This is a genomic window from Lentzea albidocapillata, from assembly GCF_000719115.1.
Lineage (GTDB): Bacteria > Actinomycetota > Actinomycetes > Mycobacteriales > Pseudonocardiaceae > Lentzea > Lentzea albidocapillata.
The window spans coordinates 286562-339509 of the sequence record NZ_JOEA01000002.1 but is presented as its reverse complement, the minus strand read 5'-3'; the positions used below and the strand labels follow the sequence as shown (position 1 = coordinate 339509).

Sequence of the window (52948 nt, the reverse complement as noted above, 5' to 3'; positions counted from 1 at the left end):
TTCCGGCAACGGCATCAAGGTCAACGACGCCAACGTCATCTGTGGTGGCGTGAAGACCGCCAACGCCACCGTGTACCTCATCGACTCGGTCCTGATGCCTGCCTGACATCTCCAGGGCAGCAGTACCGCGACTCCGGGAACCGCGCTGTGTAGGCGGTTCCCGGAGTTTTCACGTCTGCCGGCCAGGTCAGCCGAGGGTGATGATGAGGACCGGCGAGCCGGTCGGGCTCGGTGACCCACCGGCGGGCTCGACGGTGAGGACGGCTTCGCCGACCCCTTCGAGCCCGCTCACGAGCAGCGATGTCACGTCGCCCGCCGGACGCATGGTGCCCGCGGATCGTGGACCGTGGCCGTCCACCAGCCGGTAGACCCGGTCACGCGGCAACGTGCGCAGGCCGCCGCGGCGCGCCGGAAACCTTGACGCCGTGAGAAACCGCCACGCTCTCCGAGACAGGCGGCACGGTCGTGGGACTCGCCTTCGCCTGACGAACGCGGAAAGGCCGCCCCGGAGCGCGGTCGGGGCGGCCTTGCGAACGTCAGGTCAGAGGCTCAGGTCGAGGTCGTTCAGCACGCCGCCGACGTTGACGTCGCCGAGCTCGCCGGAGATGTCCCCGATCTTGCCGATGTCGCCGATCTCGCCGACGCCGGTCACGTCACCGACGTTGCCCACGTGGGACACGACGTCACCGACGTTGCCGACCTCGTGCAGCGACAGGTCGTTGCCGGTCACGTTGCCGATGGCGGAGGTGACGTCGCCGCTGAGCACGTCGTTCACGCCCAGGTCACCGGTGTGCGCGGTGCTGGTGAGGTCGCCGACGACGTCGGAGATGTGCGTGGTGTCGAGCACGTCGGTGCCGTTGCTGATGTCGCCGACCGTGTCGGTGACCTGGAGGTCGGTGACGGTCTTGGTGACGTCGGTGATCTCGGTCGTCCCGACGACGTCCAGGGCGCTGGACGGGTCGCTGAGCACGTCGAACCCGTTGTCGACGCCGTGCACGGCGGCGGTCAGGCCCGAGACGGCGCCGAGGACCGTGTTGTCGTCGAGCTGCTGGCCGACGGTGTTCTGCAGCGTGCTCATCAGGTCGAGTTGCTGGTCCAGGTCCAGGCCGGAGATCGTCGACCCGAAGTCGCCGACGCCGGTGGCCGGGGCGAAGTCGAGCACCAGCGGCAGCAGCTCCTGGATGTCGGACGGCTGCACGTCACCGAGTCCGGCCGCGTCGAGCGAGCCCTGCGGGTCGAGCTGGAAGGCCGACCGGGCGTCGGGGTCGCTGAGCAGGTTGAGGGTGAAGTCGTGCAGCGTCTGCGGCAGGTCCACGTCGAACTCCAGGTGCGTCGTTGTGCTTGTGCCACGGAACGTTACGAAGAATCCCTGAGTCACCGCATCGGGTGACGCCCATGGTCATGTTCGGTGGGGGCTGGTCGGGGGTTGGTGGCACCGTGAGTAGGGGGATAGGGGTCTCTCCCGATCTTTGTGCCGTGACCAAACCTGAACGGGTGATGCACCGAAGGACAGAGGTAGCAGTCGGTCACCAGGAGGTTCACGCGCTCATGTCCTCGATGTCGGACACGCCCTTGTTGCTCGACAGCGGGACCACCCGAACGCTCGAACGCGCGCGCACCGCCGACCACGTCGTGCTGACCGGACCGGCCGGTTGCGGCAAGTCCACGCTCCTGCGCACCTTCGGCCAGGCGATCGTCGTCGACGACGGGCACGCGCTCGGCGATGACGAGGCCGGGCGCCTGCTCGACGAGGTCAGCGCGGGCGGCCGGCTCGTCGTCGCCCACCGCCTGTGGCCCGAGAACCGCGCGCTCACGGGCCTCATCAACGCACTGCCCGGCTCGGTGGTCCGCGTGCGACTCAGGCCCCTGTCCCGTGAGCACGTCCGGTCCCTCGCGGCGGACGTCCTGGGCGCCGAGGTGAGCGAGGAGTGCGCGGACCGCCTGCACGAGCGCACCGGCGGCACGCCCGAGTTCGTGCTGGACGAGCTCTCCGCGGATCCGCGCACCGCGTTCGCCCGCCACTTCGACGGCCTGTCCGTCGCCGCGGCCGATCTGCTGCTGGCCCGCGGTCTCGGCGCCCCCTTCGACGTCGGCCTGCTCGCGACGGTGCTGGCACTGGACCTGCACACGGTGTCGGAGTCCATCGAGGCGCTCCGATCGGCGGGCCTGCTGCAGATCGACGGAGCGCCGCTTCCCGCCGCCGCCGACGCCATCGAGGTGCTCGCGCCGGTGGAACAACGCGCCGCCCTGCTTCGCAAACTCGCCCTCACCCAGTTCGAACGGGCGCGACCGGTGTCGGCCTACGCGCGGTCGTTGCTGGAACTCGGCGTGCTGGATCCCGACCTCGCCGACGTGTTCACCTCCGCGGGCCATGAGGTGATCACCGACGACCCGGCCCTGGCGGCGCGGTTGTTCACCGCCGCCGATACCGGGCCTTCCGCGCACCTGGCGCGGGCTCGCGCGCTGAGCGGTGACCTCGACGGCGCGGTGGACGTGGTGGACCTCGAACACGCCGACGCGGACGCGTTGCTGGTCACCGCGACCGTGCTGACGCTGCGCGGGCAGGTCGGGCGCGGGGCGGAGCTGCTCCAGCGCTCGGACAACGGACTCGCGCTCGGCTTCGCCGTCACCGGCCTCCTCGGCGCCGGTCGGCTCGGTGAAGCCCGCACGGTCCAGCTCGGAGCGCGTTCGCAGCCCGCCAGATCGCTGACCGACACCCTCGGGCACCGCCTCGCCGGTGTGGTCCTCGAGACGGTCACCGGGACGCCGATGGCCGCCGTCGCCGCCGCTGTGGCCACGGCCGGGGTCAACCAGGCCGGCTCCCGCACCTCGGTGCAGCCGGACAGCCCCACCGCGCTCGCCGCGCTGATCTGCCTGCACGCGGGCGAGCTGACCGTGGCGAAGTCGTTGCTCGGCAAGGCAGTGCAGGGCGACGACAGCAGGGGACTGCACGCGGACAGGCACCAGTTGCTGCTCGCCTGCGCGGAACTCTTCGGCGGCGACGTCGAAGCAGCCCGGCGGCTGGTGCGCCCGGACGCGCCCAGGGAGCCGCGGGAGGCCTTGTTCGCCGCGGCACTGGGCCTCGGGACGACCCGCCGTGCCGGTGATCTCCACGCCCTGCGGTCGGCGTGGGAACCGGCCCAGCAGGCCCTCGTCGTGCACCCCGTCGACCTCTACACCCTGATCCCGTTGACCGAGATCGCCGTCGCCGCGGCCAGGATCGGCCAGTTCCACCGCATCGAGACGCATCTGGACGAGGCCTGGGCGCTGCTCGACGACCTGGGCAACCCTCCACTGTGGTCAGTGCTGCCGCGCTGGCACACCTTCCACGCCGTACTGCTCATCGGCGACCACACCGCGGCGGACGAACACCTGGCAGCGTTGGAAGAAGCGGCGGACGCGCTGCCGTTCGCCCGTGCACTCGCCGCCGCCGCGCAGTGCTGGAGCCAGGCCGGCCGCGGCGACGTGGACCACGGACGGGTCGAGTCGGCCGCGCAGGAACTGCACGCCCACGGCATGCGCGTGGACGCGGCGCGACTGGCCGGGCACGCCGCCATGCACACCACCGACCGCAAGGCGATGACCCAGCTGCTCGACATCGCCCGCCAGTTCCACGGCTCGAACAGCGGGCAGGGCAGCACCGGCGCCGAGGTCCTGAGCGACCGCGAGCAGGAGGTGGCCGCGCTGGTGCGGGACGGGCTCACCTACCGCGAGGTCGGCGACGCGCTGTTCATCTCGGCCAAGACCGTGGAACACCACGTCACCCGCATCCGCAACAAGCTCGGAGCGAAGAACCGCCGGGAGCTCGAACGCGCGCTGGAGGACGTCGACCTGATGACCGCCAGGTAGTCACGCGTCGGATCGACCTCCAGGAGCGACCCGCGCGTAGTGCGCGACGATCACGCCCTTCGACGTCGTCACGCTGCTCGTCAGCTCGAACTCCGTCAGCGGAGCGGGCCCGTCGAACAGCCGCGCGCCGCCGCCCAGCGTCACGGGGTGGATCACCACCGTGTACCGGTCGATCAGCCCGGCCGCGTGCAGCGACCGCACCAGCGCCGCGCTGCCGACGATCGAGAGGTCGTCGTCCAAGGACGCCACGTCCTCGACCGACCGCAGCAGCACCGAGTTCTCCCACGCGTCCGCATCGGGAAGGCTCGATGACACCACGTACTTGCGGGCCGCGTTCATGTGCGTGGTGAACGGGTTTCCGTCGGTGGCCGACGCCCAGACGCCGATGAAGTCCTGCCACGTGCGGCGCCCGAACAGCATGGACCCCGCCGCCGCCATGCCCTTGGCCATCTCGGCCGCCAGCACGTCGTCCTGGTAGCGGGCACCCCACCCGCCCTGCGTGAAACCACCACGCGTGTCCTCGTCCGGGCGCCCGAAGCCCTGCACGACGCCGTCGAGCGTCACGAACATCGTCGTCGAGATAGAACGCATCGCCGCACTCCTTGAAAGTCGAAGTCACCACCTACACGAATGGCCCGGCGTGGTTTCGACACCTCCGGGGACTGCTCCGTTCGAGAAGTCCGTACCGCCTGCGTAACGACCCGGTCGCTCACAGAGACATCAGCCTTGGTGTCCGCGCGAGGTGAGGGTGTGTGCAGATGAAGATCGATCTGTTCAACGAGATCCAGAACCCCGGCCCTGCCCCCGAGCAGTTCCGCTTCCGCCAGGCCCTCGACCAGGCCCGCCTCGCCGACGAGCTCGGCTACGGCTGCTGGTGGCAGGTCGAGCACCACGGCGCGGGCGAGTTCAGCCTGTCGTCCGCGCCCGAGCTGATGCTCGCCGCCCTGTCCCAGCAGACCTCCCGCATCCGCCTCGGCCACGCCGCCGTGCTCGCACCCGGCCGCTTCAACCACCCGATCCGCGTCGCCGAACGCGCCGCCACCCTCGACCACCTCAGCGGCGGCCGCGTCGAGCTCGGTCTCACCCGCTCCACCATCCCCGAGTGGAATCTCTTCGGCATCGAGCCGGCCGACGCACGCGCCCAGACGGCCGAGGCGTTCGAGATGGTGCCGAAGATGTGGACCACCGACCGCTTCTCCCACACGGGCGAGCACTACGACGTCTCCGACGTCTCGATCATCCCCAAGCCCCTGCAGACCCCGCACCCGCCGCTGTGGCAGGCCGCCGCCTCCCCGACGTCCTTCGAGGAGGCCGGCCGCCGCGGCGTCGGCGTGCTCGGCACGACGATCTGGGAGTCCATCGACCGGGTCGCCCGCATGATCGACCTCTACCGCGCGGCCGCCGCGCAGTGCACCTCGCCGGTCGGCTCGTTCGTCAACAACCAGGTCGCCTACTTCACCTTCGTGCACTGCGCCGAAACCGACGAACAGGCCATGCGCAACGGGGCAGCGGCCGCCGCGGCCTGGTACACGGTGACGGCGTTGCGTTTCTTCAACGCCGCCGCCGAGTTCGCCGCGACCATGCAACGCCACCAGGACATCCTCGCGGCCGGCGGCAGCGGCCTCACCGGCGAGTTCCTGCGCGCCGAGGTGGACGCCGCCCCCACCGCTGCGCAGCTCGTGATCGGCCGGATCATCCAGGGCGAGGACGTGCCCGAGGACGAGGTGTTCGAGGTGCTGTCGGCGCAGCAGTCGCTGATCGTCGGCAGCCCGGACACGTGCCGCAAGAAGCTGCGGGCCTACGCGGACCTCGGGATCGACCGGTTGATGTGCCTGCAGCAGATCGGGCCGATCGGGGCGGACGAGGTGATGACGAGCATCAGGCTGATCGGGGAGCTGATCCCGGAGTTCGACCGGTCCTGACCCGGCCGGGCGAGCGGGTGGGTGTGACGCACCCTGTCTGAAATCATCGTGCGCTCCTAGCGTCGAGATCATGAACGATGAACAGGTGATCGCGGAGCTGCACGGCCGATGGGTGTTCGGCTGGGACCGTCGCGAAGGGGACGGGCCCTTCGACTTCCGGCGAGTCTTCAGCGAGTTCTACGACTTCAGCTCACCGGACGTCCGCCTCTACGACGACTTCGACCCCGGACGCCGGGTGGCGACGACCGCCGCCGGCTACGGCGCGATCTGGGAGCCCGCCTTTCGCGAGATGGTGTCCGCCCATCACGCGGTCGACGACGGGCCGCACGTCGTCGCGGGTGGCGACCTGGCCGCGTCCACCCTGAGGTTCGTGGCCCGGATCGTCACACCCGCCGGTGTCACGGACATCCGGACCACGACCTCGCTGGTCTGGCGCCGGACGCCGGACGGGTGGCGGATCGTCCGTGAGCACAACTCCAGCGAGGTCCTGTCGCCGGGGGAGCTCAGCCGGGCACTTCGTCCAGGTACGCCTTGGCCTGCAACGTGAACAGCTCGGCATACCCGGCCTTGGCCGCCATCAGCTCCTCGTGCGTCCCGTACTCGGCGACCTTTCCGTGCTCCAGCAACAGGATCCGCTCCGCCTGCCGCACGGTCGAGAACCGGTGCGAGATGTACAGCGTCGTCCGGCCCTCCGACAGTTCCCGCAGCCGCGAGAACAGGTCGTGCTCCGCCCGCGCGTCCAGCGCCGACGTCGGCTCGTCGAGCACCAGGATCGGCGCCTCCCGCTGGAACGCCCTGGCCAGCGCGATCTTCTGCCACTCGCCGCCGGACAGGCTGACACCCTGGTCGAACCAGCGGCCGAGCGGGCTGTCGTAACCCCGCGGGAGCCGCTCGATCCGCTCGTCCGCGCCGGCGCGGCGTGCCGAGCCCTCGATGTGCGGCCGGTCCTCGAGGCGCGTCAGGTCGCCGAGGCCGATGTTCTCCGCGGCGGTGCCCTGGTACGTCACGTAGTCCTGGAACATCGCGCTGATCCGCGTGCGCAGCTCGACGGGGTCGTACTCGCGGATGTCGACGCCGTCGAGCAGGATGCGGCCGCCGGTCGGGTCGTAGAGCCGGCAGAGCAGCTTGAACAACGTCGACTTGCCCGCGCCGTTGCGGCCCACCACCGCCACCGTCTCGCCGGGGCGGATCTCGAAGCTGACCTCGTGCAGCGCGGGCTCCTCGGCGCCCGGATAGCCGAAGGTCACCGAGTCGAACTCGATGTGACCCTCCACTGTGGACGGCATCGGCCGTGGCGACGCGGGCGCCGTGATCTCCGGCTTCGTGTCCAGGAACCGGTACAGCGTGTCGAGGTAGAGGTTGTTCTCGTACATCCCCGAGAACGCCGTGAACAACCCGGACACCGACGTCTGCACGGACGCCGCCGCGGCCGTGTACAGCGCCAGGTCTCCCAGCGTGAGCCGTCCGCCGACCGCTTCCAGCGCGATGTACAACGTGATCGCCGAACCCGCGAGCGTGCTCAGCAGCCCCCAGGACGTCGAGCTGACGTTGCGGTTGATCGTCAGCTTCCGCTGGCGTTCGTAGGAGACGCTGCCGAGCCGGCGGAACCGGTCGACGAAGTACGGGCCGAGCCCGAACAGCTTCGTCTCCTTGGCGTAGGTGTCCGTCGTGACCAAAGAGGACAGGTAGTCCATCCGCCGCTTGATCGGCGACATCACGAAGGTCAGCCAGAACGCGCGCGAACCGTACTTCGACTGCGAGATGAACGCCGGGATCGGCGCCACCAGCGCGACCAGGGCCAGCAGAGGGCTGATCGAGACGAGCAGCGCGACCATGCTGCCGAACGTGATCAGCGTCCGCAGGAGCCCCAGCGCGGAGTTCATCATCGACAGCGGCCGCGTCGGCGCTTCCTGCGCGGCCTGACGCAGCATGTCGTAGGACGTCGAGCCCTCGAAGTACGCGAGGTGCAGTTCGCTGGCGTGCGCCATCACCTGGTGGCGGATGGTCAGCGTCATGCGTTCCTGCAGCAGCGACTGCGCGATCGACGTCAGCGCGCTGCTGATCGCGGACGCGGTGAGCACGCCGAACTGGAGCAACGCGACCTTCGCGATGTCACCCGTGGTGCCGGTGTGCTGGATCGCCGCGACGACGGAGTCCAGCAGCAGCTTCGCGATGTACGCGGTCGCGGTCGGCAGGAGCCCCGACAGGATCGTGATCAGCACCAGGAGGACGGTCAGGACCGGGCTGGCCTGCCACGTGAGCTTCGCGACCTTCGGCAGACCGCGGACGGTGCCCACCACGGACGTCCTCGTGCGTTTCAGCCGGGAGCGCAGGTCCTTCGGTTCGTCGTCCTGCTTCGGTTCGGGGATGTCGACCGGTCCGGTGAGCCCGCTGTCCGGCACCGTCGTGGCGCGCCGCCGACGGCCGCGCCGGCCCAGCGCGAACTCCATGCCGCCCCCGCCGCCCGGGATCATCCAGCCTCCACGGCGCCGTGCAGGAAGAAGTCGACCACCTGGCGCGTGGTGGGCGCGTCGACGTCCGTCGCCAGCCGGCGGCCGCCGAACAGCAAGGTCAGGAAGAGGGAGGCGAGCTGCTCGGGAGGCAGCCGCAACCGGTCCTGTTCCGGCGTGAACAGCTCGACCATCGCCCCTCGGATGGCGGCCATCGACTCGCGGCGCCCGCCCTTCCAGGTGCCGCTCTGGCCCTTGAGGTGCTGGTCGGGGTCGCGCCGCTTGATCCGGCCGGACGCGTGCAACGCGCTCATCAGCGCGCCCATCCGCTCGAGGTGCGCGCCGAGCGCTTCGGCGGCTTCGACGAGCCGGTCCTCCAGGGGCTGGTCGACGGGGATCTCGGCGATCGCGTCGAGCACGTGGTCGGGCCTGAGCGCCTCGGCCGTGCAGGCGTCGAACAGCTCGTCCTTGTCCTTGAACGCGCGGAAGATGGTGCCCTCGCCGATGCCGGCCGCGCGGGCGATCTGGCTGCTCGTCACGTTCGCGCCGTGCTCCATCAGGAGCGGCAGCACCGCGTGCACGATCATGGCGCGCCGGTCCTCGGCGCTCATGCTCGGCGCTCTTCGCCGGGCTTCGGATGCTGGTGTCATGCGCCCATAGTGCGGAGTGAGCGCTCACTCCGTCAAATGAGTTCGGCGTCCGTGTTCCGCGAGGTGAGCGTCGCGAGCGTGATCCGCTGCGCCGCGTGGACGGTGGCGGGGAGAGCGGCCGGATCCCGGCTGACGCGCTCGCATGCCGCGCGCATGGCGCCGGACAGCAGTTCCACGGTGAGCCGCACGTCGTCGGCACCGTGGAACTCGTCCCCGGCGACGCCGTCCCTCACGACCTTCTCCACCTCGGCGACGAGCGAGGTGAACGGGTTGTCCTGTCCGTCCGGCAGGTCGGTGACCAGCGAGCTGGAGTTCGGAAGGAACATCAGCCGCATCGCGCGGTTCGTCGACCCGGTCACGATCACCTCGACGATCTCCCGCAACCTCGCCGCCGCCGGCTCCGGCGACCGGGCGATCGCGGACACCTGCTCCACCAATGGACGGCTCGCCCGGCGGGCGAGCTCCAGCACCAGCGTCTTCTTGTCGGCGGCGTAGTTGTAGAGGGTGTTGCGCGCGAGACCGGCCTCGGCCGCGATGTGGCCCATGGTGATCGAGTCGTAGTCGCGTTCGAGCAGCAGCCGCCGCACCGCCTCGCTGAGGTCGGCCCACACCATCTCGTGGTGTTCCTCGATGGTGGCGGCTCGGATCCGCGGCATCGTGCGGTTCTCCTCAGTTCGCGGCTGTGGCGAGGTCGGGCTGGTTCTCCTGGTGGATCGCGGTCAGCTTGACACGGGTGAGGCGCCAGCCGTCCGGCGTGCGGACCGCTTCGTTGTCGTAGAAGCCGACGACCAGCCAGCGGTCGGCGTCCGGCAGCCAGTGTTCCGCGCGGACGTGAGCGTGGATCTTCGCGGTGTCGCCGTCGATCTCGACGACGTGACCGGTGATGGCGTGGTGGGTCGCCTTGAACGGCGCGAAGCTCGCGCGGAGGACCTCGACGTAGTCGGTCAGCGGGATCGTCATCTCCGGCATGCCCGTCACGGACCCGAAGTCCAGCGTGAGCGCGTCGGTGAAGACCCGGCCGGGCAGGGTCGTGAACTCCTTCAGGTCCGCGATGTCGGCGTAGCGGCTGATCAGTTCGATGAGTTCGGCGCGATCGTCGAGCGTGGTCATGAGGCCTCTCTTCCCAAGTTTTGCGACAACCTGTCGTGAACATTACGACAGGTTGTCGCAAAACGGCAAGGGGGCCTGGCTGATCAGCCGCTCGGGTCCGAGGTCACGGACCGAACGCCGAGTCGACCGCCTTGGTCAACTCACCGACGGTCTCGACCAGCGGTGCGACGGGCCTGACCATGATGTTGATCCGTTCGAGGGCCCGCGCGACCACACCTCGATCGGGCTCGGCCGAATCCAGTTCGTCCTGCAGTTCCTCAGCGGCCTCGTCGACCGCGTCGGGGAGTTCCGCGCGGTGGCGTTCCAGCAACGTCCTCAGCTCGGTCACCAGCTCGCCGGTCGCCGGTGAGGCGGTGAACCGAAGGCCGTGGCTGATCGCGCGGGCGTGCCGGCCGACCGCCTGGTTGCCGACGTTGCTCACCCCGCCGGACTGCTGGATGCCGTAGTTCGGTGAGCTTTCCGGCATTGGACTTCCTTCTGTCACGTCGGTTTCCCGGTGGCGGGTTCGGGGGTGGCGAAGTGCGCGGTCGCGGTGGCCTCACTGCCGACCGCCTGGTTGCCCACGTTGCTGATGCCGCCGGTCTGGATGACGCCCTGGTTGAGGATCGTCATCTGGCGGTTGCGGAACTCGGTGGTGTCCACGCCGCGCTCGTCGAGGAAGTCCAGCAGCGCGGCCAGCACGTGGCGTTCGATCAGCTTGAGGTGCTTCGCGGCGTCGGTCTTCTGGAAGTAGTTGTGGTAGTTGGCATCCGTGGCCTCCTCCCGGACGCTGAAGCGGGCGCCGTAGCTGTAGCCGAGGTCCTGCAGGGCGATCGCCCGCTCCACGGTGCGGTGTCGTTGCCAGCGCCAGTGGAAGCTCACGTCGCGCACCATGCGGAGAGGAGCGCGCGGCACCGCACTGGCCAACCCGCTCGCTGCCCTGGTCAGCATGCGTCCGATCGCGCCCGCGGTGAGCACCGGGCTGATCCGGTCCACGTCGTGGTACTGCTGCCACAGCGGGCCCAGCACGGTCCGGTCGCACTGCAGGTAGAGGAGCCGCCCGTCGGTGGAGAAGTGCAGGAACGTGCTCGCGACCACCTCACTGCCCCACGACGGGACCTGTGCGCACAGGTAGTGCCTCGCCGAGCCGTGGGGGCGCGCGGCGAGCCGGGCCAGGTCCTCGCCCGGCAGTTGTTGCTGTGGCGCCTGGTCGCGCTCGGGCAGGAGAGCCGGGTGCATGGTGAGGGCGTTGCCGCTGACGAAAGCCCGCTCGGTGAGCAACAGTCCGGGCAGTTCGTCGGGCTCCACGCCGATGCCCGCCAGCCGGTCCCGCACGTGGGCGACCAGTTCGACGGTGTCGAGCGGCACCACGTTCTCGGTGCCGGCATCGGAATCAGGTCGTAGCGACGGCAGGGCGAACGACCACGTCGACACGAGCGGGCCGTGGCCGGCGAACGGGGCGAAACCGTCGTAGACCGTCACGTTGCCGCGTTCGGCCTCGTCGATCGCCTCGAGCCGGTCCGACAACCAGGGTTGGCCGGCCGGCAGGGCAGGCGCGTCCTCCGGGCGGAACGCGGCGCGGGTGAGTTCGCTGAGCAGCGTCTGACGGGTCTGCCACTCGCTCCACACCAGCAGCGCGTACATCACCAGGCCGGTCAGCACCGCGAGCCAGGGCAGGCCGACCAGCCAGTCGTCGACCGGAGGCTCCGGTCGCGGACGGCTCCGCGTCGGTGCCGGGGCGGTGCCGAGTGCGGACACGATGGACACGCTCACGAACACCAGGACGGCCAGCGCGATGAGCGCGAACACGGCGTCGCGCAACCTGCGGGACTCCCCGGCACGCCGGGCGAGGGCGCCGGCGACGGGAAGGACCATCAGCAACGCCAGGACCGTCCACAGTGGAGAGAGCACGAGGGCCAGCGCCGTCGCCGCGAGCAGGCACCAGTCCCGCACCCGGCGTTGCCGGATTCCGGCCAGCGCGTGCAGCAGCACCGGGCGCAGCGAGAACCCGACCGACGGCGCCACCGCGTGCAGGTCCTCGGTCACCAGAGCCTTGGTCATCCGCTCGGCGAAGCCCTCGTCGGTCCTGGCCGCGACACACAGATAACGAGTCGTGTCCTCGGGGGAGAAGGCGGTCGGCCGGCTCATCGATTCTCCTTCACCACAAAGACTTCGGTGCGTCGGCACGGCTTTCACGGTTCGCCGGTCTCCGGCGCTGCAGGACCACGACGGCACCGAGCACCGAGCCGAACAGGACGCCGAACACCGCCGACGAGCTGAGCCGGCTCAGGAAGAACTCCTCGGACTGGCCGGGGATGAGGTAGGGAAGAGACGCTCCCGGGTCGAGCAGAGCCCCCACCGCCACCCCGGAAGCCGCCCCGGCAGCCAGCCCGGCGACCACCGCGCTGAGGGCCGTCAGTCCCACGGTGGCGACGAACAGGCCGGCGCCGCCCGCGGCCTCACTGACCCAGCGCGACACCCTGGACAGTCCCGCGACGGCCAGCAGCACGAACAACAGCGTCCGCAGGTTCGCGAACCAGAACAGGAACGGGCCGGCGCGATCGACGTCCACGTGCCAGCTCGGATAGGCCAGCACCACGTTGACGACGCGAAATGCCGGATCGGAGCCGGACAGCGCGACGGCGAGTTCCATGTTCACCCACGGGTTGCCGACGAGCAGGACGAAGCCGACCAGCACGGTCACGCCGGGCGAGAACGAGCGGCGTGAGTGAGGTTCCCCCGGTCCAGTCACACGCGCAAACCTAGATCACCTACCCGTCGCGTGCGACGGCCGATCGGGCTATGAGCGAGGAAAGCCTGTAACGGAAAGGGGATCTGACAGCGCGGCCGGCGTCCTGCCCTCACCGCGGAGGGGGAGGACGCCGCCGCCCCCCGTACAGCGCGGCCGCCAGTACGACCAGCAGCATCTCGATCACCCGAACCGACAGCAACGAGGTTTCCACCGTGATCTCCATCGAGGTTCCTTTCGCCCGTTCCCCGTGGCCTCACGATGGGCCGTGCGGTTCCGCGCGTCATCCTCCTGGTCAGGAGCACCCGGGGACGTTGCCCGTGACAGGGCCCCGTGCTGAGATGAAGTGGTCACCAGGAGGTCCTGTGCGCTTCAACGACGAAGTCGACTGGCCGGAAGTGTTCGGGGAGTACATCTCCCGCCCCAGCCTCGCCGATCCCCGCAACCCGCGCCGGTCGGCCTACGTCAAGACGATGATGTTGCTCGAGGGCGGGCTCAAGGAGATCGACGACCAGCTGTCCGGCCGCAACTCGCGCAGCCGCGACGAACTCGCGGGCGCACGGCTGACGCGGAAGATCGTGGTACGTCGCGCCGGCGGAATCGCCGCTGAGCCGCCCGACGTCGTCCGCGTCGGCGAGGGCGCTTTCCGCGACCGATGGCCAGGGTCCGGTGGCATGGCGAACTTCTTCATGTGCCTCGTCAAGTACACGTGCACCGCACCGCGCTGGAGCAACTTCCTCGACTACGGTCCGCGCCGCGCACTCGCCGAGTTGCCCAGGGTGCGTGCGGGCGAGCTGGACCTGACCGACCTCATCGCGAAGATCGCCACCCACGACCTGCGGATGCGCAGCCGGCTGGCCAGGTACTGGCTGTTCCAGCTCTCGCTGACGATCGACGCCAAATGGCAGTCCGTTGCCACGAATGCCTACCGGGAGATGCTGGAGGCGTATTCGACGCGCTGGGTCCCGGTGTACGAGGAGGGCCTGCGGCTGCTGGACGTGCGGTTCCGGCCCGGCATCACAGCGCGGAGGCTCAGCCTGATGGTGTCCGCGCAGACGTCGGGTTTCGCCCAGCAGGTCGCCGGTGCCGGCGACGACACGAGGGAGAACCGGGATCTCTTCGTGGCGTCGGTGCAGGCGCTGATCCTGGCCGCGCTCGATCCCGGGGACGGGCACGGCGTCGCGGAAGCGCTGCGCCGGCGCCTCTGAATCGCCGGAAGTCCACAAGGGACTTTCCCGGCGGGACAACGGGTGAACCGCGACACGCGCCGGTGTACGAGGTGTACCCTCGGGGAGACCGGGACTGGATACGTCAGTTGCCCCGGACCCCAGGCGCCGTGCGACAGCTCCAGCACTGCTTGCCGTGAGCACGCACACGACGCAGAGAAAGTCGGAAATCATGCAGCCAGAAAACGGGCTCTTCAGCCACCCGGACGTGGACCTCCCGGACACGACACCCGGTTCGTCGCCCGCCGAGGACCAGCGGTCCTACACCGGCCTGTTCCGTGAACCGGCCGACACACCGCAGAACACCACCGGGACGGCCTGAGTCTCAGGCCGCGCTGTGCGTCACCGCACGCAAGCTACTCACGACAACATGCCGGCCGGTGTCGTCGATCGGCCCTTCTGCCGGGTGTCGGCGGTGTAATGGGCGACCGCGATCGCTCCGGTGATCGCCAGGATGAATCCGGCGGCGGCCGCGGTCGTGTAACCGGCGCGGACGCGATCGTCGAGGTAGATCAGTCCAACGGCCGACGACAGCGCCGTGTTGGTGGTGAACATGATCGCGGTGACCGTGGTCGGACCGCCCTTCTGCAGCGCCATCGCGAACAACACCGCCGCGGCGAGACCGTTGAGGGCGATGGCCCAGGCCGCCGGTTCCAGGACGAGCCGCCACACCGCGTCCGGGAAGTCGACCGTCCGCGCTGAGATGCCCACGATGCTGTAGGAGACACCGGCACCGAAGGCCAGCGCCACCGTCGCCCAGACGTGGTGGTGGTGCCTGGCGTAAAGGGCGATCGCCGCCACCGGAACCGCCATGAACACGAGGACCCAGCGCCACTGCGGTGGCAGGGTCGCCGCCGGACCAGGGTCGGCGGACACGCCCAGCAGGATCAGGCCGGCCGCGCCGACCCCCAGCGCGCCCCATCCCGGTGTGCCGAGGCGGGAGCCCATGAAGACGGAGATCGTGGCCGTCACGCCGACGCTGAACGCGAGCATCGACTGGACCAGGAACAGCGGCAGCCGGTGCAGTGCCGCGGCCGCGAACGCGAATCCCAGCAGGTCCACGCCGAGACCGAGGAAGTAGAGCCACTGACGCCGCAGAGCGATGAGATCCAGCGACGTGCCGCCGTACGCGCCCGCACGCCGGACACCTGTGGACGCGAGGACCGAACCGCTGCCTGACGCCAGGGTCGCCAGCACAGCGAGTGCGTATCCCAGGGCCATTCGTCCATTGTGGCATTCGGTTCTGCCGCGATTTCGAGCACGGGTCCGGTCTCAGGCCAGGGGGCGCGGTGTGTGATCGCGCTCACCGCGCCGCCTCAGCGGAGCCCGGATCCGGAGGGCTGGTCAGTCCGGGCTGTCGCCGACGGTCAGGGTCAGCTCCGAGCCGGTGACCGTCACGACGGCGTGCTGTCCGCCGCGCAGGTCGCCCGCGAGCAGTGCACGGGACAACCGCCGGTCCAGTTCCCTGCTGATGGTTCGGCGCAACGGCCGTGCGCCGTACTCGGGCATGTAGCCGCGGGCGGCGAGCCAGTCGATGGCCAGCTCGTCCACCTCCAGCGTGATGTTCTGTTCGCGCAGCCGCTCGCGGGTGCGTTCGAGCAGCAGCGAGGTGATCTGCCGCAGCTGGCCGGCGTCCAGCCCGCGGAACAGGATGATCTCGTCGAGGCGGTTGAGGAACTCGGGGCGGAAACTGCGGCGCACCGCCGCCATCAACGGTTCCCTCAACTGCTCGATCGGAACGCCCGAGGTGGCCGCGGCGAGGAGCTGGCCCGCACCGATGTTGCTGGTCATGATGATCACGGTGTTGGCGAAGTCGGCGGTACGTCCCCCTGCGTCGGTGAGCCTGCCCGCGTCGAGCACCTGCAGCAGGGTGTTGAAGACGTCGCTGTGCGCCTTCTCGATCTCGTCCAGCAGCAGGACCGAGTACGGGGCGCGCCGGACCGCGCCGGTGAGCTGACCGGCCTCCTCGTAGCCTGCGTATCCCGGTGGCACGCCGATCAGCCGCGCGACCGCGTGCTGTTGCGAGAACTCGCTCATGTCGAACCGGATCAACCGGTCCTCCGAGCCGAACAGCGCTTCGGCCAGCGCTCGTGCGACCTCGGTCTTGCCCACGCCGGTCGGGCCGAGGAACAGGAAGGAGCCGACGGGCCGGTGCGGGTGCTTGAGGCCAGCGCGGCCCTGGCGGACCGCGTCGGCGACCGCCTCCACCGCCTCGTCCTGCCCGACGATCCGCTGGTGCAGGTGGTCCTCCAGGTGCAGCAGCCGGTGCCGTTCCGCCTCGGTGAGCTGGGCGACCGGGATGCCCGTGCTGCGGGACACGACCTGGGCGACGTCGTTCGCCGAGACCTGGGGCGCGTTGGCCAGTGCGGCGCGCGCGGCCTCCAGTTCGGCGACCGCCCGGCCGAGCTCGCCGGCCAGGAACACGGCGTCCTCCTCGCCGTCTACGGCGTCCTTCTCCCGCTCCAGACGTCGCACCCGCTGCTCGAGTCGCACCGGATCCGGCGGCAGCGCGGACTTCTCCCGCAACCGGACCCGCGCACAGGCACGGTCCACCAGGTCCACGGCCTTGTCCGGCAGGAACCGATCGGTGACGTAGCGGGCCGACAGTTCCACGGCGGACACGATCGCCTCGTCTGTGATCCGCACGCCGTGGTGCATCTCGTAACGGCTGCGCAGCCCGCGCAGGATGGCGATCGCCTCGCCGGCCGACGGTTCGGCGACCATGATCGGCTGGAACCGCCGCTCCAGCGCGGCGTCCCTCGCGATGTACCGCCGGTAGTCCTCGGCCGTGGTGGCCCCGATGACCTGCACCCGTCCGGTCGTGAGCACGGGTTTGAGCATGGTCGCGGCGTCCATCGGCGCGCCTTCCGCACTGCCCGCGCCCACCACGACGTGCAGCTCGTCGATGAACAGGACCACCATCCGGTCCGTCGCGGCCACCTCGCCGATGACCCCTTCAAGCCGTTCCTCGAACTCGCCCCGGTACTTCGCTCCGGCGACCATCCCCGCCAGGTCCAGCGAGATCAGCCGCCTGCCGCTCAGCGTCGCGGGCACGTCGCCGCTCGCGATCCGTGCCGCGATGCCTTCGACGACGGCGGTCTTGCCCACGCCGGGATCCCCGATCAGGACGGGGTTGTTCTTGGTGCGCCGCGACAACACCTCGAGCACCTCGTCGATCACGTCCTCCCGGCCGACCACCGGGTCGAGCAGGCCGTCCCGCGCCGCGGCGGTGAGGTCACGTCCGTAGCGGTCGGTGCGCCGCGTCGTGGACTGCGGCTCCACCAACCCGCCCAACAGCTTCCCGACGAGGTCCTCGAACGAGCGGGACCCGAAGCCGAACACCCAGTCGTCTGCCATCGGCCGCCATCTCCGCTCGATCGAAGGGCTTGCTTCTCCGATCCTCCGCCTCCTGGGCCATGAACACACACCAGCGCGGGAATCGAAACCGGCGAGTTCTGGTGGTGCCCGGACTGGTTGTCTAAGGTGTCCGCCATGGTGCGACCACGGCGGGTGACGGCGCCTGTCGTCGGGCTTTCGGTACTGCTCGTGTTGTCCGTCGTCGCCTGGATCGGCGGTGACGCCGTCCTCGACCGGCTCAACGCGACCCGCTGCACGGATCCGGCGACGGTTCTCGTCACCGCGGCCCCCGCGGTCGCGCCGGCCCTGAGCGACGTCGCGGACGACCTGAGCGCGGCCGACGACTGCTACCGCGTCGAGGTCAGGGCAGAGCCGGCGCGCGAGACGATGACCCGGCTCGTCGCCGGGGAGGTGTCGCCCTCGGTCTGGGTGCCCGAGTCGACGACGTGGTTGCGGCAGGCGCGGGACTCCGGTGCGTGGCGGGTGCCCGAGTCGGGCATCTCCGTGGCGCTGTCGCCGATCGTGCTCGCCGTCAAGGAGTCCGTGAAGGGCAGGAACTGGCGGGAACTGATCGGGCCCGGTGCCACCGCGGTCGCCGGCATCGCCGATCCGGCCAGGGATCCGGCCAGCCTGTCGGCGTTGCTGGCGTTGCGCGGGTTCGCGTCGGCGGAGAAGGATCCCGCGGCGGCGACGGTCGCCGCCATCAGGCCCGTGTCCGGTGACTACTCCGAGCGGGCCGAGGACCTGTTCACCCGGCCACTGGACGTGTTCCCCACGTCCGAACAGGCTCTCGAGCGGCACAACTCCACGCCCGGCGCGACCCGGCTGACGGCGGTCGTCTCGGAGAACCCGTTGCCACCGCTGGACTTCCCGTACGTCGTGCTGCCCGACGCGGACGAGGCGCAGCGGGCGGGGGCGGAGAAGTTCCTGGCGCGCCTGCGGTCCGGGACCGACCTCGCCACGTTCGGCCTGCGCGCGCCCGACGACCAGGCCGCCGGCCTGGACCAGGGTTTCGTGGACGAGACGTTGCGCCTCTGGAGCGGACTCACGCTGACCGCGCGGGTGCTGGGCGTCCTGGACGTGTCGGGCTCGATGAACCAGGTCGTGCCCAGAACGGGAACCACGCGGATGGCGCTGGCCGTCGGCGCGGCCGAACGCGGCCTGGGCATGTTCAAGCCCGGCACGCAGATCGGCCTGTGGAAGTTCTCCACCAGGCTGGACGGCGACAGGGACTACCGGGAGATCATCCCCTTCGCGTCCGTCAAGGACCACCTCGCGAACGGCCAGGCCGTCGCCGCGGTCCGGGCGACCCGGGCGACCGCGAACGGGGCCACGGGCCTCTACGACACCACCCTGGCCGCCTACCGGGAGGCGAGGAAGAACTGGGAGCTCGGCCGCATCAACATCGTCGCCATCATGACCGACGGCCGCAACGAGGACCCCGACTCGATCGGTCAGCGGGAGCTGCTGGACGAACTGGCCAAGCTGCAGGACAAGCGCAGGCCGTTGCCCGTCATCGCGATCGGCATGGGCCCGGACGTCGATGTCGGCGAACTGAAAGCGATCGCCGACGCGACCGGCGGCGGGGCCTTCACCACCGTCGATCCCGCCGGCATCAGCGACATCTTCGCGCAGGCGCTGAGCACGATGCTCTGCCAGCCGCCCGCCTGCCGTCCTCAGTAGGGGTCGTACGGGCCGTCGTGTCCGAACAGCCGCGCGACCGGCCGCAGCCGCAGGCGGAGCAGCACCTTGATCCACACGTTGCGCAGGAACCAGGGCATCTCGGCGAGCACCCGCCTGCGATCGGCCCAGCCCGGCTGCGTCAAACGGAAGCGCGCGAGGGAGCCCGCCCGGTCCACGTACACGTATCGGTTGCCGCACAGCACCTTCGCGATGATGCCGCAGGTGACCCCGATGGACGAGAACGCGTCGTGGACCAGGATCTCGCCGTCGGGAACGAGGTTCTCCGACCACAGCATGTCGTCGGTGTAGGTCCAGTAGTCGTGTTTGCCGTCGATGTACAGCAGGTCGATGCGCTCGTCCCACTCCAGGCGCAACCTGGTGCTGTACGACGCTTCGAGCCGTACGACGTCGGTCAGGCCCGCGCGGGCGACGTTCTTCTCGAACCGGGCGCGGGTCGGGGTGCCGCCGAACAGCTTGCCCTCGACGAACGGGTCGACGGCGACCACCGTGGCCCCGACGGAGCGCGCCGCGATCCCCAGCACGGTGGTGGATCGTCCCTGGTGGCTGCCGATCTCCACGATCCGCGCGCCGGGACCGAGCCGCAGGGCGGCTCTCCACAACATGGTGGCCTGGTCAACTGTCAACCATCCGGGGACCTGGTCGCCCAGTTCCCACGCCTGCTCGAACGTCGTCGGAGAAGTCATCGCCACCTGCCTGAGCACCGGCCCCAGAACCGTCGTGGTGGCCCAAGATAGCGACAGTCGCCCGCGAGCACTACCCGGTGGTAACTTCCTGCGCCATCAGGAGCCTGAAGATCGCACACCGGAACCCGACGACGTGGGTGCTCATCGCACTCACGGTGCTGTCGTTCGCGCAACGCTTCGGAACGGCCACGTTCGACACCAAGCTCGACCTGACCGTCAACCCGGCCGGGTTCCTGGGCAGAGCTCTGCATCTGTGGAATCCCGCCGCCACGTCCGGTGAGTTGCAGAACCAGGCATACGGCTACTTCTTCCCGATGGGGCCGTTCTTCGCGGCCGGTCAGATCCTGGGCATACCCGCGTGGGTCACCCAACGGCTCTGGTGCGCGCTGCTGCTCTGCCTCGCGTTCTACGGGGTGCTGCGGCTGGCCCGCGCGCTCGGCATCGGCCACGAGCCGACGAGGTACGCCGGTGCGCTGGCCTACGCGCTGGCCCCTCGGGTGCTGACCGAGATCGGGCCGCTGTCCGCGGAGATGCTGCCCGCCGTCATGTTGCCGTGGGTGCTGCTGCCCCTGGTGCTGGCGGACCGGATCGGGTCACCACGCCGGGCCGCCGCCCTGTCGGCGCTCGCGGTGCTGGGGATGGGCGGCGTCAACGGTGCGATGGTCGTGATGGCGCTGGTCCTCCCGGGCATCTGGCTGCTGACGCGCACGTGGAACCGCGCGCACGTGAAGCTGGTGCTGTGGTGGTGCGGCTGTGTCATCGCGGTCGCGCTGTGGTGGATCTTCCCGCTGCTGCTGCTCGGCCGGTACAGCCTGCCGTTCCTCGACTACATCGAGTCGGCGGCGAACACCACCGCGCCCATGTCGTTGTTCCAGGTGCTGCGCGGGACGAACCAGTGGGTCGCGTACGTGCTCCAGGGCGAACCGTGGTGGCCCAACGGTTTCATCCTGGTCGACAACCCGGTGCTGATGGCCGGCACCGCGCTGGTGGCGCTGGTTGGCGTCGTAGGACTGGCCCGGCTCGGACTGCCGGAACGTCGTTTCCTGGTGCTGGGCACGCTGGCGGGGCTGACGCTGCTGACCGTCGGGTACGTCGGGTCGCTCGACTCGCCGCTCGCCGAGGTGGTGCGCGGGCTCCTGGACGGGCCGCTCGCACCGCTGCGCAACGTGCACAAGTTCGAGCCGGTGCTGCGGTTGTGCCTGGTTCTCGGGTTCATCCACGGCCTGCACCTGTCCCGGCCGGCCGGGCTGCGGGCCGCTCCCGAGCACTGGCGGCGGCGGGCCCGCACCGGTGTGGCCCTGGTGCTGATCGCGGTCGTCGCGGCGCCCGCGTGGCTGCTGACCCTGCGGCCCGGCCAGGGGTGGTCCGACGTGCCGGGCCACTGGCGCGAGGCGGCGGGATGGCTCGCGGAACAGGACGGCAGAGCGAGGACGTTGTTGTTGCCCGCCACCGGTTTCGGCCAGTACACCTGGGGCAGGACCGTGGACGAGCCGATGCAGTCGCTCGCGCAGGCCCCGTGGGCGGTGCGCAACCAGGTACCGCTCGGATCCGAGGGCAACACCCGGTACATGGACGCCGTCTACGACGCGCTCGCGGACGGGCGCGGCTCAGCTGGGCTGGCGGACTTCCTCGCACGAGGCGGATATCGGTTCCTGCTGCTGCGCAACGACATCGCGCGCGAACCGACCGGCTCGCCGCCGCTCACCGTGCTACGTCAGGCGCTCCAGGGATCGCCCGGCATCGAGCGCGTCGCCCAGTTCGGGCCCGAGGTGCGGATGAGCGACCAGCGGCTCGTCAGTTCGGTCGACGCCGCCGCGACCGGGAACGCGCTGGAGGTCTTCGAGGTGAAGCGGGCGGTCCCGGTCGCCACCGCCGTCGCCGAGGCGGACGTGCCGACGGTGAGCGGTGGACCGGAGTCGTTGCTGCCGTTGCTGTCCCAGGGACTCGTCAAGGCGGACCAGCCCGTCGTCCTCGCGGGCGACGCCGAAGGACGGACCGGGCCACTGCTCGTCACCGACGGCCTCAGACGCAAGGAACGCAACGTCGGCAGGGTGTCCGACAACCTCAGCCAGACGATGTCCGCGGACGAGGCGTCCAGACAGGGACGCGTGGCGCTGGACGTGTCTCCGTTCCAGGACTCCAGGCATCAGACCGTCGCCGAGTACCGAGGCATCCGGGCCGTGCGGGCGTCCACGTCGACCGCGTACGCCGACGCGGCGGGGGCGATCGACCCGGCGAACTCGCCGTTCGCGGCGGTGGACGGCGACGGCGGGTCCGCGTGGCACTCGTCGAGCTTCACCGGGCCCGTCGGGCAGTGGCTGGAGATCGACCTGGACACCCCGCGCTCGGTCGGTGAGGTGACGCTCGACCTGGTCGACGACCTGCGGGTGGGCTGGGCGGTCACGCGGATCAGGCTCACCACCGACGCGGGGGAGAGCGAGCACGACGTCCCGTCCGGCGGCGGCCGGCACGCCTACCCCGTCCGCCCCGGTCTCACCGGCAGCGTGCGCGTCACGGTCCTCGGGGTCGCCGCCGACAGGCAGGACGGCAACGTCGGCATCAAGGAACTGAGCGTGCCGGGCATGACGGCGCAGAGAGCGCTGCGCGTGCCCCGCGACCAGGACGCGGCCAGGCCGGGCTTCTCGTTCACCCGCGGCAGCCAGTCGCGTCCGGCGTGCTACCGGACCGACGGCACGGTGCGATGCGACTCGTCGCTGTCCCGGTTCGGCGAGGAGGTCAACGGACTCACGCGGCTGTTCCGCACCTCGGCCGACGGGAAGTTCGCGGTGAACGCCACCGTCGTGCCGTCCGCCGGCGCGAAGAACCCGGTGACGCCGGAGGGCCTGACGATCACGGGGTCGACCTCGCTTGCCGGCGACGTCGCGGCGAGTCCGCTGTCCGCTGTGGACGGTGATCCGGGCACGTCCTGGGTGCCGGACGTGACGGACCTGCGGCCGACGCTGACGTTGGCGTGGAAGGGAAAACGCACCCTTTCGGAGTTCGGCATCGAGGGCGCGCGAGGAGCCAGAGCACCCGTCGAGCTGGAAGTGCGCACCGACGCGGGCGCCGAGGTCGTGCGCGTCGGCGCGGACGGCATCGTCACGATCAAACCGGCGGACACCGAGAAGCTCGAACTCGTCGTGCGCGAGTCGGGCGGCGTGGGGCCCGCCGAGATCGGTGAGCTCCGGGTGCCCGCGCTCGACGGCGTGCTGAAGCCGGTGCCCGCGACGACTCCGTTCACCGTGCCGTGCGGCAAAGGCCCGGTCATCGACGTCGACGGCAAGAAGATCAACAGCTCGGTGTCCGGCGTGCTCGGTGACGTCATGGCCAACCGCCCGTTGAAGGCGGTGCTGTGCGACGACGACCTGGCGACCGCCCTGGAGCTGCCCGCCGGCGACCACGTGCTCACCACGTCGCGATCCGACTCGTTCGTGGTGCAGGACGTCTCCGTGACCCACGTCGAACTACCGAAACCCGTTGCGACGCATCGGGAAGTCACCATCGGCAGCTGGGACGCCACCGAACGGGAGATCACCGTCGCGCCGGGTCCTCAGGCACTGCTCGTGGTGTCCGAGAACGTCAACGACGGTTGGACGGCGACCCTGAACGGGCAGGTGCTGGAGAAGGTCCGGGTCGACGGCTGGCAACAGGCGTATGTCCTGCCCGAGGGCGACGGCGGCGTGGTGGTGCTGGAGTTCGGCCCGGACGCGCGGTACCGGACGGGCCTGCTGGCCGGCGCGCTGGGAGTGCTGGCGGTGCTGCTGCTCGCCGCGATCCCCGTGCGGCGGCGCGTGACGTTCGTGGCGCCGTCGCGGAGTCGGTGGCTGGTGGTCGCGATGCTCGTGCTGCTGGCCGTGCTCGGCGGCATGCTGCCGATCGTGGCGGTGATCGCGTGCCTGCTGGCGCGGGAGTTCTGGGCGGCGGCGCCGAAGGTGATCGCGGTGAGCGGGGTCGCGCTGGGATCGGGTGTCGCGGTGCTCGGCCGGATCCTCGGCCACGGCCAGGAATGGGCCTACGTCCCGCTGGTCCAGGCCGCTTTCCTGGTGGCCGTCTCGGCGGTGGTCGCGGCCGCGTTCGGCCGGTTCGGACAGCGTCGGGACCCCGTCGTGCAGTGATCAGGTTTGCCCAGGGCCTGTATCGAAGTCTGATCCGCGATAGCCGGGCCCGAGGCGGCCCCTGGCGGCACGGCCGGACGACCCACATACAACACCGGTATGCGGGCCGTCCGGCCGCACCACCAGGAACCACCTCAAGCGCAACTCTCATCGAATCAGACTTCGATACAGGCCCTAGTGCCGCGGGCCTCGATGACGGTGCCCGCGACCACCAGTCCCGCCGTCGCGAGCAGCGCACCGGTCACGACCTGACCGACGGAGCCGTTGAGCCACAGGGTGATCAGCGCGACCTCGGCGGCGACCGCGATCCACACCGCGACGGTCGACCGCCGGTCGCCGCTCGCGATCCGGGAGAACAGCAGCAGCTGCACCAGTGCCAGGCAGGAACCCATGAGAGCGAACTGCCACAACGGAATCGCGTCGCCGTGGTACTTCGCGCCGCCGATCAACGACACGCCCAGCGGCCCGAACAGCGCGCAGCCCGCGATCACGAACACGTCGAGGCCCGCGCACACCGCGAGTGCCTTCGGCAGCATGCGGCGGCGGTCGTCCGCGTCGGCCAGGCGGGGCAGCACGAGCACGCCCACCGCCTGCGGCAGCCAGTACGCGATCTTCGTGACGACCGCTCCCACGGCGTAGCCGCCCGCCTGGCCGGCGAGCTGGTGCCGGGCGAGCACGAGGTCGAGGTTCACCAGCAGCACCAGTGCCAGCATGGCCTGGGACGCGTGCATCACCTCGGCCCCACCGGCGGGCCGTGCCGGGCGGGGACTGCCGCACAGCCGCCACCCGGTCAGCACGACCAGGAACGAACCGATGGCCGTACCCGCCAGCACCGAGGCCGACGAGGGGGACAGCCACAGCCCGATCACCCCGCCGCCGACCTTGCCGAGCCCTTCGAGCGACACCAGCAACGCCAGCGCGCCGAACCGCTGCGTTCCCTGCAGGAGACCGTGCAGGACACCGAGAACCGTGAGCGGGGCCAGGGACAGCGCCAGCCACACGACCGGCCAGGGACCGTCAAGATGCAGCAGGCGGGCGAGCAGCGGCACGAGGGCCAGGGTCAGCACGGTCATGCCCGCGCTCACGCTCAGGCCCAGTCCGAACAGGGGGCGCGGGCCGAGGTTCGTCACCCGCAGGGCGGCGACGGTCTGCAGGCTCATCGCCGGCACCACCCCGATGACCACGAGCGCGAGCAGCGCGCTGAGCTCGCCGAAGATCGCGGGGGCCAGGGCTCTCGCGGCGGCGATGGTCAGCACGTAGCTCGCGGCGTTGGCGCCCAGCAGCGCGCCCGTGATCAGCAGGGCGTCCAGGCGGGTGGTGGTCGTCGCCGGAGCGGACACGCGGGATCCTTCCGGTGGCCGGGTCTGCCGCGGGGTACTACCCGCGAGTACTACTGGCCGGTAGTTTCGGCGACTGTAGCCCCGGCGCGAGCGGAGAGGGAGCAAGTGCGGCCGAACGGACTGAAGCTCTACGCCACGTGCGCGATGCTGGCGCTGGCCGCCCTCGCTCCCGTGCTGTGGCCGGGTTACGTCCTCGTCTACGACATGGTGTTCACGCCGGAGCAGCCGCTGAACGCGGCGGCGTTCGGGCTCGGCGACGCGTTGCCGCGGGCGGTTCCCGTCGACGCAGTGGTGGCGCTGATGACCCAGGTGGTCCCCGGTCAACTGGTGCAGAAGCTCGCTCTGCTCGCGATCGTCTTCGCCGGTGCCCTGGGCGCCGGGCTGCTGGTGCCGACGGACAACACCGGTGTGCGGATCGTCGCCGCCGTGGCGTACTCGTGGAACGCCTACGTCGCCGAGCGGCTCTTCATCGGCCACTGGACGCTGCTGCTGGGCTACGCGGCCCTGCCGTGGGTCGCGATGGCCGGACTGAGAATGCGCGACGGCGAACCGCACGCGTGGACCAGGCTCGTGCTCGCGTGCCTGCCCGCCGTGCTCTCGGCACCCGGCGGCATCCTCGCGCTGGGCACGGCGCTGGCCACCGCCGGACGCCGCAAGGCGTGGCAGGTCATGGCGATCGGCGTTGTGCTGAACGCGCCGTGGTGGGTGCCCTCGCTGCTGCACGACGGACTGTCCGACCCGGCCGGCGTCGAGGCGTTCAGCGCGCGCGGCGAGAACTGGGGCGGGCCGGTGCTCAGCGTGCTGGGACTGGGCGGGATCTGGAACGCCGAGGTCGTTCCGGTGAGCCGGGCCAATCCGATGCTTCCGGTGCTCACCGTGCTGCTCCTCGGGGCGGCGGTCTTCGGTCTGCGGGAGCTGTCGAAACGCCTGCCCGTGTGGCCGCTGGCGGGACTGGGCGTGCTCGGTGCGGTGCTGGCCCTGCTCGCGGTGCTGCCGGGTGGCGTGGCGGTGCTGGAGACGTTGATCGAGCACGTGCCCGGTGCCGGGTTGTTGCGCGACAGCCAGAAGTGGGTGGCGTGGCTCGCGCTGCCGTTCGCGATCGGGCTCGCGGTCGCGGTGGAACGGCTGCGCGCGCGGCTGCTGGTGGCCGTGCTGCTGCTCGGGTTGCTGCCGGACCTCGCGTGGGGCGGGTTCGGACGGCTCGAACCGGTCCACTACCCGGCGGACTGGGCCGCGGTGCGGGAGAAGCTCGTCGACCAGCCCGGCGACGTGGCGGTGTACCCGCTCTCGGCGTTCCGCAGGTTCGACTGGAACGACCGGCGCACCCAGCTCGACCCCGCACCGCGCTACCTGCCCGGCACGACCGTCGTGGACGACTCGCTGCTGGTCGGCGGGAAGGTCGTGGCGGGGGAGGACCCGCGGGCGGCACGGCTGCGCGATGGTGACCTGAGCGGCATCGGCTGGGTGCTGGTCGAGCGCGGGACGCCGGGCCGAGTGGACGAGAACCTGCTGGCACGGCTCGAGAAGGTCCACGACGGCCCCGACCTGGCGCTCTATCGGGTACCTGGAGCAGTGCCGGATGAACCGAACGGCCCACCCGCTGCGCCCGTTGTGCTGGCCTGGGTCGCGGCTGGGTCACTGATCGGTACGAGCCTGTTGTGGAGACGGTTACCGGTCGGTAGATTCGCGGCACCCCGACCTGAGGAGTAAGACGTGGAACTGGTTTCGGTGCTGGTCGCGATCGTCGCCGGAGCCGCGCTCGCCGGAGGGGTCGGCGTGGTCGTCGTCGCGCAGAACAACCCCGACAAGGTCGTCGAGCAGCGGATCGAGCAAGGCCAGAAGGCCGTGGAGCCCGAGGTCCTCGACTACGGCTCTCGCTGACCGGGTGACCGTGGCCTTCTCCGGGGACCCGGCGGCCTCCTGGAGCATCCTGCTCGAGGCGAGTCTGCGTGAGGCGCCGGATCCCTCGGTGGTGGCCGCGCGGATGTCCCGTGCCAGCGAGGAGTTCCCCAACCTCGGTCCGGCCGCGGTCGTGCTCCGTCCGTCCGATTGGGACGGTGCGCGGACCGAGTTCGCCGACGGTCACTACAGCGTGGGCGATCCGCTGGTCCGGGTCGCGCTCGCCGGCGACTCGCTGATGATCGCCGCCCACCACGGTGCGGTCGACGGCCTCGGCCTGCTGGCGTTGCTGGGCATCGCACTCGGTGAGTCCGTGTGCAGCTCCGCGACCGGTGTGGCACTGCGCAGCCCCGACCGGCCCTACCTCCTGAACGCGCTCGACCGCGTGCGCGAAGCCGTGTGGACGCCTCCCGCACGCATCCAGCCAACGTTACGGGGCAACGAGTCCGGCGACCACCTGGTGTCCCGCGCGCTGCCCGCCGTCAAGCTGGGCAGCGCCCGGCTCACCTCCGCCGCACTGGACGCGACACGGAAGTGGAACGCCACCCGTGGTGCCGCGCACGGCCGCGTCGTCGCCGCGATAGGTGCCTCCTGGCGTGGTGGAGCGGATCCGCGTCCCGAGGCCGACAGCGCGCTGCTGAGACTGCGCCTGCCGGCCGGGGCGACCGAGGACGACGTGCGTGCGCTGCTGACGGCCGCCACGCCGGAGGCGGGCTTCCCCAGCGCGCACAACCCGTTGGCGCAGTGGGGGATGCGGCTGCTGGCGTCCCGGCTCGGCAGCACCTTCCTCGTGTCGAACCTCGGTGTCGTCAAGGGGAACGTCAGCGCCCTGCGCTTCTTCCCCGCGGCGACCGGCCGGTCGGGCGTCGCGTTCGGCGTGGTGACGACAGGGGAGGTCACCACGGCCACGGTGCGTGTGCGGCGCAGGAACTTCGACGCGGCCGCCGCCGCGGAGCTACTCGACCTGCTGTGCGACGCGGTGCTCACCGGCCACGAGGCGCGGAGGTAGCCGCAGGGCGCTGTGCACGGCGTTGTCGAACGCGTCGAGGCTCTCCTCCCAGCTGAACTGCTGGGCACGTTCCCTGCCCGCGGCGCCCATCGCCTTGCGCAGCGGATGGTCCCGCAGCAGCGTCTCCGTGTGCCGGACGAAGTCCTCGAAGTCCTCGGCGAGCAGACCTGTCCGGTGCTCCACGATCGCCTCGGCCACGCCGCCCGCCGAGCGGTAGGCGACCGTGGGCACGCCGTGGCTCGCGGCCTCCATGATCACGATGCCCCAGCCCTCCTTGACCGACGGGCACACGTGCACCCACGCCCCGGCGAGGATCTCGTGCTTGGCCTGCTCGTCGACCCAGCCGTGGATGACGACGCTGTCCTGGACTCCGCGGTCGATCGCGTGCTGCCGCAGCACGTCCTTCCACGGGCCCTCGCCGACGAGTTCCAGTCGCAGGTCGGGCCACTGTGGACGGAGCCGCGCGACGAGGTCGATCGCGTGCTCCAGCCGCTTGTGCGGGACCAGCCGGGACACCGCGACGAGCACGGGCGCCTCGGTGCGCCGCGCGGAGACGGCGGGAGGCGCGTCCAGCCCGTTCGGCACGACCACCGTGCGGCGCGGCTCGACGCCGAGCAGGCCCAGTTCGTCCCGCGTCACGTTGGAGACCGTGATGTAGCGGCATTTGCGGTACAGCCTCGGCGCGAGCCACGACTCGACCCACCAGCCGATCCGGCCGAAGACCGGGCCCAGCGCGCTGTGCCACTGCTCGCGGTGCACGTGGTGCACCAGCACCAGGACGGGACAGCGCGCGACCAGGCGGCTGAAGAAGGGCATGCCGTTCTGCACGTCCACGATGACGTCCGCGTCGGAGCGCAGGATCGCCAGCAGGGCGAACAGGTAGACCGTGAACTTGTTGCCGCGCCTGCGGAAGCGGACGCCCGCCACCCAGTCGCCGGAAGGGGCGCGGTCGTGGCCGGCGCACTGGATCGAGACCCGGTGGCCGAGCCGGGCGAGGCCCTCTGCGATGCGCTCGACGTATCGTTCGGAACCGCCGCCCTCGGGGTGTCTGGTGTCGCGCCAATTCACCAGCAGAATGCTCGGCCGGTAATCAGGACCACGCGACATCTGCCTCTCCCGATGCTAGGTTACTGCCAGGTAGCCATGGTAGACGGAATGCGGGAGATGGCAATGGTCGAGATCGGTTCAGTTTCGGCCCGGGAAAAGTTGTCAAAGCCAACTTTTCGCCGTTCTGTTCGACTTTTTCGCGCATTCCTGAAAGAACAGTCCGACCCCGACCACTTCTACCGGATCCTGGCGGACGACTCGGTCGCCCAGGTGTCGTCGTACGTGTCCCTGAGCGGCTCGGTCGTCCTCGACGTCGGCGGTGGTCCCGGCTACTTCGCCGAGGCGTTCCGCGGCGCCGGCGCCCGGTACGTGGGCCTGGACCCGGACGTCGGCGAGCTGTCCGCCCGCGGTGAACCCGATCCCGGCATGATCCGCGCGAGCGGCACGGCGCTGCCGTTCCGCGACGCCTCGGTGGACGTCTGCTACTCGTCCAACGTCCTTGAGCACGTCGACGACCCGTGGCTGATGCTGGCCGAGATGGTGCGTGTGACCAGGCCCGGAGGCACTGTCTTCATGTCCTACACGCCGTGGTACTCGCCGTGGGGCGGCCACGAGACCGCGCCGTGGCACTTCCTCGGCGGCCACTACGCGCGACGCCGTTACGAGCGCCGCAACGGCAAGCCGCCGAAGAACTCGTTCGGCACTTCACTGTTCCCGGTGAGCGTCGGGGCGGTCCAGCGGTGGGCTCACCGCCAGACCGTCGCCGACGTGGTCGAGACGTTCCCCCGGTACCACCCGTGGTGGGCGAAGTGGATCACCCGTGTCCCGGGGGTCCGGGAGATCGCCTCGTGGAACTTCGTGATCGTGCTCAGGCGACGTGCCTAGGGCGTCGTCCGAGCACACCGACAAGAATTCCGGCGAGCAGCAACACCAGGCCGACGGAAAGCAGGACGATCGGTCCGGTACTGCTGATCAGAGTCAATTTTCCGCGTGCCTCGGAGGCCCGTTCAACCGATTCTCTGACGGTTTGCTCGTTGAAGGTCAAGGTGGCGTCGAGCAGTACCGTTCCTTCTTTTCCGTCCGGCCCGAACAGTGCTTGCCGCTGCTGTTCCGAACCCTTGACGATGATGCCGCTGACCGGCTCGACCCACATGGTGCGGGTGTTCTGGTAACGGCGCTCCGCCTTGACCGAGGCCTCGGTGCTGTTCACCAGCTGGCCGGGCACCTCCTGGTCGCGGAACTTGGTCGACGGGATCTTCTGGACGAACTTGTAGACCTCGAGCCCGCCGACCTCGTCCGTGCCCTCGTAGCGCGCGGTCGTCGCCTTGCGCAGGGTGGTGTCGAAGTACTCGTAGTCCTGGGCCTGGGTGTCGAACGGGAACTTGTAGTTCAGGCCCTCCTGGTGCACCGCCTTGTCGGCTGCGGTGGGGTCGCCCTCGGCGTCGGTCACGTACTGCTGGGTGCACTGCTGGAGAGCCATGTTCGTCCGCCGGTCGAGGCACACCCGGTGCTTCAGCGCGGAGATGAGCTGGTTCTCGGAGTCGGTGACGACCAGGCCCTGGTCCCACACCATCACGTCACCGTCGACCTTGGCCTCCGGCACGGTCAGGTTGCTCTCGACCTTGCGGGTGGCCGTCAGCCGCGCGTCCTTGACGACGAGGTCCTTGGGGTAGAAGACCTTCGCCGCGCCTTCCGCGACGGATTCCGTCTTCTGGTCGAGCGGCACGACTGCGAGCTCGGGGTACACGTAGAAGCGCAGGACTGCTCCGAGCGCCAGCGAGAAGATGCCCAGTCCTACCAGCACGAGGCTCGCGACACGTCGCACTCGTCCTCCTTCTGGGTGTGTTCGGGGTATGAGAGGGACGTCACAGTGGCGTGGAACCTACCGGACAGTAACCTCTGCGCAACCCCCCGACCGGGGTGACCCAGGTCATCTTGATCGGTCCGCGTGAAGAAAGAAGCTACTCGGCCGCCGAATCGCAGAGCCGTTCGGCGGAACCCCTGCTGTCCAACGGGTAGCGACTGAACGAAGCAGCTCCTTACTCATCGGCGACGATGCCGGAGGAAGAGACACGTGGAAGAAACCCCTGTGTGCTATCCCGGAGCAGTTGAGCAGGCCCGGCTGCTCGCCCGCGGTGCGACGACCGCAGCAGAACTCCTTGCGACCACCGAACATCGGCTGAACTCGTCGCGGCACGTTTTCACAGATGTCGATTTGGCCGCCGCCCGGCGCAGTGCGGCGGAGGCCGATCGGCGGATGGCGGGTGGCGAGAGCGGCGGCCTGCTCGGACTGCCCCTGGCTGTCGAGGATTCCCTGCCACGTTCGGCTTTCGACGCACTGGTGGCGGCGGGAGCCGTCGTGATCGGGAGAACGTCGGGAGCCGAGCTCCATCGCAACCCCACGCCCGGCTTGCCCGCCACGACGCTCGATCCCAAGGTGTCGGGCACGGCCGTCGCCGTCGCCACCGGTGTGGTGGCCGCGGTGCTGGCACGCCGCGCGCCCGGTGCCGGCGGGGTGCCGGCGGGAGGTGCGGGCGTGGTGGGCTTCGAGACCTCCGGTGGACGCGGCGTGGTGGCGAGGACCGTCGCCGACGTGGCGCACGTCGTGCGGGGGATCGGCTGGGCGGCCGAGCCCGCGAACCGTCCACTTAGGATCGGCGTGTCGTTGCGCGGCCTCTCGATGACCACCCGCACCCGCCCGTCCATGCGCCGGGTCGTCGAGGACGTCGCCGCGCTGTTGTCGTTGCACGTCGACGAGGTGGTCGACCACGACCCGCACCTCGCCAGCGAGTCCAGGTTCCTGCTGGCGCCGCACCTGGCCGCCGGCCCACGTGAGCTGGACCTGCTCGACCGTTTCGTGCCCTGGCCGCTGCGGGGCATCTGCCGGTCGATGCGCGCGGCGGAGCGGGTGATGCTGAACCACATGTTCACCGGTGTCGACGTGCTGGTGACACCAGGGCACACCGGGCCGGCCGAGACCATGTCGTTGCCCGGCGGGGTGCTGGTGCGCAACGGCGCCACCTCTCCGTTCTCGCCGCTCTGGAGGGTCAGCGGCTACCCGGCCGTGTCCGTGCGCGCGGGCTCGGACGCCGGCGGGAACCCGTTGCCGGTGACCCTGATCGCGGTGCCGAAGGCGGAGGGCGAACTGCTCCGGGTCGCCGGGATCATCGAGGAGGAAAGCGGTGCTCATCGGAGGCCGTAGTCGACGTTCGAGGACGACACCACGTTCTTGAGGTCGAGCGAGTCGTCCGGGTCGCTCGCGTTGGTGACGCCGTAGGTGATCGCGCCCGCGAGGCACGCACCGATCACCAGCGCCAGCGGCCCGGCGACGAGACCGCGCCGCCACACGAGCAGCAGGACCAGCCCGATCGCGACCAGCACGGCGCCGGAGACCCACAGGACGGTGGGAAGAGTGGTGATCACGAACAGCTTCGGCAGGTTCGCCTTGACCTGATCCGCGTTCGCGGCGACCGAGGCGTTCGTCAGCCGCAGTTCTCCGGCGAACACAGGGGTTCCCTCGCCCTCGTCCTGCGTGTCGGTGCGCAGCTCCTGCCGGATGTCCTCCCGGACCGAGAGCACCGCGCCGGTCGTGGGCTCGACCAGCAACGTGCGCGTGACGCCGTAGTACTGGGTGACGTCCACGGACGGCTCCGGCCTGCCGACCAGCGAACCGGGGACCGCGAACCGGTCGAGCGCCGTCTGCGGGATCGTGTGCGCGAACCGGTACACGTCGAGTCCCTGCAACAGCTGCTCTCCGGCGAAGTGGATGTCGACCGGGCGCTTGAGAACCGTGTCGTACCAACGGTGATCACGCTGCTCGGTGTCGAACGGGAACACGAAGTTGAGGCCGGGCTGCAGCAGCTGCCGCCCTTCGGCGGTGACCCGCTTGCCCCGTTCGGTCTCGTAGAACTCGCCGCGGCAGGGCGCGACAGCCTCGCCGGTGCGGCGGTCGAGACAGATCTTGCGCACCTCGGCGCTGAGCACGAGCTTGCCGGAGTCCTCCTTGACGATCGTCGCCCGCTTCCACACGGTGACGTCGCCGTTCTCCTTGATCTCGGGCGCGGCGAGATCGCCCTCGACGTGCGTTGTCGCCGTGAGGCGGAGGTTGTGGCGTACTTCCGGCATTCCGCCAGGCGGGTACACGACGGCGGTGACTCCTTCTCCTTCGGAGACCGAGACCGTGTCGATGTCGTGCTGCAGCTTGGCGAGCAGGGGATAGGAGTGCAGTTGCAGCACCAATCCGGCCGCTACTGCGAAGGCACCGAGTCCGAGCAGGGCGGCGACGACTGCGGTTCGCACAGGTCCTCACAAGTATTCGGTTGGCAGGGAGGGTGTTGCGTGAGGGTGATTACCGGTAACCGTGCGTTCAGTTCTACCTGGTCCGTGAGCTAGATCACAAGTGCATACCTGAATCCCATTCGGGTTACCTGGCCGCGGCGGCTGGGTCACGATCGCCGCTCAACCAGGTCAAGGCGACGCGAACCCCTGGTGCGGAACCCGTCGTCGTGAATGATCGATCGCGCACCAATCCTGTTCAGGTCCAACAGCTTGGGGGACTTATGAGAGTTCGCAGATGCCTGGCCTTAGCCTTCTCGGTCGCGGTGGTCGCCGGCGCCGCGGTGCCCGCCGCAGCGGCGGAACCGTCGTGGCGCCTGGCCTCGATCCCGCAGAACAAGGCGACGAGCAATCTCTGGGACGTCGCCGCGGTCGACGCCAGGAACGCCTGGGCGGTCGGCTTCGAGGGCTACCACCCGGATCAGCAGTACACGACCGGTGATCCGATGATGCTGCGGTGGAACGGGATCAGGTGGTCCCGGACGTCGCTCCCGGCCGTGCAGGGGCGGGTGTCGTTCCAGCGCGTCGCCGCGTCGTCCGCCAGGGACGTCTGGGTCACGGGCGCGCCGTGGTCACCGGACGGCAACGTCACGCTGGTGTGGCGCTACGACGGCAGGACGTGGACCGAGGTGCCGTACCCGCCGGGCGCCACCCCGGGCACGCTGTCGATCCGCGATCTGTCCGTTGTGGACGGACACGCCTGGCTGGTCGGTCACAACGGCAACACCCCGGTGTTCCACGAGTGGACCGGAAGCTCCTGGCAGGAACACCAGCCACCCGCCGAATGCGTGACGGGCGGCGGATTCCTTAACTTCTGCGCCATCAACGCCGTCAAGGCCTTCGCGTCCGACGACGTGTGGGCGGCGGGACACGGCATGTGGAACGGCTACTCGGGCCCGCTGCTGTTCCACTGGAACGGCACGGCCTGGCGGGCGGTCCAGATAGGACTGAACCAGCAGCAGGTCACCCTGCAGTCGCTGGACGGCACGTCCTCCAGCGACATCTGGGCGGTGGGTGACGGCGGCGGCATGGGATCGGCCAACGTGGTCGTGCGAGGAGACGGCACCACCTGGCAGACCGTCAGCGGGCTGAACACCCCGGCCACGCCCGGCGTCGCGGTGGGGACGAACGGCGTTCCGTGGGTCATCGGCCGGTTCCCGCAGGCGTCCTTCAGCTCCCACGGCCCGGCGGGGTGGACCACCACTCCGGCGCCCGCTCCGGCAGGCTCGTCCGGCACGAACTACAACGCCATCGCCGCCGTGCCCGGTACGAACCGGTTGATCGCCGTGGGTTACGCGGACCTGCCGGGCACGAGCCCGCTGCTCCTGCAGGCGGTGATCGCCGAGTACTCGACGCGGTGAGCCTGGTGTGCGGCCGTTCGCTCTGCCGGGCGGCCGCACCCCCTGCTGTCCCGCGGGTCGTCCGCGCACGGCAGCGTCCGGGACGGACGTCCGGACGCTGGTGCCGATCGCCTCTTCGGCGTCCTTGCCTTGCTTTGACCCGCGTGCTTAGTATGACGATTAGTCATACACCTTCGGGTGTGTTGCTCGAGGTGAGGGGCGAGCATGACGGAGTTGTCGGACGTTTCGGCGCAGCAGGCACCACGGGACAGCGGCATCCCGCGACTGACCTTTGCCGACGGCGGGACCGCGGTTCTCGCGTGGCTCAAAGAGATGCGCGACGACCAGCCGGCCTGGTACGACGAGTCGAACGGCACGTGGAGTCTGTTCCGCTACAACGACATCGTCCGAGCACTGCGTGACACGGACACGTTCTGCTCCGACCCGTCCCGCTCGTTGCCACCGGAGGTGGCGGAGAACGCTGAGGGGAGCATGGTCTCGATCGACCCGCCGCGGCACGGCAGGTTGCGCGGACTCGTGTCCCATGTGTTCACGCCGCGGCTGGTGGAACAGCTCGGCCCGCGGATCGAGGGGATCGTCGACGACCTGCTCGACCGGGCGCTGGCTGACCGGAGCGGGCGGTTCGACCTGGTGGGCGACCTCGCCTACGAACTGCCGGTGATCGTCATCGGCGAGTTGCTGGGACTGCCCGCGTCCGATCGCGACTTCCTCGTGCGGTGCGCGGACGAGTTCTACGCGGTCGAGCACGACGACCCGTTCAACGGCGAGTACATGGAGTCCATGCAGTCCACTTTGGACGAACTGAACTCGTACATGCTCGACCACGCGCAGCTGCGCAGGCGCGAGCCCGCCGACGACCTGATGACGGCGCTCGCGCTGGCCGAGATCGAGGGCGAACGGCTGAGCGACAGGGAGATCCGCAACTTCGCCGTGCTGCTGCTGACCGCGGGGCACATCACGACGACCGCGTTGCTGGGCAACACGGTGCTGTCGCTGGGGGAGAACCCCGACGTGATGGCGGCCTGGCGGGCGGGCAGCGTGGACCCCGCCCCGGTGATGGAGGAGGTGCTGCGCCATCGCAGCCCGTTCACCGAGGTCTACCGCTTCACCACGACGGACGTGGAGATCGGCGGCGCGGTCATCCCCGCCGACCAGCTCGTGCGCGTATGGCTCGTTTCCGGCAACCGCGACGAGCGCCAGTTCGCCGACCCCGACGAGTTCCGGCTCGGCCGCACGACCGGCAGGCACCTCGGTTTCGGCATGGGGATCCACTACTGCCTCGGTGCCGGGCTGGCGCGGGTCGAGACGACCGCCGCGCTGCGGGTGCTCGCCCGGCGCGCCAGGGAGATCACCCCGGTGCTGGACGAGCTGAAGTTCTACGACGCCCCCGGAATCTTCTGCCTGCGGAGCCTTCCGGTCACCTTCCATCGCTGACAGACCTCACGACGAAAGCGAGCAGCGCCGATGTCGACTACCGACGACCAGGCCGCCGAGGCCAAGTACGACTACAAGGCCGACGAGGACATGCGCACGGACGTGTGGGACGAGAATCTCCACGTCGGGTACTGGTCGGGGCCGGAGGACACCAGCGCGGTCGAGGTGGCGACGGACCAGCTCACCGACTTCGTGATCGAACGGACGCGGATCGCGGCGGGACAGCGGCTGCTCGACGTGGGGTGCGGGCTCGGCAAGCCGGCGCGGCGTGCCGCCGAACGGACCGGCTGCGGTGTCGCCGGCATCTCCGACGACCCCGCCCAGGTCAAGCGCGCCAACGAGGCCGCGGAGGGGGCAGGTGCGGCCGAGCAGGTGAAGTTCCTGCACGCGGACGCGATGGAGCCATTGCCGTTCGGCGCCGCGGAGTTCGACGCCGCCTGGGCGATCGAGTCGCTCGTGCACATGCCGGACCGGGAGAAGGCGTTCCGCAACATCGCCGCGGTCCTCAAGCCCGGCGCCACGCTCGTGGCCACCGACTTCTTCGAGAACGTGCCCTTGGACGGTGCCCGCAAGGAGGCCGTGGACGCGTTCCTGGGCGTCGCCAGCCTCGGGCCGATCCCGCGCCTCGACGACTACCCCGCGCTGCTGCGGTCGACCGGGTTCGAGCTGGTCGAGTTCCTCGACATCACCGAGAACACCCACCGCACGTACGCGTTGCTGCTGCAGTCGCTGTACGACACCGAGAAAGAGCTGCGCGCCGACCACGGTGACGCCGTCTTCGACGGGTTCGTGAAGGCGTTCAAGGGCTGCGCCGAATCGCTCGTTCCCCGCTACATGCTCTTCGTCGCCCGGCGCTCCGCCGACAGCTGACCCCGCAGCACGGCGACCACCTCCGCGCGACCGTCCGGTCGTGCGTCGATGCCGCACGCGTTTTTCCTCCCCGACAAGGAGAAGATCATGAAGAAGTCATCGCTCGCCGTCTCGTCCGTCCTGCTGGCACTGGCGGCAACGCTGGTGCCGGCGTCCGCGCACGCCGGAAACCCGTCCGTCGTCGTGACCTCCGAGGGAGACTGCCTGGAGTTCGGAGAGATCACCCAGATCACCGTCGCCGAAGCCCGTGAGCTGGTGCCGTCGCGGTACAAGGTCCGCGAAGCCGACGGCACACCGGGCAAGGTGAACGTCTACATGGGCGACTACTCGTGCTCGGGCATCTCGGTCAACGGCGGCCGCGCGAAGCCGACCATGATCACCATGGCGACCGTGGAGATCTCCCACCGTGACGGCGTCGAGCAGCCGTGGGGCACGACGCAGCCGCTGTGGTGGGGCACCAACCAGCCCGCGCTGACGAACGCCGTCCAGCGGCTCGGCGCGCCCGCCCGGCACGTCCAGGCGACAAGAAGCATCACACCCATGGCCAACGGAATGCGGTTAGTGCACAACAAGTACACCGGGTCCAATGTGGACCACGAGCGCTTCGCCGTCGTCGAGGACATCTCGTCCGAGCCGGTGCAGAACTTCCACACGCCGGTCGGGTACTACACCGGCACGAAGGGCGAGATCCAGTTCGTCTACGACATGCAGTTCCGCGCGAAGGAACAGGCCGCGAACTCGATCCTCGTCTCCGGCCGCGACACCGACCTCGTCCACAAGTACGGGTTCCCGATCACGCTCACGTCGAAGAACACGCTGATGACCGGGAAGTGGACCATGCGGGCCGAGCTCAAGCGCTGACCTGACGTGCGCCCGGAGGCAGCGATGAACAACGAGGCAGTGCGCGAGGTCGTGCACGGAATCCTGCGGCACATGTCGTACGGCGACGCGGAGGAGCTGTCCGACGAGGCGCGAATCGCCACGGATCTCGGGTTCGACTCGTTGCGGCTGCTCGAACTGGCCATCGTCATCGAGGAACGGTTCGAGCTCGCCGCCGTCGACGTCGACGAGGCGCTCAACGTGTCCACGGTGCGGGAGCTCGTCGACCTGGTCACCGAACGCGTCAAGGGGACGGCGGCGTGAGCGGGCTGCGCGTCCTCGTGACCGGTGCGGCCGGGCTGGTCGGTGCCGAGGTCACGGCAAGGCTGGCGAACGAGGGGCACACGGTCCTCGCGCTGGTGCACACGCGGTCGGAGATCGTGCGCAACGACGGGCGAGTCGTGCGCACGGTCCCGATCGAACGATCCGGGCCGGGACTTGTGTCCTGTGTGGCCGGTGACGTCACCAAGCCGATGCTCGGCCTGACCACCGAGCGCCACGAGGACCTCGCCACCGGCCTCGACCGCGTCGTGCACGCCGCCGCCACCACGGATTTCGGCCGCCGGTGGGAGACCTACGAGTCGCTCAACGTGGACGGGACGCGCAACGTCGTCCGGCTCGCCGCGGAACGCGCGGTGCCCCTCGTGCACGTGAGCACGGCGTACGTCTGCGGGGAGCGCACGGGCCGGGTCCTCGAAGACGAACTCGATGTGGGACAACGGTTCGGCACCGGGTACGAACGCAGCAAGTTCCTCGCCGAACAGGAGGTCCGGGCCGCCGCCGTACCCGCGGCGGTGGTGCGGCCGAGCATGATCGTGGGCACGCAGGAGTCCGGGGTCATCCGGGACTTCAAGAACATGTACGTGGTGCTCAAGCTCTTCACACAGGGGCGGGTCAGGTCGGTGCCGGGCTTCTACGACGCCCTGCTCGACCTGGTGCCGGTGGACTACGTCGCGGCGTTGATCTGCCAGGTGGTGAACCAGTTCGACGAGGCCCGCGGGCGCACGTTCCACGCCGTCGGGGCCGCGCCGCACACGTTGCTCGACGTGAGCAACGCGCTGGCGGAGTACCCGATGTTCGAGGTACCGCACTACGTCTCGCCGTCCGCGTTCGACGCCGGAGCGCTCCCGCCGGACGAACGCGTCTACTACCGGCGGATCATCGCGATGTACGAGAGCTTCTTCCGCCGGCGTGCCAGGTTCGACGACACGAACGCGGCGCGGCTGGCACCGTGGCGGCCGGCGGCGACCGGGGTGGACTACCTGCGCACGTTGCTGGACCACTGCGTGCGGGTGGGCTACCTCGGTCGTGCGGAAGCCGGCATCGGCGACGTGCTGCGTCTCGCCGGGAGGCCCCGGTGATCGCCGCGACCCGGTACGTGCGGCTGCGGTTCCCGCCGCAGACGCACGGGCTCGCCGCGGTGCTGACCTACGCCACCGTCGTGGCACTGAGCGCCCGGGCCTGGCCCGGCATGGTCCCGCTGCTGCTCGGCGGCCTGACGTTCGTGTCGCTGTTCCTCTTCCTGCGCCTGGTCGACGACCTCGACGACGGGGCGGCGGACGCGGCGGGACTGCGGGCCGGCATGGTCGCCGTGGCCGCCGCCGTGGTGCTGCTCAACCTCCACGACCTCCTGGCCCTCGCCCTCGCGGGTGGGGCATGCGCCGCCGCCCTCGCGGCCCCGTTCCTGCCGCGTCACGGGATCAAACAGCCCGTGGTGCTCTTCGTCGCCTATGAGGTGGCACCGCTCCTGGTGCTCGGGTACGGCGGCGTGACGGCGGGAGTACCCCCGATGGTGGCCGTGGGGGCGGCGGTGGTGCTCTGGAGTGCTTACGAGTACTGGAAGTTCACGAGGAAGCTCGACGAGCCGGACTACCGGCCGTTCGGTCTGGGACTGGGTGCCCGGCTCGTCGCGGCGGTGGCGCTGTCGGCCGCGGGAGTCGTCGCGGCGGCGGTCATCGCGGCGCCGTGGGTGGTTCCGGTGGCCGTGGGGCTGATCGCCGTCGCCTTCGCCGCCGGGATGACCTCGTGGTGGAGGGCCGGTCGCCGCGGGCGGGCGTGGTGGTGCGGGCTGACCTACGTGCTCGCCGTCGACCTGGCGGTCCTGATCCTGTGTGCGACGTGGGGAGTGTGGGGATGACGGCCGTGACGAGCGAGGTGGACGGGGCCAAGGCGCGCGGGCTGCGCGAACTGGCCGACGCCGGGTTCGTGGTGCCGCCGTGGCGCGTGATCGGCGCGGACGTCCTGCGCCGGCACCTGGCCGAGACCGGCCTGGCCGAACGGATCGCTGCCGAACTGCGCGACCTCACCGCGGACCGCGCGCAAGCCGCTGCCGAGGCCGTGGCGAGTGCGATCCTCCAGACGCCGCCGGCACCTGACGTGCTGGCCGAGATCACGGCCGCCGCACAAGAGGTCGGGAACGGTCCGGTCGCGGTGCGGTCGTCCGGACTGGACGAGGACGGCCCGCGGTTCTCCTTCGCCGGTCAGTTCGACACGTTCCTCAACGTCGAGGGGATCGACGCGATCGCCGACCACGTACGGCGCTGCTGGGCGGGCGCGTACTCGGCACGCGCGCTCGCGTACCGGCTCGCGCACGGCCTCCCGCCGGGCGGCTGCGGGATGGCGGTGATCGTCCAGCGGCTGGTGGCCGCGGAGAAGAGCGGCGTGCTGTTCACCGCCAACCCGATGTCGGGCGAGCGGACCGAACGCGTCGTCAGCGCGGTGTTCGGGCTCGGAGAAGGACTGGTCGGCGGCGCGGTGGACGCCGACACCGTCGTGCTCGACTCGGCCGGCCGCGTCCTGCGGGTCACCGTGGGGGAGAAGCGGGAGCGGTACGACCCGGACGCCTCCGGCGGGTGCCGGGTGACCGAGACCGCTGTCGCGGCAAGGGAAGAGCTCGCGGTCACCGACGCCGAGCTGCGCGCGCTCGGTGAGCTGGCCGGGCGGATCGAGAACGCCCGCGGCGCCCCGCAGGACGTGGAGTGGGCGTTGGCCGGCGGCACCCTGTGGGTGTTGCAGAGCAGGCCGATCACCGCTGGTCTGGACGAGCCGGGCGAACTGCACGTCTGGGACAACTCCAACATCATCGAGAGCTTTCGCGGCATGACCTCGCCGCTGACGTACAGCTTCGCGCGCCGGGTGTACCAACGCGTCTACGAGGAGTACTGCCGCGAGCTGAAGGTGCCCGACGCGCAGTTGAGCCAGGCGCAGGAGTGGCTGCCCGCGCTGCTCGGCTACTTCCACGGGCGCGTCTACTACAACCTGCTGAACTGGTACCGGCTGGTGCGCCTCGCGCCGCTGTACAAGCTGGGCCGCCGCAGCCTTGAGCTCACCCTCGGGGTGGAGGAGTCGCTCGATCCCGAGCTGGCCGACGGGCTGTACCCGTTCACGTTCGGCTCGCGGTCGGAGGAGATCCTCGTGACCGCGCGGTCACGACTGCGGTTCGCGACCAGGTTCGCCCTGGTCGAACGCACCGGCGAGCGGTTCGTCGAGGACTTCTACCGCACCTACGAGGAGTTCGGCGCCACGGACTACGACGCGCTGACCGCCGACCAGGTCTACCGCCGCTACCAGGCGCTCGAACGCACCCTGGTGGCGCGCTGGGGCAGGGTCGCGGTGCTCGACGCGGTCATCGGGCTGTCCTTCGGGACGTTGCAGCTGCTCAACCGGCGGTGGCTGCCCGACGCCCCGCTCTGGTTCACGTGGGCGGTGGCGGGCCCGGCGAACTCGGTCGAGTCGGCGGGGCCCGCGCACCGCATCGCCGAGCTCGCGGGCGTGGTGCGGGCCGACGACGAACTGCGCCGCATCGTCACCGAGTCCGAGCCCCGGCAGGCCAGAGCGGCGTTGCTGGACGGCGGGCACACCGCGTTCGTGTCCGAAGTGGACGACTATGTGGCGCGCTACGGCGACCGCAGCCTGGACGAGCTGAAACTCGAGGCGCCGAGCCTGCGCGACGACCCGTCGACCTTCTTCCCGATGCTGCGCGCGGCCGTGGCGTCGGTGGAGAGCATGACGGGACGGGCCGACGTGGATGCTGTCCTCAAGGCCTTGTCTCCCGCGAAACGTCAGGTGTACGAACGGGTCCGCGGCAAGGTGCGCAGGGCGCTGGAACTGCGCGAACGCATCCGCTTCTGCCGCACTCGCGCGTTCGGGACGGCGAAGGTGATGGTGCGCGCGATCGGCCGCCGGTTCGCCTCGCTGGGTCTGCTCGACTCGCCGGAGGACGTCTTCTGGCTCTACCTGGAGGAGATCGGCGGATGCTTCGACGCGTCCACTGTGGACGTGGACCTGCGCGCGCTCGTCAGTTCCCGCAAGGCGATCGCCGAGTCGGACCGCCTGCTGACCGCGCCGTCCCGCTTCACCACCCGCGGCGCCGTCGGCACCAGGGCGAACCGGGTGGCGTGGGCCCGTGCCGTTCCCGGAGGAGCCGCGGCGGCGGCTGGGGCGGAGCTCACCGGCGTGCCCGCCGGACCGGGCAGGGTGCAGGGCCGCGCGAAGGTGGTCGACCTGCCGTCGGAGGCTCAGGGCGACATCCTCGTCACCTACCGCACCGATCCCGGCTGGGTGGCGTGGCTGCCGTCGGCGTCGGGCCTGCTCGTCGAGCGCGGCAGCCCGCTGACCCACGTCGCCATCGTCGCCCGTGAGCTGGGCGTGCCCACCGTGGTGCAGGTCCCCGGCCTGACGACCCGAGTGCGCGACGGCATGCGCCTCGACGTCGACGGCGCGACCGGGACCATCCGGGTGCTGGCCGGGCCGGAGGAGTCGTGATCATCGATCGCGCGGAGCTGACCTCGTTGCTCACCGAGACGCTGGACCTGGTGGACGCGCCACCGGGGTGCGGCGCGGTGCTGGAGGGCTCGATCGCCGAGGGGTTCGGCAACTCCGCCTCGGACGTCGACTTCCTGCTGCTGGCCGACGACGACCACGACCACCCGACGATGCCCACGATCGTGTTCGTACGGGGCCGCCGCGTCGAGGTGCGCACCCGCTCGTTGCGCCAGGTCCGCGCGCAGGCCGACGCGGTCCGTGCCCACGTGGCCGCAGGGTTCGGCGCGCTGCCCGCGGCGTTGCTCGACCGGTGCCAGCGGCTGCGCGGTGCCGTGGTGCTGCGCGGGGAGGACGTCGTGCGGCGGGCGCGCGAGTGGCCCTTGTCGTTGCCCGAGGTCGTGGCGGGCTGGTACGCGCACCACAGCAGGCAGGCGATGCGGCACGCGGTCGCGTCGCACGTGCTGGGGGAGGAGCACGAAGCGTTGGCGTGGGCCGGAATCGCGGCGCGGCACGCGGCGAAGTCGTGGGTGGCCGCGCGCGGGGAGACCTATCTGGAGCCCAAGTGGCTCGACCAGCAGTTCGACCGGCTGGCCGCCGGGGGCGACGCGGAGGCTGCGCGGCTGCGCGACCGGCTGGCGGGATTGCGCGGCCTTGGTGAGGCCGCACAACCGCTGGACGAGCACGCGGCGCTGGTCGCGGACTTCGGGGTCGACGGGTGTCCTGCCGACGCGGACCAGGTGCTGCTCGGCCTGCGGGCGGGTGTCACCACCTGGCCGATCGGCGACCGGCTGCACGTGGTGCGCGACCGGGCCGACGTCTTCGTCCTGGACGCGCCCGCTGGACGGGCATGGCGCTCGATCGCACCAGGACGTCCGGTCGCCGAGGTGCTCAAAAGGGCTTCCGGACCGGCCGCGAGCGCGCTGGCCGAGTTCCACCGGATCGGGCTGGTCGAGTTGCACTGGCGCGACGGCGGGCCGATCGCCTCCGCGCAGCCGTGGGCGCCGGCCGAACCGGTCACGCCGCCGCCGTCCACCCGGATGCCGGTCCTGGGCCTCGCCGGGGCCGCCGCCGACGGGCACGTCTCGCTGGTTCCGTTGCCCGCAAAGCGGTTCGCGGCGGCGGGGATGGCGCAGGTGTGGTCCCACATCATGATCGAGAATGCGCGGGAGGACCTGTCCGGAGCACTGGACGGCGGGCAGCGGGAGGTGGCGCGGACGAGCGGGCTGCGGTTGCTGCACCACGCCTGCCGGGCGTTGCTGAGCGCGTGCGGGACGAGTCCGCTGCCTCCCGACGCGGCGATCGTCGCCCGGCTGGGCGCGCTGACCGCCGTGCCCGCAGAGCTGGCCGCGCAGGCCGCCGCCGTCGAACGCGAGCTCGCCGGGGACGGATGGGAGTTGTGGGCGGAACGCCTGGACAAGCTCGTCGCCGGGGTGCGTGACCTCGTCCGGGCCGAGGTGTTCCCAGCCTCGTTCGACTCGGCCGCCGCCTGGGAGGCCACGCTGCGGATCGGGCACGACTGGATCCGGCTCGGTGCGTACCTCGACGCCGACTTCCCGATCGAGGAGGCCCGCGACCTCCTCACGTCCGGCGGGGCCCAGCCGCACCGGCGTGGCGGCGGGTGAGCGGGTGTTCGTCGCGCTGGAGGGAATCGACGGGGCCGGGAAGTCCAGCACCGCCACCGCCGTGGCCGACCGGCTCCGCCTGCGGGGCCGGACGGTCCGGCTCGTCCGGCACAACGCCGCCGAACCGGACGACCCGTTCGTCGCCGAGTACCTGGACGGGCTGCGCGCGTTGCAGCAGATGTCGTTGCGCGGCCCGTACTTCCGGCTCGGCGACCCGCACTGGGTGCTGATCCGGGCGAGCTACTACGCGCTCGTCGACCGGTGCGTGATCACCCCGGCGCTGGAACGGGGACACGTCGTCGTCGCGGACGGCTGGTTCCACAAGTTCGTCGCCCGCATCGCCGCGGGTGGTGTGCGGGCGCGCGGGGACTTCGACCGGCCGGAACAGATCCTGCCGCTGTTCGCGCCGGTGCGGCGGCCGGACCGCGTGTTCCTGCTCGACACCCCGGTGACGACCGCCGCCGCGCGCCGGATGGCCGACGTGAACCCCGGCGAGCTGGGGCCGCAGCACGCCGGGACCTCCACCCCCGAAACGGCTTTCGTCACCTACCAGAGCGCGGTGCGCGGGCACCTGCTGTCGATGGCGGTACCTGGCCGCTGGCACGTCGTGCGCACCGCGCTGCGGGACGTGGACGGCATCGCCGCCGAGGTGTGCGCCGACCTGGAAGCCCTGCGGGAGGCGGGATGAACGTGGACGACTACCGCGCGGAGATCCGCCGGGTGATCGCCGGGTTCGTGCCCTGCATGCCTTCCTGGGAGGAGGACGGGCACCTGCCACGTGAGCTGTTCAGCGCCCTCGCTGCCGCCGGTGCCTTCCGCGAACGGTGGGCGCTCGGCCCGGTGGCCGGGCTACCCCTGGCGCGGGTGCTGGTGGAGGAACTGGCCGAGCACAACGCAGGCGCGGCGCTCGCCGTGTCGTTGCACAGCGAGGTCTTCCTGCACGCCCTGCACCGCGCCGGCGGTCACGCGGAGATCCTCGAAGGCGCGCTCGACGGGTCCGTCATCGGGTGCGCCGCGGTCACGGAGCCCGGTGCCGGGTCCGACGTGCCCGCGGTGACGACGTCCGCCCGGCGCGAGGGCGACCAGTGGCGGTTGACCGGCACCAAGTGCCTCATCACCAACGCCGGCCGGGCGACGCACGTGCTGGTACTGGCCAGAACGGGCGACGCGCGGTCGTTCGGACTGTTCGTGGTGCCACTCTCCGGCGTGACGCCGACCCGGTTCGTGCCGACGCTGGGAGTCCGGTCCGCGGACACCGCCGTGCTCGACCTGGACGTGACCGTGCCCGGCACCGCCGTGGTCGGCAACCCCCGTGCGGGACTGGTGCAACTGCTGCGCGTGCTCGACTTCGAACGGCTGGCGGCCGCGGCCGGCCTGGTCGCCACCGCGCGGGCGGCCATGGCGCTGGCCCTGGCGCACATGCGTGACCGCACCGCCTTCTCGGCACGTCTGTTCGACCATCAGGTCCTGCGGCACCGCATGGCGTGGCACTGGGCCCGCGTGTCGGCGGTCGCCGCGCTGCTCGACGCCGCGATGAAGCCGGGACACGGGGACGAGGTGTCGCATTCCGCTGTGGCGGCCGTGAAACTGGTCGCCGCCAGCGACTGCGCCGACGCGGTCGACGCGGCCCTGCAGGCGTTCGGCGGCCGCGGCTACACGGAGGACTTCCCGCTGGCGCGGATGTACCGCGACGTCCGGCTCACCCGGATCGGCGGCGGCACCGACGAGATGCTGTGCGAGGTGATCGCCGCCAACCTCGACACCGACGACGCGCTCAGCGCGACGCTGGTGCGCGGAATCGCCGAACGGGGCGGGTGGTGACGGTGCCCGCCACCACCCGCCGGGCCCTACCGGCCGTCGTCCCCGCCGGGGTACGGGTTCTGCATCAGCGCGAGCGTCGCCCCGGCCGGGTCCTTGATCAGCGCGAAGGCACCCGGCCCTGCGCCCGCCGGTGCGCGCACCACCTCGCCGCCCTGCGCGGTCACCTTCTCGAGGCTCGCGGACAGGTCGTCGACCGCGACGTAGGTGAGCCACTGGGGAGGCAGGTCGGCGTTGCCGCCCGCCTTGCGGCAGATGCCCGCGACGGGAGTGCCGTCCGGCGCCAGCATCATGTAGTCGTCGTGCGTGCCCATGCTCAGCGGCTCAGGTTTCCAGCCGACGACCTCGGCGTAGAAGTCCCGCAGGCCGGGAGCGTCGGTGATGGTCAGGTCGAGGCCCACGATCGTGCCGGCCCGGTTTCGCTTGTCCGCCATGAGAATTCTCCTCGCTCACTTGCCCGTGTTGTCGGCCCACCACTGGGACCACCGCTTGTCGAGCAGGGAGTACACGTCGTCGGCCAGGCCGTAGGTGCTCAGCAGCGCCATCGACGTCCCGGCCGGGTCGGTCGCGGACGGCCCGGTACCCGCGATGATCAGCAGGCCCTCGCCCCAGGAGTCGACGGTGACGCCGAACTGGTGCTCCGAGCGGAACCACACCTCGCCCTCGATCGCCTCTCCGGCGAGAGTGGCGCTGTAGCGGCTTCCCGGCTCGCCCGCGGAGTCCAGTTCCAGGCGCTCGATCACGGTGCCCGAGTACGTCTGGCGGTTGCCGAAGAACAGCGTGCGCCGCTGCTCGCCCGGCTTGCGCTCCAGGGCGAACCGCAGCTGCTGCAGGAACGAGGTCCAGCCCTCGGTGACGTCGTCGTAGTACGCGTCCCACTCGGCGTCGCCGCTCAGCGGTGCGCGGACCAGCGTGATGCGCACGGCGTCGCCGTCCTCGCGGATCTCGAACCGGTCACCACCGTTCGGGACGAGCGTGTGGTTCTCGGCGTCCTCGACCACGTCGGTGAAGTAGATCGAGTCGAGCTCGGCCTCGAGCTCACCGGACTGCCACGCGTGCCACTGCCTGATCACGTCCTTGTCGCGCAGTGCCCGCCAGGCGGCGTCGACCGTGGTCGTCACCCGGATCTCCAGCCGCGGGGTGTCGGTGGCCTGGACGTCACTCATCGGTTCTCTCCCTGTTCGTTCGACTTGTCAATCGGCTTGGGGGTCGGGTGACCGCCGACCACGACCCGGTACTGGCGGCCGTCCGGCGTGTCGTACCGGGCCGCGATCTCGCGCAGCGCCGCGGTCAGCTCGTCGGTGAAGCCGTGCACGTCCGCGGGACTCGCGAACCGCACGTCGGTCTCGGCGGTGAAGGTGAGCAGGCGCTTGCCCGTCTCGTCGGCCTTGACCTGCATCCGCGCGACGTCCCGGACCGTCGCTGCGGCGACGTCGACGAGGTGCTCGGCCGCGTACTGGTCCTGGATCAGGCTGAGCTGGGCCGGCGAGTCCTCGTCGTGGCTCACCACCGTCGGATCCACGACGAACGCGCCCGGCCGGGCCCGCATGATGCGCTCCACGCACCCACGGCGCTGACGCTCCTCGACCAGCTCGACCAGGCCCGCTGTCTCCAGCGCGCGCAGGTGGTAGTTGACCTTCTGCCGCGGCAGGTCGAGCGCCGCGGCGAGCTGGGTCGCCGACGCGGGCTCACGCAGCCTGGCCAGCAGTTTCCGGCGCAGTGGGGCCAGCACGGCCGCCACCGCGTCCGGGTCGCCGAGGTAGTTCATGCCGCTGCCCATGGACCCATCGTTCATTTGACAATTTCATTTGTCAAATGAGGTCACACGATTGGGGGAACGGGCGAAACGGACACGTCAGCGCACGACGAGGAGGTGCTCGCGGCGGGGGACCAGCTCGCCGATCACCGGTGCGCCGGGGATCTCGCCGGCCAGCAGCAGGCCCCCGGACGTCTGCGCGTCGGCGAGCAGCACCGCGGTGGTCTCGTCCACGCCGCCGAGGTCGCTGTGCGGGCGGACCCACTCCAGGTTGCGCCGGGTACCACCGCTGACGAAGCCGTCGCGCACCGCTTCGAACGCGCCGTCGAGCACCGGCACCGCCGAGCTGTCGATCACCGCGGTCAGGCCGCTGGCCCTGGCCAGTTCGAGGGTGTGGCCGAGCAGCCCGAAGCCGGTTATGTCCGTGCCGCACCGGATTCCGGCGGCCACCGCGGCCCGTGACGCGATGGCGTTCAAGGTCACCATCGTGGCCACGGCGTTGGCGAACACCTCGCCGGTCGCTTTGTGGCGGGTGTTGAGGACACCGATCCCCAGCGGCTTGGTCAGCGACAGCGGTGTGCCCGGCAGGCCGGAACTGTTGCGCAGCAAGCGATCCGGGTGGGCGATGCCCGTGACGGCCATGCCGTACTTGGGTTCGGCGTCGTCGATGCTGTGGCCTCCCGCGACCGGGCACCGCGCCTGCGCCGCGATCTCCGCCCCGCCGCCCAGGACCTCGGCGGCGAGTTCCATCGGCAGTGTCGCGCGCGGCCAGCACAGGAGGTTCACCGCGAGCACCGGCTCACCGCCCATGGCGTAGACGTCCGACAGGGCGTTGGCGGCGGCGATGCGGCCCCAGTCGCGGGCGTCGTCGACCACGGGCGGGAAGAAGTCCACAGTGGACAGCACGGCGCGTTCGCCGTCGATCCGGATCGCCGCCGCGTCGTCCCCGGTGCCCACCAGCAGGCCCGGGAACGCGGGGATGCCCTTGGCGAGGAGGTCCTCCAGTTCGCCGGGAGGGATCTTGCACGCGCAACCGCCACCGGCGGCGGTCTCGGTCAGTCTGGGAGTGGTCATGAGCTGACCTTGGCAAGCCAGGAGAAGTCGATGTTCCGCCGGCTTGCCGATCCTGGACAGCGCCGGGGAGGCGTATCCGGTCTGGTGACCGGCGCGGTCTTCAACACCGACGGGCGGCAGGACCTGCCGCCGGCGGGTTCGATTCCCGTCCGCCTCCGCCACAGACGACGGTGGAGGCTGCATGTCGCGGCGGACCATCCCGAGCACGGGTGCGCTGCTCGCCTCCTCGCCGTTGCGCGAGGCGGTGGCGGTGCACGGCCGTGCGGCGGTCAGATCGGCGATCCACGCGGCACAGGAGGCGGCACGGGAAGGCCGGCTGAGTTCCGCCGAGGTGCCGGAGGCCGCGATGGCCGTGCTCGGCCGCCACGCCGCGCGCCCGGTGCTGAACGCCACGGGAGTGCTGATCCACACCAACCTCGGACGCGCGCCGCTGTCCGCCGCCGCCCGTGCGGCGCTGTCCGCGGCCGCGGGATGGACGGACGTCGAGTTCGACCTCGCCACCGGACGCCGTGCCGTGCGTGGCAGGGGAGCCCTCGCTGCCTTGTGCGAGGCCGTGCCGGACGCCGGGGCGGCACACGTCGTGAACAACAACGCCGCCGCGTTGCTGTTGTGCGCCTTGGCGTTGGCGCCGGGACGCGAGATCGTGATCAGCAGGGGCGAGATGGTCGAGATCGGCGACGGGTTCCGCATCCCCGACCTGCTGACCGCCGGGGGAGCGCGGCTGCGCGAGGTCGGCACCACCAACCGGACGACCGCGCGTGACTACACCGCCGCGATCGGACCGGACACCGGGTTCGTGCTGAAGGTGCATCCGTCGAACTTCCGCGTCGAGGGCTTCACGTCGGCCGCGAGCGTGGCGGAACTGGCGGGCTGCGGGGTCCCGGTGGTCGTGGACATCGGCTCCGGGCTGCTCGCACCCGATCCACGGCTGCCCGACGAGCCGGACGCGACGACGGCACTGCGGTGCGGCGCGGCGCTGGTGACCGCGAGCGCGGACAAGCTGCTGGGCGGACCCCAGGGCGGGCTGCTGCTGGGCGACCGGGACCTCGTGACCGCGTTGCGCAGGCATCCGGCCGCACGGGCGTTGCGGGCGGGGAAGCTGGTGCTGGCCGCACTGGAGGCGACGTTGCGTGGTCCGGAGTCCCCGGTCGCGGTGATGCTGTCGGCGGACACCGCCTCGCTGGAGTGCAGGGCTCACGCGCTCGCTTCGGCCGTGGGTGGTGCCGAGGTCGTCGCGACCACCTCGGTGGTGGGCGGTGGGGCGGCGCCGGGTGTGCGGCTGTCCAGTTTCGCCGTCGCCCTGCCGGAACGGTTCGCAGCGGCGCTGCGCGCGGAGCGGGTCGTCGGACGGGTCGAAGGCGGGCGGTGCCTGCTCGACCTGCGCACGGTCGATCCGGCCGACGACGACGCGCTGGCGCGTGCGGTCCTTGCGGCAGGCGCTCCGCCGTGCCGGTGATCGTGACCGCCGGCCACGTCGACCACGGCAAGTCCGCGCTGGTCAGGGCCTTGACGGGGAGAGAACCCGACCGCTGGGCGCAGGAGCGGGCCCGCGGGATGAGTATCGGCCTCGGCTTCGTGTGGACCCGGCTGCCCAGCGGTGCCGAAGTGTCCTTCGTGGACGTTCCGGGGCACCGCAGGCTGGTGGCCACGATGCTCGCCGGAGCCGCACCCGCGCCGGCGGTGCTGTTCGCCGTGGCCGCGGACGAGGGCTGGTCCGCCCAGTCGGCCGAGCACCTCGCGGCGCTGGACGCGCTGGGCACCGGCCGGGGCGTGCTGGTGGTCACCAAGTCCGATCGCGCGGACCCGCGGCCGGTCGCCGCCGAGGCCCGCCGCGCCCTCGCGGGCACCTCTCTGTCCGGCATCCCCGTGTTCGCGGTGAGCGCGTTGACCGGCGCGGGTCTGCCGGAGTTGCGCGCGGGCCTGGACGCGGCGGTGGCGGGCCAGGACGAGGCGGCGGACGACAGCGCGGACGTGAGGCTCTGGGTGGACCGCTCGTTCACCGTGACCGGCGCCGGCACCGTCGTCACCGCCACCCTGGCGAGTGGTTCGGTGCGCCTCGGTGACCGGCTCCGCTGCGCGCGCACGGGCCTGCTGCTCCGAGTGCGGGGCCTGCAGGTGTGCGAGCGCCCGGTGGCCGTCGTGCGTCCGATCCGCAGGGTGGCTGTGAACGTGGCGGGCGGGCGGGTGGACGTGCGCCGTGGCGACGCGTTGCTCGCGCCGCCGGAAGCATGGCGTCCGGTGGACGAGTTCGACGTCCTGTGGTGTGGCGGTCCGCCGCGTGCTCAGGCGCTGATGGTGCACTTCGGCACGGCGGCCGTGCCCGTGCGGGTCCGCGCGCTGGGGCCGGGAGCGGCGAGGCTCCGCACGGCGTGCGCGGTGCCGGTGCGGCCCGGCGACCGGCTGTTGCTTCGCGATCCGGGAGGTGCCGGTGCGCCGGTGGGGGCGGTGGTCGTGGACGTGTGGCCCGCGGAGCTGACGCGCCGGGGTGCGGGGGTGCGCAGGGGCGCGGAACTGGTGGCACTGGCCGGCCAGGACGGCGAGCAGGTCGACCTGCCCGGGATGGCGATGGATCTGTTGCGGCGTAGGCGGTTCCTGCGCGAGGGCGACTTCCGGTCCGCCGGCCTGCCCGGCACCGGACGGCCGGTCGCCGGAGGCTGGCACGCGGACCCGGCCACGTGGGAGTCGCTCGTCGGCCAGGCACGGGACGAGGTGGCCGGCTGGTGCGCGGAACGGCCGTTGGTGCGAGGGATGCCCTTGCCAGTGCTCGCCGATCGGCTCTCCGTGCCGTCGGCCGAGGTCACCCGCGAACTCGTGCGCGCCGCCGGTCTGTCCGCGGAGGACGGTGTGGTGGCGGGACGTGCCGCGCTACCGGACGCTGTCGAGAAGGGACTCGCGACGATCGGGGAGTTGTTGCGGCAGAACCCCTTCCGTGCTCCCGAGGCGCGTCAGCTCGCGCAGGCGGGCCTCGGAGCGGCGGAACTGGGCAGCGCGGTCCGAGCGGGCCGGCTGCTCCAGCTCGCGCCCGGTGTGGTGGTGCTGCCGGGCGCGGATCGGCTGGCTGCCGAGGTGCTGCGAGAGGTGGCGGCACCCTTCACCGTCAGTCAGGCGCGCCAGGCCTGGGACACGACCCGCCGCACCGCCGTGCCGCTGCTCGAACTGCTGGACCGGGCGGGTGTCACACGACGGCGGCCGGACGGCGCGAGAGAGCTCTCGTAGGCATTTATCGATGTTTTTACGCTCGATTGCTCGATTAGCGTACCGCGTTGACTGCGGCCGTGAACCCGGCTTTAGTGGAGACAGCGTTGAAGAGCAGCCCGGAATTCATCCGCTCACCCGGGATTAATGTCCTCAACGTGGTTCTCCGAAGCGGAAATGGATCGTCGAGTAGCTGGCCAGCACGCTCTTCTAGCTGGTCAGGGCTTACTCGCGTCCACGGTTAGAACCAATGTTGCTGATCGGTTCGGAAAGGATGACCGGCATGGCACTTGAGTCTGTCGATCTGGGACAGGTAAGCGGTGTAGAAGCACAGGCCCCTGTCTGGGATCACTACCTCCAGGGTGACCCCGCACGTCTCAACAGTGATTTCGGGGAGTTCCTCAAGCGGACCGCGATCCGGCTCGACGTCCGCACGGACGAGCAGGTCGCGCAGGAGGCGCTGAACCACCGTGACCCGATGATCCGGGAGCAGTCGCTGTTCCAGTACGTGGATCGCGGGCTGCCGGGCGCGGTCGACCTGCTCACCGAAGCGGTGAAGACCGACAGCGTGCGGGAGGTGCGCTGGAACGCGCTGTGGGCGCTGGAGAAGATCGGCGGCCCCAGGGCGCTCAAGGCGCTGCAGGGCTTCGTCAACGACGACGACGCCGACGTCGGCGAGTGGGCCCGGCTGTTCGCGTCGGAGCTCACCACCGGCCTGCCCGCGTTCGACAGCCGTTCGTGGAAGCAGGAC

At 70.7% G+C, this 52948-nt stretch carries 48 protein-coding genes and 1 tRNA gene (1 of these 49 only partly in view); 28 read left to right on the top strand and 21 right to left on the bottom strand.

Annotated elements, in window-relative coordinates:
- The first annotated feature begins 13 nt into the window (after positions 1-13).
- On the top strand, positions 14-106 hold the full coding sequence (locus tag IG04_RS0103580; protein WP_276326641.1) for a fasciclin domain-containing protein: 93 nt from the start codon (positions 14-16) through the stop codon (positions 104-106).
- A gap of 81 nt (positions 107-187) precedes the next feature.
- Here the strand turns inward: IG04_RS0103580 and IG04_RS0103575 are convergent, their stop codons facing one another.
- Entirely contained in the window at positions 188-394 is a 207-nt protein-coding gene (locus IG04_RS0103575; protein ID WP_276326640.1) for an anti-sigma factor, read from the bottom strand.
- A gap of 147 nt (positions 395-541) precedes the next feature.
- Positions 542-1315 carry an IniB N-terminal domain-containing protein gene (locus tag IG04_RS0103570; RefSeq protein ID WP_144065130.1) on the bottom strand — a complete coding sequence of 258 codons (774 nt, stop codon included), beginning with the start codon at positions 1313-1315 and terminating at the stop codon, positions 542-544.
- 233 nt (positions 1316-1548) lie between these two features.
- Here IG04_RS0103570 and IG04_RS0103565 point away from each other — a divergent pair, with 233 nt between their 5' ends.
- A complete protein-coding gene (locus IG04_RS0103565; RefSeq protein ID WP_051768808.1) occupies positions 1549-3849 on the top strand; it encodes a LuxR C-terminal-related transcriptional regulator in 2301 nt (766 codons plus the stop codon).
- On the opposite strand, the gene IG04_RS0103560 is transcribed toward IG04_RS0103565, so the two are convergent.
- Positions 3850-4440 (bottom strand): dihydrofolate reductase family protein, encoded by a 591-nt coding sequence (locus IG04_RS0103560; protein WP_030475057.1) that lies wholly within the window; start codon positions 4438-4440, stop codon positions 3850-3852.
- 167 nt (positions 4441-4607) lie between these two features.
- On the opposite strand from IG04_RS0103560, the gene IG04_RS0103555 reads away from it, so the two are divergent.
- Complete coding sequence (locus IG04_RS0103555) at positions 4608-5771, top strand: LLM class flavin-dependent oxidoreductase (RefSeq protein WP_030475056.1); 1164 nt, start codon at positions 4608-4610, stop codon at positions 5769-5771.
- Between the two features lie 70 nt (positions 5772-5841).
- Positions 5842-6318 carry a YybH family protein gene (locus IG04_RS0103550; RefSeq protein ID WP_051768806.1) on the top strand — a complete coding sequence of 159 codons (477 nt, stop codon included), beginning with the start codon at positions 5842-5844 and terminating at the stop codon, positions 6316-6318.
- On the opposite strand, the gene IG04_RS0103545 is transcribed toward IG04_RS0103550, so the two are convergent.
- From IG04_RS0103545 to IG04_RS0103515, 7 genes are all read right to left on the bottom strand, one after another.
- Complete coding sequence (locus IG04_RS0103545; RefSeq protein ID WP_030475054.1) at positions 6275-8221, bottom strand: ABC transporter ATP-binding protein; 1947 nt, start codon at positions 8219-8221, stop codon at positions 6275-6277. The two genes, IG04_RS0103550 and IG04_RS0103545, sit on opposite strands and share 44 nt — an antisense overlap.
- 20 nt (positions 8222-8241) lie before the next feature.
- Positions 8242-8832, bottom strand: a complete 591-nt coding sequence (locus IG04_RS0103540; protein WP_030475053.1) for a TetR/AcrR family transcriptional regulator — start codon at positions 8830-8832, stop codon at positions 8242-8244.
- Between the two features lie 71 nt (positions 8833-8903).
- Positions 8904-9527 (bottom strand): TetR/AcrR family transcriptional regulator, encoded by a 624-nt coding sequence (locus IG04_RS0103535; RefSeq protein WP_030475052.1) that lies wholly within the window; start codon positions 9525-9527, stop codon positions 8904-8906.
- Positions 9528-9540: 13 nt separating this feature from the next.
- Complete coding sequence (locus tag IG04_RS0103530; protein WP_030475051.1) at positions 9541-9981, bottom strand: nuclear transport factor 2 family protein; 441 nt, start codon at positions 9979-9981, stop codon at positions 9541-9543.
- A gap of 103 nt (positions 9982-10084) precedes the next feature.
- Complete coding sequence (locus IG04_RS0103525) at positions 10085-10447, bottom strand: DUF5955 family protein (RefSeq protein WP_030475050.1); 363 nt, start codon at positions 10445-10447, stop codon at positions 10085-10087.
- 14 nt (positions 10448-10461) lie between these two features.
- Positions 10462-12108 (bottom strand): hypothetical protein, encoded by a 1647-nt coding sequence (locus tag IG04_RS42210; RefSeq protein WP_051768805.1) that lies wholly within the window; start codon positions 12106-12108, stop codon positions 10462-10464.
- Positions 12109-12118: 10 nt separating this feature from the next.
- Entirely contained in the window at positions 12119-12712 is a 594-nt protein-coding gene (locus IG04_RS0103515; RefSeq protein WP_144065129.1) for a hypothetical protein, read from the bottom strand.
- Positions 12713-13074: 362 nt separating this feature from the next.
- Between IG04_RS0103515 and IG04_RS0103505 the strand changes: the two genes are divergently transcribed.
- Both IG04_RS0103505 and IG04_RS46240 read left to right on the top strand, forming a co-directional pair.
- Positions 13075-13917, top strand: a complete 843-nt coding sequence (locus IG04_RS0103505) for a hypothetical protein (protein WP_030475047.1) — start codon at positions 13075-13077, stop codon at positions 13915-13917.
- 190 nt (positions 13918-14107) lie between these two features.
- Positions 14108-14257: a hypothetical protein gene (locus IG04_RS46240; protein WP_157512860.1), complete on the top strand. Its 150-nt coding sequence runs from the start codon at positions 14108-14110 to the stop codon at positions 14255-14257.
- Positions 14258-14295: 38 nt separating this feature from the next.
- Here IG04_RS46240 and IG04_RS0103495 read toward each other — a convergent pair whose 3' ends face one another.
- Together IG04_RS0103495 and IG04_RS0103490 are read right to left on the bottom strand one after the other, a co-directional pair.
- Positions 14296-15156 carry a hypothetical protein gene (locus IG04_RS0103495; protein WP_030475046.1) on the bottom strand — a complete coding sequence of 287 codons (861 nt, stop codon included), beginning with the start codon at positions 15154-15156 and terminating at the stop codon, positions 14296-14298.
- Positions 15157-15279: 123 nt separating this feature from the next.
- The gene (locus tag IG04_RS0103490; RefSeq protein WP_051768803.1) at positions 15280-17292 is read right to left on the bottom strand and encodes an ATP-dependent Clp protease ATP-binding subunit; all 2013 of its coding nucleotides are present in this window, start codon (positions 17290-17292) and stop codon (positions 15280-15282) included.
- A 135-nt stretch (positions 17293-17427) separates the two neighbouring features.
- Between IG04_RS0103490 and IG04_RS0103485 the strand changes: the two genes are divergently transcribed.
- Positions 17428-18975 carry a substrate-binding domain-containing protein gene (locus tag IG04_RS0103485; RefSeq protein ID WP_030475063.1) on the top strand — a complete coding sequence of 516 codons (1548 nt, stop codon included), beginning with the start codon at positions 17428-17430 and terminating at the stop codon, positions 18973-18975.
- Here IG04_RS0103485 and IG04_RS0103480 read toward each other — a convergent pair.
- Positions 18969-19679 carry a class I SAM-dependent methyltransferase gene (locus IG04_RS0103480; protein ID WP_144065128.1) on the bottom strand — a complete coding sequence of 237 codons (711 nt, stop codon included), beginning with the start codon at positions 19677-19679 and terminating at the stop codon, positions 18969-18971. The two genes, IG04_RS0103485 and IG04_RS0103480, sit on opposite strands and share 7 nt — an antisense overlap.
- Positions 19680-19816: 137 nt before the next feature.
- Here IG04_RS0103480 and IG04_RS0103475 point away from each other — a divergent pair, with 137 nt between their 5' ends.
- A complete protein-coding gene (locus tag IG04_RS0103475; RefSeq protein ID WP_245815848.1) occupies positions 19817-23794 on the top strand; it encodes an alpha-(1->3)-arabinofuranosyltransferase in 3978 nt (1325 codons plus the stop codon).
- Between the two features lie 155 nt (positions 23795-23949).
- Here IG04_RS0103475 and IG04_RS0103470 read toward each other — a convergent pair whose 3' ends face one another.
- Positions 23950-25134, bottom strand: coding sequence for a lipopolysaccharide biosynthesis protein (locus IG04_RS0103470; protein WP_030475042.1), 1185 nt, complete (start codon positions 25132-25134; stop codon positions 23950-23952).
- Positions 25135-25239: 105 nt separating this feature from the next.
- On the opposite strand from IG04_RS0103470, the gene IG04_RS0103465 reads away from it, so the two are divergent.
- Genes IG04_RS0103465 through IG04_RS0103455 form a run of 3 tightly spaced genes read left to right on the top strand, consistent with a single transcriptional unit; the run spans position 25240 to position 28042 of the window.
- Positions 25240-26844: an MmpA family trehalose lipid delivery protein gene (locus IG04_RS0103465; protein ID WP_030475041.1), complete on the top strand. Its 1605-nt coding sequence runs from the start codon at positions 25240-25242 to the stop codon at positions 26842-26844.
- A gap of 3 nt (positions 26845-26847) precedes the next feature.
- Positions 26848-27015 carry a hypothetical protein gene (locus IG04_RS46235; protein ID WP_157512856.1) on the top strand — a complete coding sequence of 56 codons (168 nt, stop codon included), beginning with the start codon at positions 26848-26850 and terminating at the stop codon, positions 27013-27015.
- A 4-nt stretch (positions 27016-27019) separates the two neighbouring features.
- Positions 27020-28042: a hypothetical protein gene (locus IG04_RS0103455; protein WP_030475040.1), complete on the top strand. Its 1023-nt coding sequence runs from the start codon at positions 27020-27022 to the stop codon at positions 28040-28042.
- Here IG04_RS0103455 and IG04_RS0103450 read toward each other — a convergent pair.
- Positions 27989-29110: a glycosyltransferase family 4 protein gene (locus IG04_RS0103450; RefSeq protein WP_245815847.1), complete on the bottom strand. Its 1122-nt coding sequence runs from the start codon at positions 29108-29110 to the stop codon at positions 27989-27991. The two genes, IG04_RS0103455 and IG04_RS0103450, sit on opposite strands and share 54 nt — an antisense overlap.
- Positions 29111-29212: 102 nt before the next feature.
- On the opposite strand from IG04_RS0103450, the gene IG04_RS0103445 reads away from it, so the two are divergent.
- Positions 29213-29974: a class I SAM-dependent methyltransferase gene (locus IG04_RS0103445; protein ID WP_084400792.1), complete on the top strand. Its 762-nt coding sequence runs from the start codon at positions 29213-29215 to the stop codon at positions 29972-29974.
- On the opposite strand, the gene pgfA (IG04_RS0103440) is transcribed toward IG04_RS0103445, so the two are convergent.
- On the bottom strand, positions 29958-30914 hold the full coding sequence (pgfA, locus tag IG04_RS0103440) for a cell envelope lipid trafficking protein PgfA (protein WP_036013484.1): 957 nt from the start codon (positions 30912-30914) through the stop codon (positions 29958-29960). The genes IG04_RS0103445 and pgfA (IG04_RS0103440) overlap by 17 nt on opposite strands.
- A 249-nt stretch (positions 30915-31163) precedes the next feature.
- Between pgfA (IG04_RS0103440) and IG04_RS0103435 the strand changes: the two genes are divergently transcribed.
- Positions 31164-32291, top strand: a complete 1128-nt coding sequence (locus tag IG04_RS0103435) for an amidase (protein WP_144065127.1) — start codon at positions 31164-31166, stop codon at positions 32289-32291.
- Here IG04_RS0103435 and pgfA (IG04_RS0103430) read toward each other — a convergent pair.
- Positions 32276-33388 carry a cell envelope lipid trafficking protein PgfA gene (gene pgfA, locus IG04_RS0103430; protein ID WP_030475035.1) on the bottom strand — a complete coding sequence of 371 codons (1113 nt, stop codon included), beginning with the start codon at positions 33386-33388 and terminating at the stop codon, positions 32276-32278. The two genes, IG04_RS0103435 and pgfA (IG04_RS0103430), sit on opposite strands and share 16 nt — an antisense overlap.
- Before the next feature lie 260 nt (positions 33389-33648).
- On the opposite strand from pgfA (IG04_RS0103430), the gene IG04_RS0103425 reads away from it, so the two are divergent.
- The 11 genes from IG04_RS0103425 to IG04_RS0103375 all read left to right on the top strand — a co-directional run bounded on the left by IG04_RS0103425 (position 33649) and on the right by IG04_RS0103375 (position 46175).
- Complete coding sequence (locus IG04_RS0103425) at positions 33649-34785, top strand: beta propeller repeat protein (protein WP_144065126.1); 1137 nt, start codon at positions 33649-33651, stop codon at positions 34783-34785.
- Positions 34786-34989: 204 nt separating this feature from the next.
- Positions 34990-36219 carry a cytochrome P450 gene (locus IG04_RS0103420; protein WP_051768795.1) on the top strand — a complete coding sequence of 410 codons (1230 nt, stop codon included), beginning with the start codon at positions 34990-34992 and terminating at the stop codon, positions 36217-36219.
- A 30-nt stretch (positions 36220-36249) separates the two neighbouring features.
- Entirely contained in the window at positions 36250-37089 is an 840-nt protein-coding gene (locus IG04_RS0103415; protein WP_030475032.1) for an SAM-dependent methyltransferase, read from the top strand.
- Between the two features lie 87 nt (positions 37090-37176).
- On the top strand, positions 37177-37950 hold the full coding sequence (locus IG04_RS0103410) for a hypothetical protein (protein ID WP_144065125.1): 774 nt from the start codon (positions 37177-37179) through the stop codon (positions 37948-37950).
- 24 nt (positions 37951-37974) lie between these two features.
- Positions 37975-38232 carry an acyl carrier protein gene (locus IG04_RS0103405; protein ID WP_084400789.1) on the top strand — a complete coding sequence of 86 codons (258 nt, stop codon included), beginning with the start codon at positions 37975-37977 and terminating at the stop codon, positions 38230-38232.
- Entirely contained in the window at positions 38229-39329 is a 1101-nt protein-coding gene (locus IG04_RS0103400) for an SDR family oxidoreductase (RefSeq protein WP_030475029.1), read from the top strand. The genes IG04_RS0103405 and IG04_RS0103400 overlap by 4 nt, the downstream gene beginning before the upstream one ends.
- Positions 39326-40105, top strand: a complete 780-nt coding sequence (locus tag IG04_RS0103395; protein ID WP_030475028.1) for a hypothetical protein — start codon at positions 39326-39328, stop codon at positions 40103-40105. Before IG04_RS0103400 ends, IG04_RS0103395 begins: the two co-directional genes overlap by 4 nt.
- On the top strand, positions 40102-42732 hold the full coding sequence (locus IG04_RS0103390; protein ID WP_051768793.1) for a phosphoenolpyruvate synthase: 2631 nt from the start codon (positions 40102-40104) through the stop codon (positions 42730-42732). Before IG04_RS0103395 ends, IG04_RS0103390 begins: the two co-directional genes overlap by 4 nt.
- Entirely contained in the window at positions 42729-44354 is a 1626-nt protein-coding gene (locus IG04_RS0103385) for a hypothetical protein (protein WP_030475026.1), read from the top strand. The genes IG04_RS0103390 and IG04_RS0103385 overlap by 4 nt, the downstream gene beginning before the upstream one ends.
- Positions 44341-45042: a dTMP kinase gene (locus IG04_RS43695; RefSeq protein ID WP_051768791.1), complete on the top strand. Its 702-nt coding sequence runs from the start codon at positions 44341-44343 to the stop codon at positions 45040-45042. The genes IG04_RS0103385 and IG04_RS43695 overlap by 14 nt, the downstream gene beginning before the upstream one ends.
- The gene (locus IG04_RS0103375; RefSeq protein ID WP_051768789.1) at positions 45039-46175 is read left to right on the top strand and encodes an acyl-CoA dehydrogenase family protein; all 1137 of its coding nucleotides are present in this window, start codon (positions 45039-45041) and stop codon (positions 46173-46175) included. The genes IG04_RS43695 and IG04_RS0103375 overlap by 4 nt, the downstream gene beginning before the upstream one ends.
- A gap of 26 nt (positions 46176-46201) precedes the next feature.
- Here the strand turns inward: IG04_RS0103375 and IG04_RS0103370 are convergent, their stop codons facing one another.
- Genes IG04_RS0103370 through selD form a run of 4 tightly spaced genes read right to left on the bottom strand, consistent with a single transcriptional unit; the run spans position 46202 to position 49002 of the window.
- The gene (locus tag IG04_RS0103370) at positions 46202-46606 is read right to left on the bottom strand and encodes a VOC family protein (RefSeq protein ID WP_030475023.1); all 405 of its coding nucleotides are present in this window, start codon (positions 46604-46606) and stop codon (positions 46202-46204) included.
- A gap of 15 nt (positions 46607-46621) precedes the next feature.
- Positions 46622-47338 carry an SRPBCC family protein gene (locus tag IG04_RS0103365; protein WP_030475022.1) on the bottom strand — a complete coding sequence of 239 codons (717 nt, stop codon included), beginning with the start codon at positions 47336-47338 and terminating at the stop codon, positions 46622-46624.
- Positions 47335-47967: a winged helix-turn-helix domain-containing protein gene (locus IG04_RS0103360; RefSeq protein ID WP_245815845.1), complete on the bottom strand. Its 633-nt coding sequence runs from the start codon at positions 47965-47967 to the stop codon at positions 47335-47337. The genes IG04_RS0103365 and IG04_RS0103360 overlap by 4 nt, the downstream gene beginning before the upstream one ends.
- Before the next feature lie 60 nt (positions 47968-48027).
- Positions 48028-49002, bottom strand: coding sequence for a selenide, water dikinase SelD (gene selD / locus IG04_RS0103355; protein ID WP_030475020.1), 975 nt, complete (start codon positions 49000-49002; stop codon positions 48028-48030).
- Positions 49003-49068: 66 nt separating this feature from the next.
- Between selD and IG04_RS0103350 the strand changes: the two genes are divergently transcribed.
- The 4 genes from IG04_RS0103350 to IG04_RS0103335 all read left to right on the top strand — a co-directional run.
- Positions 49069-49163, top strand: a tRNA-Sec gene (locus tag IG04_RS0103350).
- Positions 49164-49183: 20 nt separating this feature from the next.
- Complete coding sequence (selA, locus tag IG04_RS0103345; protein WP_030475019.1) at positions 49184-50458, top strand: L-seryl-tRNA(Sec) selenium transferase; 1275 nt, start codon at positions 49184-49186, stop codon at positions 50456-50458.
- Positions 50449-52218 carry a selenocysteine-specific translation elongation factor gene (locus IG04_RS0103340; protein WP_030475018.1) on the top strand — a complete coding sequence of 590 codons (1770 nt, stop codon included), beginning with the start codon at positions 50449-50451 and terminating at the stop codon, positions 52216-52218. The genes selA and IG04_RS0103340 overlap by 10 nt, the downstream gene beginning before the upstream one ends.
- Positions 52219-52480: 262 nt before the next feature.
- Positions 52481-52948 carry the 5' end (the start) of a HEAT repeat domain-containing protein gene (locus tag IG04_RS0103335; protein ID WP_030475017.1) on the top strand. Its footprint extends 750 nt past the window's final position, so 468 of the gene's 1218 nt are visible here — the first part of the coding sequence; it begins with the start codon at positions 52481-52483; the stop codon falls past the right edge of the window.

What these genes read in the sequence shown, in the direction of transcription:
- IG04_RS0103370 (WP_030475023.1), bottom strand. Translation starts at nt 46,606, where the DNA reads ATGGCGGACAAGCGAAACCGGGCCGGCACGATCGTGGGCCTCGACCTG.
- IG04_RS0103410 (WP_144065125.1), top strand. Translation starts at nt 37,177, where the DNA reads ATGAAGAAGTCATCGCTCGCCGTCTCGTCCGTCCTGCTGGCACTGGCG.
- IG04_RS0103550 (WP_051768806.1), top strand. Translation starts at nt 5,842, where the DNA reads ATGAACGATGAACAGGTGATCGCGGAGCTGCACGGCCGATGGGTGTTC.
- selD (WP_030475020.1), bottom strand. Translation starts at nt 49,002, where the DNA reads ATGACCACTCCCAGACTGACCGAGACCGCCGCCGGTGGCGGTTGCGCG.
- IG04_RS0103365 (WP_030475022.1), bottom strand. Translation starts at nt 47,338, where the DNA reads ATGAGTGACGTCCAGGCCACCGACACCCCGCGGCTGGAGATCCGGGTG.
- IG04_RS0103415 (WP_030475032.1), top strand. Translation starts at nt 36,250, where the DNA reads ATGTCGACTACCGACGACCAGGCCGCCGAGGCCAAGTACGACTACAAG.
- IG04_RS0103420 (WP_051768795.1), top strand. Translation starts at nt 34,990, where the DNA reads ATGACGGAGTTGTCGGACGTTTCGGCGCAGCAGGCACCACGGGACAGC.
- selA (WP_030475019.1), top strand. Translation starts at nt 49,184, where the DNA reads ATGTCGCGGCGGACCATCCCGAGCACGGGTGCGCTGCTCGCCTCCTCG.
- IG04_RS0103530 (WP_030475051.1), bottom strand. Translation starts at nt 9,981, where the DNA reads ATGACCACGCTCGACGATCGCGCCGAACTCATCGAACTGATCAGCCGC.
- IG04_RS42210 (WP_051768805.1), bottom strand. Translation starts at nt 12,108, where the DNA reads ATGAGCCGGCCGACCGCCTTCTCCCCCGAGGACACGACTCGTTATCTG.
- IG04_RS0103545 (WP_030475054.1), bottom strand. Translation starts at nt 8,221, where the DNA reads ATGGAGTTCGCGCTGGGCCGGCGCGGCCGTCGGCGGCGCGCCACGACG.
- IG04_RS0103360 (WP_245815845.1), bottom strand. Translation starts at nt 47,967, where the DNA reads ATGAACGATGGGTCCATGGGCAGCGGCATGAACTACCTCGGCGACCCG.
- IG04_RS0103390 (WP_051768793.1), top strand. Translation starts at nt 40,102, where the DNA reads ATGACGGCCGTGACGAGCGAGGTGGACGGGGCCAAGGCGCGCGGGCTG.
- IG04_RS0103445 (WP_084400792.1), top strand. Translation starts at nt 29,213, where the DNA reads ATGGTCGAGATCGGTTCAGTTTCGGCCCGGGAAAAGTTGTCAAAGCCA.
- IG04_RS0103490 (WP_051768803.1), bottom strand. Translation starts at nt 17,292, where the DNA reads ATGGCAGACGACTGGGTGTTCGGCTTCGGGTCCCGCTCGTTCGAGGAC.
- IG04_RS0103375 (WP_051768789.1), top strand. Translation starts at nt 45,039, where the DNA reads ATGAACGTGGACGACTACCGCGCGGAGATCCGCCGGGTGATCGCCGGG.
- IG04_RS0103540 (WP_030475053.1), bottom strand. Translation starts at nt 8,832, where the DNA reads ATGAGCGCCGAGGACCGGCGCGCCATGATCGTGCACGCGGTGCTGCCG.
- IG04_RS46240 (WP_157512860.1), top strand. Translation starts at nt 14,108, where the DNA reads ATGCAGCCAGAAAACGGGCTCTTCAGCCACCCGGACGTGGACCTCCCG.
- IG04_RS0103525 (WP_030475050.1), bottom strand. Translation starts at nt 10,447, where the DNA reads ATGCCGGAAAGCTCACCGAACTACGGCATCCAGCAGTCCGGCGGGGTG.
- IG04_RS0103560 (WP_030475057.1), bottom strand. Translation starts at nt 4,440, where the DNA reads ATGCGTTCTATCTCGACGACGATGTTCGTGACGCTCGACGGCGTCGTG.
- IG04_RS0103485 (WP_030475063.1), top strand. Translation starts at nt 17,428, where the DNA reads ATGGTGCGACCACGGCGGGTGACGGCGCCTGTCGTCGGGCTTTCGGTA.
- IG04_RS0103480 (WP_144065128.1), bottom strand. Translation starts at nt 19,679, where the DNA reads ATGACTTCTCCGACGACGTTCGAGCAGGCGTGGGAACTGGGCGACCAG.
- IG04_RS0103535 (WP_030475052.1), bottom strand. Translation starts at nt 9,527, where the DNA reads ATGCCGCGGATCCGAGCCGCCACCATCGAGGAACACCACGAGATGGTG.
- IG04_RS0103405 (WP_084400789.1), top strand. Translation starts at nt 37,975, where the DNA reads ATGAACAACGAGGCAGTGCGCGAGGTCGTGCACGGAATCCTGCGGCAC.
- IG04_RS0103425 (WP_144065126.1), top strand. Translation starts at nt 33,649, where the DNA reads ATGAGAGTTCGCAGATGCCTGGCCTTAGCCTTCTCGGTCGCGGTGGTC.
- IG04_RS0103495 (WP_030475046.1), bottom strand. Translation starts at nt 15,156, where the DNA reads ATGGCCCTGGGATACGCACTCGCTGTGCTGGCGACCCTGGCGTCAGGC.
- IG04_RS0103555 (WP_030475056.1), top strand. Translation starts at nt 4,608, where the DNA reads ATGAAGATCGATCTGTTCAACGAGATCCAGAACCCCGGCCCTGCCCCC.
- IG04_RS0103565 (WP_051768808.1), top strand. Translation starts at nt 1,549, where the DNA reads ATGTCCTCGATGTCGGACACGCCCTTGTTGCTCGACAGCGGGACCACC.